Here is a 42814-nt window from a genome sequence, read left to right as displayed (position 1 = left end):
ATCATAGTCACCACCAACCTGGCCTTCGGCGAGTGGCCTGCCGTGTTTGGCGACGCAAAGATGACCGCCGCTCTGCTCGACAGGCTCACACACCACTGCGAGATCGTCGAAACCGGAAATGAATCATGGCGCTTTAAGAACCGCTCTCAAAGCTAAAGCCGAAAAGACAAACAATCCGCGCCCGCAGGCCCTGCGCTAGATTGAAAGCTCCAGGCCTACGCGCGCTGACCCTATGCAACCAGAGGCAGGGGTCCCTCTTGGGAGCCGATAGGGGGTCCCGTTACCAAGCCGATTGACAGACGAAATTTTTCCGAAGCCACGTAATTTTTCCGGAAACTGCACGATCGGAGGCGGTCACAGATGAATGTCCCTGCGAAGTATCTCTTGGGAATGGATGAACTGAAGAGCGTGGAAAGGAAACTGAGCGTCATACAGCAGTATATCTCTGCGGGTAGGTCCAATGAACTTTGGGCGGTTTCCGACGCCATCATACCGAGGCGCTCACTTCAAAACTGGCTGCGAAATCCCGTAAAAGCCAAGCACGCCACGTTGGTGAAACATGGCATGCTTGATGTTCTGCTTGCCGTGCTCCCGCCGTTGCACATTGCCGAGAAGGTGGACAATTACAAATTCGCGCTTGCTGAGATGGGTGAGAACGAAGGGACGCAAAAGCGTTTAAGAGATTACGATGGCGTCTATGGCATCTACCACCAGATACCACCCAAATTGCTTGATCCCAAATTCGTTGCCATCAAGTTTTCCAAGGAGCCGTTCTTCACCAGTTTTGTGCTTCGCGCCAAAGTCGAGGGCGGCTCCGCAGATTGTGACGGCTACGTGTTTTCTAAGGGCAACTACATCATCATGAGTGGGCTCTCGAAATACCTGAACATTTTCCTGGTGGTGAGATCCGTAGTCGAGCCTGCGGAAACTCCACTCAAAGGGATGCTAACGATCAACGATGAGTCGAGAAATCAGTGCCTCTGGTCACAAGTCATTCTTGTTAATCGTCGCTCTGACGTCGATCGGTCCAAATCCAGAAAAGATGCCTTGAAAAAAGGAATGTCTCTCGCCTTTCATGAGGTTTGACAGTGCTAGGGTATCCCTGGACATGGCCTTTCTGAAGCGTAGAGCGGACATGGCCGGGGTCGGATTCGTCTCTGAACGCGAGAAACTGATCACCACAATGATCCGCGCGCAGGTGATGAAACGATCATGGCGGATCCACGCAAGCACACTCGACAGCGGCTCTTTGCGGCAGACGCGCCTTCTTGCAGCCTAGACCTTCAGATCGAACAGTCGGGCTTGCGCTACGTGGCGTCGCGTAACGAGCATAAGCCCAACTCACCCAGGGATTAGAGGGTGAGAAGGACCAAGTGCATCACCGCTGCCGCGCATCAAAACGACGACCCGAGCCGGACGAATGAGACTTAAACCCACGCGCGGAGTGCGAGAGAACATACGTCTTTTTCGATCAGGGGGGAAACGGGGTGAACGCCGAAGGGCACACGTCGGCCGTGCAGCGCCATTTGCTCCAAGCTCAGCGACTGAAGAGCAAGCCCCAGATCCATGATCTCAATTGGGTTTCCATCTCCAGCGGCAAGGTTGACGAGGTTGCCGTCGGTAATGAGGAAAATCCGTTTGCCGCTGGAAAGGTGATACTCCTTCACGCCGTCCCGGCAATGCCTGATCGACACCGCCGCTCGTTCCAGCGCACCGACCTCGATCTCGGACGAAAAATGGCCAGCATTGGCCAAGATGCAGCCGTCCCGTAGTTGCTTCATTGCACCGAACGTCAGGGCACCGTCACGGCCGGTTACAGTGATTAGAATCTGCGCCTCACCGAGGCATTCGTCGAGATCAGCGGTCCGAAAGCCTTCCAGATGGGCCTCGAGGCGGCGCATCGGATCGCGCTCGACCACTGTGACATGGGCGCCCATGCCACGCAGTCGCTGGGCAACGCCAGAACCGCAATAGCCGTAGCCAACCACCACCACAGTCTTGCCGTGGAGCATGACATTCGTCGCCCGCATCACCCCGTCAACCACCGAACTCCCAACGCCGTAGCGATTTTCGACTATTCTCTTGGCCTGGGTGTCGTTGATGACCCAAGTCGCAAATCTGAGGTCAATATTGTTTTCGCGAAGACGGAAGGCGCCGGTCGTGGTTTCCTCGGTACTTCCCCTGATCGTATCGCGCAGAGCTTCAAACTCGGCCTCGGTTGCAAGCAGCGTCAGGACATCTGCGCCGTTGTCGGCAATGATGTCAGGGTTCGAACGAAGCACCTCACGGCAATGAGCGTCATGAATATCTCGGCTGTCGGCCTTGCTTCCCAATACTGTGATGGATTTGTGGGCGTTCAAGGCTTTGGCAACATCATCCTGTGTTGAGCCGGGACTACCGGTAATAACGATCTCGGCACCGCCGGCGGTGAGTGCGTCGAGCCAGACACCCGTCTTCGCCTCGACATGCAGGCAAATCCCGATGCGGAGGCCCTTGAACGGCAGCTCCTTCTCAAATCGTGATTTGATACCCGCGAGAATAGGCATATGGGCCCGCGCCCAGTCGATCTTTCGGCGGCCGCTTTCGATGTCTTGCTCCGGCGCAATAGTCACGTCATTCATTATCAAACTCCAGGTTCATCATCGATGATGCGTTCGTAGGTCAAAGAAAACTGCTGCCGTATGCTGGCGAGGGGATGTCGAGATAGTCACAAACGCTGGCACCCACATCCGCCATCTGACGGGCACCAATCGTCCCTTTTCGATCCGACAGACGGATAAGGATGGGAACGCACTCACGGGTGTGATCACTGCCCGAAAAGGTTGGATCATTGCCGTGGTCGGCGGTGATGATCACAAGATCGTCGTCGGCAATGGCAGACGACAGCTCGGGCAATCGCCTGTCGAAGGCCTCAAGCGCGTGGGCATAGCCAGCAACATCCCGGCGATGTCCAAACTCGCTGTCGAAATCGACAAAGTTGGCCATCAAATATCCGCCCTCCGGCAATTCCCTGATCGCCTTGAGCATCACGTCGAACATCGCCATATTGTCGGCGGCCTTGGCGCTTCGCGCAACGCCGCGGTAGCTGAAGATGTCGCCGATCTTTCCCACCGAAGACGTGCTTCTCCCGGCAGCAAGCGCAAGGTCGAATATCGTGGCATCCGGCGGTTCGACAGTGAAATCCTTGCGGTTTGCCGTTCTCCAGAAAGTGGCAGGGCTGCCCCCCAGAAACGGTCTGGCGATGACGCGTCCCACTCGCATCGGGGCTGTGATCTCGAACACTTTCGCACAAAGGTCATAGAGGCGCGCAAGACCGAAACTCTGCTCATGCGCCGCAATTTGAAACACCGAGTCGGCCGACGTGTAGCAGATCGGCTTCCCCGAACGCATATGTTCGATACCGAAGTCCAAGATCACGTCCATTCCGGATGCATGCTTGTCTCCAAGGATCCCTGGCAGGCCACAGACATCAATGATCCTGCTGACCAGATCTGGGGGAAACGAGGGTTGCGTTGCGGGAAAGTGTGTCCAAGGTTCGGTGACCGGCACGCCGCACAGTTCCCAATGCCCGGATGGCGTGTCCTTGCCGCCTGAAATTTCATGCCCCGCACCCCAGATTGCCTCCGGCTCGAACTCCGGCGTGGAAAAGACTCCGGGATTGGCAAGGGAGAGCGTATGGAGCAGGCCCATCTTTGCCAGATTGGGGATTTCAAGCGGGCCTTGCCGCAGTCCCGCGCGGTCGGCCCGACCTTCGTTGCACGCCTCGAGAATATGTCCAACCGTGTTGGCGCCGGTGTCGCCATATTTGTGGGCATCCCTCGCGCCTCCGATCCCGACTGAATCCAGCACAATAACGATCGCGCGCGTCATTTACTGCGACCCCCATGACGATCGCTCTGGTGGTCAAGATAGGTCTTGATCAGTTTGGTGAGGTTCTCTGCCGCAAGCGCGGCACCTTTTTTTGTGTGTTCGTGGCTCAAATGTTCATCCGCCATACCAGCACCGAAATTGGTAATCGCGGAGATCGCGGCAACGGGAATACCAAGGAACCTGGCCAGGATGACTTCCGGGACGGTCGACATGCCGACGGCCGTTGCGCCGAGTATCCGAGCCGCGCGGATTTCTGCTGGCGTCTCAAACGAAGGGCCAGAGAACCAAGCATAGACACCCGGATGAAGGCTTATGTCAGCGGCTCCTGCGGCCAGTGCAATGTCGCTGCGGATATCACTATCATACGCGACAGTCATGTCGACGAAGCGCTTGTCCGTTGTTTCACCGATCAGAGGATTGAGACCGGAGAAGTTGATGTGATCGTCAAGCAGCATCAGCGAACCCGGACCGATGTCTCCCAGCAATGAACCAGCCGAATTGGTGAGAACCAATTGTTTGACGTTCAAATCCTTAAGCGTTTCCAGAGGCTGGCGCATCACGTCAGCGACGCCTTGCTCGTAGTAATGCGAACGACCTCCCAGGATTGCCACCTTCAGGGTGCCATAGGTCCCGACCTTCATCGTGGGGCGATGGCCAGAAACGCCGCCGACATGAAAACCGGCGAGTTCCGCATAGTCGATACTGATTCCGTCAATCAGATCTGCCACCGCACTGAGTCCGGATCCCAGAATCAAAGCGATGTCGAGCTGATCAATGCCGGCCTTCTGACGGATGTGATCGTGTGCATTGTTTGTGTGCATAATAGTCTCCGGGTTCGTGAAATATTGGACTAGCGGCTTGCTCTAAGGCTTGGAGCCGCGTTCGCAGGCTTGGTGCCAAGACGTCAGGACCTGCATGATCTCAAGTGAATCGTGGATCGACCTTGCGGGGGACAACGGCACCGCCCGGTTGGCCTTAAAACTGTCTTCGGCGTTGCGGATCTGGTGTCCGAAGCCATCGAGTTCGGATTCGACGTCGATGACCTCTACGCGCCCGTCATGGTGCTGCAGTTCCATTCGATTGATGCCGGCTTCGGGTAGCCAAGGGTTCGTTTTGAATACGATTGTTCCAATCTCGCCGTGAATGGAAAGATCGCTCCGCAGGCCAAAGGTGTCACTGCTGTGAATGGACGCCAGAAGCCCTTGCTCGTACCGGATCGTGAGAGAAGCCTCGGTGATCGGACCGCCGTCGGCATTAAAACCGGCGCCGGTTATCTCGCCGCGCGTAAACACCTCTGGGCCGAAGACAGTCTGGATGACGAGTTGGAGAAGCGATACGGGATAGCACCCAAGATTGAATATCGAGCCGCCTCCTGCGGGATTTGCGAACTTGACGATGTCTGCGCTATAGCTTGCCTGCACGTATTTCAGCTTGCCGGCCCGGCCTTCGCGAAGAACGGTCTGTAAGCTCGCGATTAGCGGATGATGGAAATACGCAAAGCCCTCCATGAACAATCGGCCAGACCTCTGCGCCGCTGCGAAAAGCAGCTGAGCGTCGTCCCAACGGGTGGTCAGCGACTTCTCGCAAAGGACGGCCTTTCCATGGTGCAAGGCGCGCTCGCAAAACGCGTAGTGTACGTCATTCGGAAGGCCGACATAAACGATATCGACCGCAGGATCGTTTAAAATCATGTCGAAATCTGTCGTGGCCGCGCAGCCGTAGCGCGATGCAAAGACAGCCGTTCGCGCAGGATTTCGACCGAACACATGCATGCACTGCGATCCTGCACTCGCGGCAATGCGGTCGGCAATCGTGGTGGAAATGAAGCTTGTTCCGGCAATAGCCCAGTTCAACATGGTCGTGCCTCTAGTGATTCTTGGGCGGAACGGCTCTCCGGGCGAGATCGCGACGACTTGGAAGCGTTGCCGGCAATATAGGTCTCAACGACCGCGCGATCGTCGCCGAGCGTCTGGAGCATGAAAAGCTCTTCCGCAAGGCTGCTCACCTTGGCCATCCTTAATGCCATCAGAGATGTCGCAGACGAATCCAGGACAACAAGGTCGGCGTCACCGCCAACGGCCAGTGTCCCGATGCGGTCATTGCACCCGAGGCACACCGCATTGCCGAGGGTCATATCGTGGAAGCTCTTTAACGGGTTGAGCCGCGCGCCCAGCAACTGTTGGATCTTGTAGGCTTCGTCCATCGTACGCAGCATCGAAAAACTCGTGCCAGCGCCGACATCCGTCGCGACACCTGTGCGAACCGCCCGACTGCGCCTGGATAGTTCTTCGAGTGGAAAAAGACCCGAGCCGAGAAACAGGTTTGACGTTGGACAATGCACAGCCACTGCGCCTGTTTCCGAAAGGACATCGCGCTCGCGCTCGCTCAGGTAAATGCAGTGACCGAGCAGTGTTTTTGAATGCAGGAGCCCATAGTTGGCGTAGATATCCGTGTAGTCCCTGGCGCCGGGGTAGAGCTCGCAACTGTAACGGATCTCATCCCGATTCTCCGAAAGGTGTGTCTGGATGTGAAGGTCGGGCCATTCCTTGACCAGTAGGCCGGCCGCTTCCAATTGTGCGGGTGTGGAGGTAATCGCAAATCGGGGCGTAATGGCGATGCGACCTCGACCAGCGCCGTGCCATCGACGGATAAGCGCGGTCGTATCCCGATAGGAGGTTTCCGCTGTGTCCAGAAGACCCTCGGGCGCATTGCGATCCATCATGACCTTCCCAGCAATCATCAGCATATTGCGGCGAGCGGCCTCCGCCATCAGGGCATCCACCGAGCCCGGATGAACCGAGCAATACGCAGCAGCCGTCGTCGTGCCGTTGTTGACAAGCTCGTCGCAAAAGGCAGATGCAATCTGCTGGCAATGCGCGGCCTCGCTGAAGCCAAGCTCTGCAGGAAATGTGTAGGTGTTGAGCCAGCCCAACAGGTCCGGTGCATAGGACGCGATCATCTGCGTTTGCGGGAAATGGATGTGCAGATCGACGAAACCCGGCATGATAAGATAAGGGCGATGATCGATTTCCTCGACGGCTTCCGACAGAGCTGCCTTGACCTGAACATAGGGGCCGACCGCGGTGATCACGCCGTCCTTAATCAGCAAAGCTCCGTCCATTTCGAACCGGTAGCTGCCGTGATCGTTCACGTCGTAAGGTGTCCGTAGGAACGACAAAGTTCGTCCACGCAACAGTTTCGTTGTCATGTGATTACCTCAAATTAGGAATGCTCTAGGGCGCGGCTGCGCCAGCGCTCAGAAATTCAGCCGTGTCTGACGAAAGGCTTACCGATCGCACTCGGCGCTGCACCGGCTGTGCGCATGCTCGCCAACAGAACCAGTGTGAGGATGAACGGCAGGGCCTGAATAATCTGGACCGGGATTTCACCGACAAACGGAAGCGCATTTCCTTGCAGGCGACCCTCCAACGTGCTGAGGAACCCGAAGAGCAGGCATACGGCCAGGACCGGAACCGGGCGCCACCGCCCGAAGATGAGAGCCGTGAGTGCCAGATAGCCTTGCCCCGCAGTCATTTCCGGGACGAAGGACGACATTTGCGACATCGAGATCGAGAGGCCCGACGCCGCACAGCAAATACCGGTGAGGACGAGGGCAAGGTACCGTGTGGCCACGACCGACCTTCCCGAGGCATCCGCGGCCTGCGGATTTTCACCAGCCGCACGAAGGCCAAGGCCAAAATCCGTGCGCCAGACAATCACCGAGACCGCAATGAGGAAGACCGGGGTCAGATAAAAGAACAGGCTCTGCGATGCCAGGAATATGCCGAAGAAACCACCAATAATCGGCAGCGACGCCAGCCAGTCTGCCAAAGGGAGACTGAGCGGAAGAAATCGTTGCGCAGGTTCAAGCGTTGGGGTCTGTCCCCCCTGCTGGAAGAGAGCCAACCCGACTGTTGTTGTCAGTCCAGACGCCATGAAGTTGATGGCAACACCCGAGATGACCTGGTCGCCGCGGCACGTGATGGCCGCAAAACCCTGCAACAGGGAGAGAACGACGCTGACTGACACGGCGGCCACGACACCGAGCAGCAGCGATCCGGTCAGTGCCGTAATCGCCGCGCCCGAAAAGGCGGCGCTCATCATTTTTCCTTCAAGCGCAATATCCACCGTGCCTGAACGCTCAGCAAACAATCCGCCGAGAGCCGCGAAATAGAGCGGGGTAGCACCTTGCACCGTCGAGGCAAGGATCGAGAAGAACTCGTTGTTCATGGTTGACCTCCGACTGCGGACGTGCGGTTGCGCCAGTCGGCGAAGCGTATCCAAGCCCGGGTTATTTGGTCCGCGAAGATGAGCTCGGTTGCCGTGGTGAAGTAGATGACGAAGCCTTGTATCGCCACGACCATTTCGCGGCGAATGCCTGGCATCTGGTAGGAGAGTTCAGCACCACCCTGGACCAGTCCACCAAAGAATAGGGCACCGATGATGATACCCGCGGGATGCAACCTTCCCATCATCGCGACCGCAATTCCGCCGAAACCAAAACCTGCGGCAAAGCCGAGCGTCAGCTTGTGACTGAAACCGAGAAGCTCGTTGACAGCAACCAGGCCGGCGAGTGCACCGGAAATCAACAGCGCGATCATGGTGACACGCGGGAGGTCTATACCGGCATATCTGGCCGCCGCAGGATTGGCGCCTGCCGTTCGCAGCTTATAACCAAATCGCGACCGGTAAAGCAGTACCCACATGAAGCCTGCGACGACGAGCGCCATCACGAAGGTGACATTGCCTGGTGTCTCATCCACCGACACGCCAATCCACGAGAGGATTGAGGCGAGCGAGTAGAGGTTCGTCTGGGCTGGGAATGCGACGCTCTCGGTAGCACCCGTGCCGGGCTGGGCGAAATGGCGTACGATCAGATAGACGCTCAGGGCCGACGCGATAAAGTTCATCATGATGGTTGTGATGACAACATGACTTTGCCTCTTCACATACATGATGGCAGGGATCGCCACCCACAAGGCTGCGCCGACAGCTGACGCCAGTATAGCGAGCGGGATCAGGAGAAACGCGGGCAGCGACCCAGCGGAGATCGTGACCGCCGCAAGTGCGATGCCCCCCGCCGCGAGTTGGCCCTCGGCGCCGATGTTGAACTGTCCCGCCCGCATTGCGACCGCGAATGCGAGCCCGGTGAAAATAAAATTGGTCGCATAGAACAGCGTGTAACCGAGTGCGTAACCATGGGGGACCATGTCTCCGTCACCGATTGCGCCAATCACAAGCAGGCTAAGCGCTTCGATCGGATCTTCCCCGATCATCCATATCGCCAGACCGGTTGCCAGGGCCGCCAATGACAGATTGAGCGCGGGAATGACCCCGTAGGAGATCCAGCCGGGTAGGGCGCGCGACGTCATGGCTGTTCTCCTGTTTCGTGTACCCGTGCGTTGCTCATCAAAATGCCGAGTTGGCGCTCTGTCGCCTGCTCACGCAGAAGTTCGCCCGTCACTTTTCCTGCGCACATCACGACTATCCGATCCGAGAGCTTGAGAATTTCATCGGTTTCGACGGAGACGAGAATAACCGCTCCGCCGCGTCGCCGGACATCCAGAATACGCGCGTGGATAAGCTCGATCGTACCGACATCGACGCCGCGGGTTGGTTGACCAACGATCAGTATCTTTGGCGACCGGCTGACTTCGCGGGCGATGACCAGCTTTTGCTGGTTGCCGCCTGAAAAGTGACTGAAGATAATGTCGGGATTGGCCGGCTTGACTTCGAAATCGTCCATCAGATCCTGGCAGCGTTTTTTGACGGGTCCGGGCAATAGAGCAGGGCCGAAACCGAGATCCTCGTCATCCACGTAGCCCAGGACGGCATTCCAGGAGGCCGTGAAGTCTGAGACGACGCCGTCCTTCAGTCGGTCTGCTGGAACCACAGCAATCCCGAGCTGGCGGAACGTACTTGCCAGAGACCGGCACGATACGGCTTCGCCGTGGACGTCGATCGTGCCGTGCTCAACGGGAAGCGTCCCCGTCAATGCCTCCAAAAGCTCGGACTGTCCATTGCCGTCGATCCCGGCGATCCCGACGATTTCTCCCGCCCGCACGTTGAAACTGACCTTATCGACTCTGACACTACCCTTGCGATCGCGCACGGTCAGATCACTGACATTGAGCCGCACGTCGTCGAGCGTCGGCAATGGCGGGACGCTCCAGTCACGAAGAACGCGCCCGATCATGAGTTCCGCGAGCTCGGCTTCAGTGACTGTGGATGTGACACGGTTTGCCACAACCGTACCCCTGCGCATCACGGTGACACTCTCGGTGAGAAGCTTGATCTCTCTGAGCTTGTGGGTCACGAGCAGGGTTGTTACCCCCTCAGCCCTCAGAATTTTGAGTATCTCGAAAAGCTGATCCGCTTCCTGTGGCGTCAAGACAGCCGTCGGCTCGTCGAGTATCAGGATGCGCGCGCCACCCAACAGGGCTTTGACGATTTCGACCCGTTGCTTGCTGCCAACAGAAAGGTCGGCAACGACCGCGTCGGGGTCAACGTCGAGTTGGTAGACGGTGCGGAAGTATGCAAGACGTGAGCGGATTTCCGCGGTGTGGTTGGGTAGCCAGGCGCCACGTCGTCCAGAAAGCAGGAGATTTTCAAGGACTGTGAACTGGTCCACCAGCATGAAATGCTGGTGGACCATTCCAATCTTCAGATCATGGGAATCCTTTGGCGTTCTAAACACCACGGGTTTGCCATTGATCAGAAGTGTGCCGGTATCCGGCCGGGCGCTTCCGGCCAGGATCCGCATCAGGGTCGATTTTCCCGCCCCGTTTTCTCCCACGACGCCATGTATGGTCCCAAGCGGAACGGTAAAGCTAACCAGATGATTGGCTTTGACCTGTCCATATGACTTTGAGATGTCACGAAACTCGACAGCCGCCGCAGTCGCATAAGGAGAGGCACTGTCGGTTGCGGGCGTATTGACTTGTAGAGCGGACATGGGATCTCACTTTGCGATATCGCACGACATGGTCGTTACGTAGTCATGAACCTTGATGTCGCCGGATATGATTTTCTGGCGCAATGCAACGACCTGGTCACGCACGCCTTGTGGCACAAGCGCATCATTGTACTGGTCGAGCGCCCAGCTGACGCCGTCTTCATTCAGACCGTAGACGACGGTCCCTGCGGTCCAACTGCCCTGGAGCTCGTCATTGAGCGCCCGATAGGCGGCCTCATCGACGCGCTTGACCATGGATGTCAGGATCGTTCCGGGATGAAGGAAATTCTGGTTGCTGTCGACGGCGATGGCAAGCTTGTGCGCGTCCTGTGCAGCCTGGTAGACCCCAAGGCTGGAGCCGCCAGCTGCCGCGTAAACGATGTCGGCACCCGTGTCGAATTGCGAATGGGCAAGTGCGCTTGCGCGCGTTGGATCTCGGAACGCCGCGAACGTTGTTCCCGTCATATTGACGAGGACCTTTGCATCCTTGCGCACATATTTGACGCCCTGTTCATAACCACAGGCAAACCGACGAATCGCCGGAACGTCCATGCCGCCGACAAAGCCGACAGTACCGCTTTTCGATGTCAGCCCAGCAATTGCGCCAACCAGAAACGATCCTTGTTCTTCCCGGAAGATGACGGAACGGACGTTAGGCGCATCAACGACAGTGTCGATAATGGTAAACTTGCGGTCAGGATATTTTTTAGCGGCATCCGCGATCGCCCCTGCCATGTCGAAACCGGCAACAATCACCTCTTGCGCGCCGGCTCGCAGTGCTCGTTCAATTGCTTGAGGGCGCTGCGCTTCGGTCGAGATCTCGAATTCGATGACCTCTTCCTTCTTTTCGGTTTTGAACCGCTTCACCCCGGTTGCAATACCTTCATTGAAGGACTTATCGAATTTTCCGCCAAGCCCGTAAACGACGGCTCCCTTGAAAGGTTCGGCAGTGGCTCCTTGAACACTCATGAAGGTAAAGAGCGCTGTTCCTGCGAGTAGTGCTATGTTCCAGTTCATTGCTTCCCTCTTTTTTGTTTGAAGCTCGGAGAGTCGGGAACGAACAGGACGGAGGCGCGAGATTTGGGCATGCGGTACCCATGCACCGCAGGCATCTCAGCCACGCGGCGGCGATCTAGTGCTCAGCTCAGTTATATCCCTCGTCATCGGCTCCATTCCGACGGGGGGCATTAAAGAACAGGCGCAGATAAAAGAAAAACTACGATTACTCCCCTATTGGATAGTTTAACTATCCAATGGAACGACTGTACCCTGCGTTAACAGAAAGGCTCGCAGACGCTTGAAATCAGAAAGTTGTGCGTCTCTCGTCCGGCAGAGGAAATGGTAGCCACCGGACCGGCGTAGAAAGCCAAAGGGAGCCACGAGACTACCAGCCTGCATGTACCCGGCGATATAGGCCTGTGGAATAATCGCAATGCCGAGGCCGGCACGCGCAGCTTCAATCGTCAGGGTTAGACTGTCAAAAACCTGCCGCCTTGTGAAACGCACTGATGGTGTGTTGGTCGCAGCGAACCATTCATCCCAGAGATGCAATTGTGAGGAGGTGACAAGAGCAGAAGACCGTGACATCGCACGCGGATCGTCGACTATACCGCACCTTGCCGCAACATCTGGAGACATGACGGGCCCGACAATATCATCCATGAACTTGGTACCGTCGATTTCCGGCCGCGGGACATAGTCTCCTCCAACAATAACGGCATCGAGGCTTGTATCTTCCAGATTCTTGAGGACCGGGACCGTCACCATTTCGAGTTCAAAACCCGGCCTTTGGTGAATAAGATCGTGTAATCGCGGAACCAGCCAGTAGGCGCCAAACGTGCGCATGATGCCGAGTTTGAATGGCCGTTTGTGTGCCGCCGGACTGATTTCAGTGGCTGCGCGTTCGATCACACCAAAAGCATCTTGTATGGCGTCGGAGAAACGTTTTCCGTTGGATGTCAGCAGTAGACGCTTGCCTCTGCGTTCGAACAGAGACACGCCAAGCTGATCTTCCAAGGATCGGATCTGCTGGCTGACTGCTCCATGGACAACATTGAGATCGTCAGCAGCTTTTCGCACGCTTCCGCATCTGGCGACTGCTTCGAAAGCCCTGAGTGCAACAAGTGACGGGAGTTTAAAGCTCATCAAACCCTCCGTTAGACTTTCTCCACCGCATTCGCGTCATCGCCGCTCCGCTGCCGGCGTCGAACCCGAAGCATGTGTCTCGGGTTCTCAGATATCCGTCAGTCCGTAGATCGAGACGCATCACGTTACTACTCCTAAAGCTAGTGTCGTTTGGCAGTTAACCGTGAGATTGCCACAGTTGTTTTCCCGTTTAGCACTTAATTTGAGATTCTATCGGCCGAGAATCTCAGATTAAGTGCAACTGTGACGACCCAAGTGACTGACGCGAACAGTCTGATATCTCTTCTATAGCGCTGTCGAAGCGGGCTTTGTTCTCACCCATCATATGGCCACTCAGCATGTGAAGCATTTCGGGCCCGGCATGCTGCACAATGGCGACACCTGCCAAGAGGGCAGGGCGCAAATACAGGGGCAAGATCGGGCTTGCCGGACTCGGAAGTTTGCCGATTTCCATCTGCATAACTTCGTCGAGATCAGGAATGATGACACCGAGGACCCTATAGCCCGACGGTTCGTAACCTGGCAGCAACTTTGGGACGCACCGCATTAGCAGGAGACGGGCAATCTCACTCGGCGATACCCAGTTTTGGATACCATGCTCAGCCTCGTTGTCGAGCATTTCTTCTCCTATCAGCGCTGCATGGTGATAGCCGCGGAAGGGAAGGGAGCCGTCACTCCCGCTAACGGTCTGCAGTAGACCTCCGCAAAGCGGGCAGGTGATCCGCCAACCTAAGAACTGGCTCCGAAGAATGACGGGCAATCCGTCGGCCGTTCGGGGGCAAGTAGAGCATAATTGTCGTGGCTCGCTTGCGATCATTCGCCGGGATGATTGCGGGATGTTCGAGAACGTCATGCGGCGGACCGTAGAGCGCTCGATTGAGAATTTGTGGGCAATACAGTCGAGCTGATCTTCGGTGAGATTCAAATCGGCGGCGCGCAATGACGGCAATTCGGGGAGGCAATGCTGAAGCATGCCCGAGGGAGAGATCGCGTAGAATGCGGCATGCCGGGCAATCCACGACGATAAAAGCTCATCGGCGCACGGAGCCAGCCTTACCGGCAATCGCTGTTCGCATATCTGTGTCGTCGACATCGGCGTTCGTGCCGGTTCAGATCACGGCGGCGAGCGGCAAGTTCGATATTGAGATGCCAAATGCAGGGAACGAAGAGCCGGCACGCAGAGCGCACGGGACCAGCTCCCCGTCGAAGGTGAGTGCGTCATTGCCAAATGGCGTGATGCTGTCGCTTGAATGCGATGACGTGGACGCTTTGACAACGATCATCGGAGCGCTGGCTCATGTTCAAGCTAAACGCTGATATCCAGGTTTACCTGCATCGTGAACCGATCGACTTCAGGGCGGGGATCAATAGCCTTGCGGTCCTGGTCCAGGAGACAATGGCGCTCGATCCGTTCTCTCCTGCTGTCTTTGCATTTTGCAATCGCCGGCGTGACCGGATGAAGCTCCTGTTTTTTGATCGATCCGGTTTTGTGGGGTCAGAACAAGAGCAGTGCAAAATCGTACGCTAAGGGCGAACGGAGTGAGAACTTATGCGACCCGGCGTAGCCCGACTGGCAGACGGAGCGCTCGAAATCCGTTGGGCATCTGATGTTCGGCATCCCAGGTGTAGATGCCTGTAAGGTTGATATGTTCCCAACTCAGCGGCGAGATGTGCTTCAACAGAGTATCAGGAATGTCTCGTCCCGCTCGTTTCAGCTGTGTGACCGCGCGATCAAGATAGACCGTATTCCAGTGCACGATTGCACTGACAACGAGATTGAGCCCTGAAGCGCGGAATGCTTGGCTCTCGAACGACCGATCACGGATCTCGCCCCGCTCGTGAAAGAACACAGCCCGTTTCATCTTATGGGCGGCCTCGCCCTTGTTGAGACCGGCTTGGCATCTCCGCCGTAGTGCCGGACTTGAGTACCATTCGATCATGAAGAGCGACCTTTCGATACGGCCGAGCTCGCGGAGCGCCCTCGCAAGATGGCTTTGCTTCGGAGACGCGGACAGCCTCTTGAGTATCGTAGACGGCACCACGGACCGCGTCGTGATCGACGCCGCGAGATGGAGCAGATCGTCCCAATGATCGAGGATCAGACTGGTATTGATCGGCGCCCCGATGTGGTTCGACAGCGCCGGATATGCACCGCTCTTTTCTAGCGTGTGGAACTTCCGGTCTTTGAGATTGCGCAGTCGCGGTGAGAACCGCTTTCCGATCAAGGCGAACAGCCCGAAGATATGATCACTCGCGCCGCCTGTGTCGGTAAAGTGTTCATGGATGTCGAGGACAGTGTCCTGATCGAATAGCCCATCGAGCACATAGGCCGCCTCGCTCTCGGTGGGACTGATGGGCAAAATGCTGAAGTAGCCGTATTGATCTGACAGATGGCTATAGAATTTCGATCCGGGCTCGCTACCGTAATGCAAATTGACGTCGCCGCGCTTTGCAGCCCGGTCGCTCGCACGGAAGAATTGGCCATCGGACGATGACGTTGTGCCATTGCCCCAAAGGCGCGAATGCGGATGCTGGGTGTGGGCATCGGTGATGCACGCTTGAGCCGTGCGGTATGTCTCCGATCGGGCGTGGAATGTGCGCATCCACCCAATCTGGTGAGCGCTAATCCCCTTGGAGGCACTCGCCATTCGTTTGGGGCCAAGGTTCGTAGCATCGGCCAATACACCAGCCAGCATTGCAGAAAGATTTTTTGGGACGTCGCCGGTCCGAACATGCGTGAAGTGATCCGCAAAGCCGGTCCATTCATGCACTTCCCTTAACAGGTCGGGAACCTCGACCAACGGATACATATCGCTGATCTCGGCATTCAGTGCCTCGGCGGCCGCAGGGATTTCGCTGGCAGTTGGTATGATGATCAAGGTTCCGGCCTCAAGACGAACTCCTTCGAGCTTTCCGGATCGTGCCCTGTGCGCCAGACGCTGCAGGTTGAACTCGAGCATCTGACTCGCTTCGGCAAGCCACTGCGCGCCGTCGCTCTGGACCCCCAAACCGAGACGATCTTCTTCCTTCATCGTGATGAATGTTGTTCGCGGCATCAGATGCTCATCAATGGGCCGGAAAGATCGGCTGCCATCGACCCAGATCTCCGCAGATCGAAGCCGGTCTCGCAAAGAAGCGAGCGTTGCGATCTCGTAGAGACGGCGATCAGGTTTTTCCCGTTCGAAGATGAGCCGGCGCTCAGTTTGGCTAAGGTGGGTGAGCGGGACGCGATCAGGGAGTGGCCGCCGCTTTTCGGCATAAAGCCGTTTAAGCAGTCCAATTGCCGCTAAAAGTGGATCGTGGCGACGCGCCGAGCGGAACGTGAATGCCTGAAGGAATGCACCAGTGTATTTGTGGACGGTCGCATATTGCTCGGCTGCTACGGTCAACGACGGCGCCTCGTTGTCGTCGACCATCGACTCCAGTTCAGGTTTCATCTGAAGCAGTCGGTCCCAGCCGACTCTTTGGTCGAGAACAGCCAATGCATTCCGACCATGGTCGTTGGCGGACTGCAGCGCGGAGATGGTATCGAGGAACATGCGCAGCGCTTTGGCGGTGTTCGCTCTGCAGTCCATTTGTCGCTGCTTCTTTCGGTTGTTGGCTTGCGAGAACAACTTACCCATTAGTTTGATGAACATCGTCACCGCATCGTCCGTGAGCTTCTGGCAAAGCTTGATGACTTGAGCCACAATCAGAGCGTGGCGACGGCTGGCATTGAAGTCGTTGGCAAGCCAGGCCGGGGTTGCGTTACCCTCCCGGATCATCTGGTCCCACCGTCCCGCTGATATGCGCGCCTGTAACGTCGGATCGATCTCCAGCCGCCGCAGAAAGGCTATCCGCTCTGTCAGCCCGACCAGATTCGACGCACTTGGTGCTTCTGGCGCTGAGCGTAGCCAATGGAAGCGCGTCTGGCCGATCGACGGGTCCACTTCTAACAGACGGTCCAATGATCGGAACGTATCGAGCGGGATGTCTTTAATCAGAGTTGTCTCTGCCCAACGGCGAGCTATCGCACGGCCGGCAAGGCCAATCCGTTCGATCGTGTCGATCGCCGGTAGAAGAGCGCCGCGTTCACGAAACGCGGCGACAACTGAACTGACTATCGCAGCACCGTCGTCGGACGCCGCCGCCCCCTGAATTGCAGACAATAGCGCGGCGCGGCGATCTTGTAGCGTCGCGCTTCTCGTATCCAGATACATCATTAGCCGTGCTGTGTGATCCCGACGGGTTTCTTCACGGCGTGCATAGAGCGAAAATGCTTCCGGGGCGGCGCCGATCTGATCAGCAACATATTTAAGCATGGCGCGTGGCGGAATTTCTTCTGCCCCCAGCACTCGACCCGGGTATCGCATCAGACATAGCTGAATGGCAAAGCCGAGCCGGTTGTGATTACGTCTCCGCAGTTCGATCTCCAGGCGATCCGCCAATGACAACGAATAGTGTCGGATCAGGCTGTCCTCGTCGACTGGTATGTCGATAAGCTTTCGACGATCTTGATCTTTGAGAAGCTTGCGCTTTGCCATTGCCTGACTCCATCCATGACCAATCTGCGCTGAGCGTCGTCGAGTCGGGCCGGACAGCGAAATCAAAACTGGCGCATGTCGATGGCAATCCACAGAGATCGAATGCCTAAAACCCGAGCTATGGCATTGTTCACGCTTCGTTCGGGCTTAGCGTACGATTTCGAACTGCTCTTGTTCTGACCCCTTCAAGCTTGCCCGCCACGCCACCGGCCGCATCAATGCCGATTATAAGCCGGGAGAAAACTCCCGGGCCTGCCTTCTTCTCGATCCAGGTTTTGCGGCGGCGTTCTCCGATGCGCTTGGGCGCATTCGACAGATAGAGTTCCGGTTCGTCGCCGAGCCTGATCCAACCCGGCAATGCCTTCTCGAGGTATATGTGTCGGTAGTTTGTGGCTCGCCTTATAACGACTTTAATACGACCTGATCGGGCGGTGACCAATCAAACTCAGACCGGTCGTGCCGTCACGACGTCCGGGCAATCAATTCTCGGCCAAGTTTCTCGATGATGTAGACAAAGTCGAGTACGCCAGCCGGCTTGATGATGAGCCTTTGCCCCGGTGTGTAGGTGCTGTCGCCGCTGCGTGAAACATAGTCGGCATCCACCATGCCCTGCTGATGAGCTAGCAAGTGTCTTTGCTGGAAATATCGTACCGCACTGCTCATCTCAGCGGCACTGAGCAGTTGATCGTATCGCACACCGATCGCGTTTCCCCAGAGTTCGGAACTAGCGTCGAGGTTTTGGAAGGCGTTGCGGCGGGCCTTGGGCCATTCCGGTCTGTCATATAGTTGCTCGCAAAGGCGCTGGAACGACATCACCGTGTCCTGCATGCCCTTTTCGAGCAAGCTGCGGGAGATGGTCTCCGCCTGGTCCGCATCCAGCGTCCCGCGCAGCGTGTCGCCGATCTGTGCCGCGGCTCGGATCGTCTTCAAGGTCTGGTCCGCAGAATTTTCGCCACAGCTTGGGCAGAAAAACGCGGCACCAATGTAAGAATATCGGCACTGGCATTTCTCACATTTGGTCTTCAGCCGCATGGGGGCAGCTGCCGACACGGGCAACAGCGCGACCTCATGCCCGCCCTTCACCTTGAGCGTGATACTCAAAAACGAATTCCGTGCCTGGTGCCGATTGGATGCCGCCGCATCGGCGCGCATCGCGCGATTGATGCCAGCTTTGGCTGAATTCAGGGCATATTGGCGCGCACCCGCCAACTGCTCGGTCGTGTACCAGCTGTTTGATGGCGCACAGTGCCGGCACGACGGACAGAACACTTTCTCGTCGCGAACGATATCTTTCCAGTCCTGCCCATAGATCTTGAACTGGAAAAGGCAATTGTTGTCCGGGCATTCCTTGTCGAAATAACCTTCGGCATCGCCCTTCAACGGAACCGATATCGACTGACGGGCGGCAAGCCGCCGCATTTCCTTCTCCAGGTTCCTGAACATTGGCTCGCGCCCCTTGTCTTGTTGAACTGTCAATTAAAATGATCATTCGCACCAATGGATATGGCCTCATCGATCTCGTCGAGCTTCGCCTTCAATGCTGGTAGCGAGGCGCTCTGCCTGAGCTCCGCTAGCCTCTGCAGCACCGCTTCCCGATCCATGAAAAGTTCAATTGTCGAGCTCCGAAGATGCCGGTAGACCCGGTCCGAAACCGTCATTCCCCGCAATTCGAGCAAAAGCGTCACAAGGTTGCTGTCGTCCGCTATGAAATCAGCCACCCAGGCTCGAGGCTCGTCGATCCCCGCCATGTCGCGCCAGCCGTAAAGAATATCGGCGAGGTCGGGAAGGTCCTGAAGTGAGTTGTCGGCGGCGGCCGCAGCCAGTCGCTCCTGCAGGATCTGCCTGCATGTGTTGAGCTCATCCGCCGTCAGATGACGGTCTTCGACGCGCTTCGCCCGATCACCGACGACACCGTGGTCGAATAACTCCTGTCTGAAGAGACTGGCCACGAGCCAACTCAAGGATGGGCTTTGTGCGAAAATCGTTTGAAGAAGTTCGTTTCTTGCCTGAGGATCTTTCTCGCGGAGGATATCCAGAACATCGCCCGCCAAGGTTTCGGCTTTATCGGCGAGCGTGCGGGAGTGGAAGCGGATCTGACTTTTCTCTTTGACCGCAATGTCCATGACGCCGGTGACAGCCGTTGCCAGGCCGGTAAGCTGGGCAACGGACAGCGTACGAAGTTCGGAAAGTGAAAAGCGATCGATAATATGCTCTAGCCAGCTTTGGCCCAAAGGGCGCGGGGCGCGAATATATTCGATGAGCTTTGCCTTAAGCCCCGGGATGTCGGAACCAGCCAGTGATTTCAACTTATTGATTTTGTCATCGGGCAACACGGTTCTTGGCCCGGTCAGTGCGAAGTAGAAGCGGTAGTGGACAGGGCTGCCGAGTCTTTTGCCGGCGAGATAGTTCGCGATCTGGCTGCTGTGCTCTGTCTGAAACACCCGTTCCTGCGGGTTGTCATCGTCTTGCAGCCCGGGAATAAACTCCGCAACGCACCAGATGGATCGCGTCGAACTCGTCGACGCCGATGGAAGCAATGCCTTGAGCGATGTTCCCATACCCACCCGGTCATCTTCGCTTACGTGCGCATCACCGGAAAAAATCACTGACCGGATGGAGAGATAGTTCTCCAGCCAGCGGTAAAGCGGTGGGTTCAAAATCTTGAGCAAGCTGATGCGGCAGAGATCCGGAAAATACAGATCGTCGGCCATGCTCCGGTAGGCGAATTTGATGGCGTTGAGAACAAGCTTGACCTCTCGCGGGGTTTTGAGGCTGGCGCCTTCCCGATCGATCGCGTGACCGATCTCGTTTTGCTCGGCCACGCCGGGATCTTTCCCATTGATTTCGCGATAGACGGCAAGCGCCTTGCTTCGAAGCGAGAGCCGCAGATCGAAGGGCTCAGGTAGCGGGATGCTAAAGGTGAGCTGCACCACCTTTTGCAGGAACAGGTCGCCGTCCTTCACATGCAGGCCACGTTCCAATGCGTGGGAAAGCACGGACCTGTCGTAACACATGACATAGGCCACTTTCGGGAAATCGGCCACTGACCGGACCATGCGAATGACCTCGACCGCCTGTTGCGGCTCCAGGCGATCAAGGTCGTCGATAAGGACCAGAAACCGGACATCGAGCGAGGCAAGCTTGTCGGATATGAGCTTCTTCACCTCCGCATCGGTTGGTGTTCGACCCAGCTTGTCCAGATAGTCGGCTCCCGCCCCCAACCCGGTCCCGACAATGGCAGCAGTTGGATAGATCAGGCCCGCAAGATTTGCGACCGGTGCAAGCGCACGTCCCGTGCGGGCACCGTATTTCCGAAAGACATCCGTGTAGCTCGCCGCTTCCTTTTTCTTGCGGGACCAGAAGCCAGGCGGGTTGGATTTTTCCTCCTCCCTATCGAGGATGTCGGCCATGGCACCAGTGAGCGTCTCGATCAGACTGATATTGTCGCCGGTCAGCCAAGGAGCGAGCGTGATGACATGCAGCCGATCGACCTTCTGTGCGGTGAGCTGCTTCTTGAGGAAATTAAGCAAGCTTGTCTTGCCCGATCCCCAGGGACCCTCGATGCCGATGACCATGCCATCGCTCTTGGCCGCGTCAATCAGCGATGGTGCAAGCTTTTTCGCAATATCATCGAAGCCGTATTCATCGGCAGAAACGTCGTCGAGCGCTCGATCGGTCTCTGATGCCAGTAAGGTTTCGTCACCGGCCATGTATCAGGCTCTTCAAAAAATACGATGCAGTTGAGTGAACGGGGGAGCTTTGCATCACGAGGACCGACGATCCGGTCGCTATATTGGATTTATGGCCGATGCTACTCTCCATCACCGAGATGAAAAAAATGATTCCTGAGCTCGCAGTTCCGTGCAATGCTCGCGACCCGAAAGCGTAAGTAGTCCGGCGCATCTTCGCGAACAGTGATCTTCGGATCCGGTGAGCTGTAACCGCGCCTATCGGAAAAGAAGCGATTCATATTCCCCCGTTGATGCAGTGCCAACCATTCGATGTTAGCACAGATTGCATTCCAGAAAGCAACCGAATCTGCATACTCTTCGAGGGGATGGAGTCGAGGCACACCATGGGAAATGTTACTGTTGATCCACTTACACTTGCTGCGCCTGTACTTAGGCCTGAGATTGCCGAGATCCTGGATTTCGAGAGTGGCGAGTTCCTTGACGCTGCCGGCTATATAGCTGGAAAGCGTTACGATCGGCTTGTTGCCGAGCGTGTAGACATTCGTGAGGGCTTGGCCAATAATCCGCGTTTCGGTTGCGCCCTTTGCTCAACCCCGGTTTATCTTGTCGCTTCTGGAAGGAAGCGCTTTTTCTTCCGCCATCGGCGCGAAGATGGTTCCTGCCCTTCCATAACGCGGTCAGAGCTTTCGCGTGCTGAGATCCAAGCGCTGAAATATGACGGCCAGCGTGAGAGCCTCGCTCATCTCCGCATCAAAGAACGAATCGTGCGAAGCCCTTTCTTGCGATCCCTCGAATGGCGAGATCGTATCGGAACGGCAGTGGAGGTCTGCCAGGGATCCGGCGAGCCGGCGCCAACCCGATGCGCAAGCCATGACGGTGTTTGGCCGTGTCGCGTTCGAGGCGCAATTGTTGACCACCTTTCTCGATGTCGTTGCAGGTCGAAGAGCATTCTATCGGGATGAGGGCGCATTGTTGGTCTGGATCATGGCTGGCTTTGATCCTGACTATCGTCGCATGACCACCGATGATCTTTTATTCTCGAACAATTCGAACATCTTGGTCGTAGACGAGGAAACAACGGCGCGCTCGGAGGAAAACGGGACCTTTCATGTGCTAGTTCACTACCGTGTGCCTGAACTCTCAAAGGGCTTACTTGTCGACCATTGGAAATCAACGATCTACCCGTTCCAAGACCTCAAAGTTAATCGGCAAGCGCAAACGGCTTGGGCGTTCGACTACCAAGGGCAGTCCGAGCAGCTACTCAGAGAGGAAATGGCGGCTAGTTCGCGAGCGGATGACAATTTGAGGGAACGGCTATTCGCGTTCTGGAAGTAGCGAAATCAACAAACACCAGATCCAGTTTCTCGCGAAGCAGTCTGGCAAGGACTGATGAGGGACATTTCTGCCCGCGGCGTCACTCCACCGACCAACGACCGATACGATCGCGCCATCACGGGTCTCGTGAATGGAATACTAAGTGCCAAGGAAGTGAATGCTGTTGGGAATTTGGACAAATGCAGTCGTCATGCGAAGGTTGCGTTCATTTTTTACCTCTGTAGAAACCACTGGTGTGGAGTCGCTGCTTTCTCATAAAACTTTTATGTTCGATGGGCCCTAGATATTCACCAATGCGCCTCCCTTTAGAGTTGTGGATTGGCATGTTTAACGGGCGGCACGCATTGTAAATTTGCAGCGATTAGACCAATCTCAATTTCTAAACCTACGCGTCGATGGCCGGGACAGTTCCTGCAATGAACGCTCCGCAACAACAGGACGACCATGGCTAGGCCCTATGCAAATGAGATGGAGTGCTTAAAAGATACTTTCGATTGGGCGAAAACGGTCGGAATCAGCAATTTGGCAGCTGCCGTGCGATTGGCGGCAACGCTTCCGTTGCAGGCTATCGGATCCGGTGGCTCCCTTACAGCTGCGCATGCCCTGTCATACCTTCACCAGCATCTGGCAGGACGACTTGCAACAGTCTCGACCCCTCTTGAGGCAGTGAGCGAACCGCTTGGCGGGCTCTCGCACTGGTTGATCAGCGCCGGCGGACGAAATGTCGACATCATCGCGGCGGCCAAGACTCTGCTTCTTCGCGAGCCGAGGCAGGTTACTGCGATTTGCGGACGGCTCGACAGCCCGCTCGCTGAGGTTTGCCGGACTCATGCCTATTCCGACCTGCTAGTGTTTCCGCCGCCGGCCGGCAAGGACGGCTTCCTGGCAACTAACTCGCTGCTCGGATTTGTCGCTCTCTTGACCCGCGCTTATACCCTGGAATTTGCCGACGGTGAACTTTGGGATCACTGCGCCGATGTCGTCGATGGCCTCCTTTCGTCAAAAGCGGCTACCGTAAGCGCGTGGCAGGAGGAAACCGCTGGACTGTGGTCCCGTGACACCACGCTCGTCATACATGGACCCACCACAAAAGTCGGTGCGATCGACCTGGAATCGAAGTTCACGGAAGCGGCGCTAGGCAATCTCCAAATTGCCGACTATCGCAATTTTGCACATGGCAGGCATCACTGGCTTGCCAAGCGCGGTGACACGAGTGGAATTCTTGCAATTGTTTCTGATGACGATCGCGACCTTGCTGATCGCACGTTGGAGCTCATACCCGATAATATCCCAATCGCAAGAATTGACGTACCGGGCCGGCCGGCTGCCGCCATGCTGTCGTCGCTTGTAGCAGCGTTGCGGATCACCCAATGGGTTGGTGTCGCCAGAGGTATTGATCCCGGTCGGCCGGGTGTTCCAGATTTTGGCCGAAGGCTTTACAATCTGCCATTTCCCCGACCACGAAGAAAAGCAACGCCTGTCAAGCTCAGCGCACGGGAACACGCAGCCATCAGCCGTAAAGCCGGGAAGCCTGTTTCAAGCATGAACTCCGAGGAGCTGCAATCATGGAAGACTGCATGCGCCGCCTTTCGCGCAAACCTTGAGGGTAAAGATTTCTCCGCAGTTTGCTTCGATTACGACGGAACTCTGGTTGACACTCGTCACAGATTTCAACTTCCGACCGACCGGGTCAAGGAAGCCATGGTTCGTCTTCTAGACGCCGGAGGCCGAATTGCCATCGCCACCGGCCGTGGGGTTTCGGTCGGCCGCGATCTCCGTGATACGCTGCCGGAACGATACTGGAGCGGGGTGCTCGTTGGCTACTACAATGGAGCGGAACTCGCGACCCTTGCGGAAACCAGCGCTCCTGATAGGACGGCGGCGTGTTGCACCGAACTCGCGCCGCTAGCTTTCGCGCTGAGACAGCACCCGGAACTCGTCCAGTGGGCCAAACAAACTGATCGCCCATTTCAGATTACGCTTGAAACGGAAGGCGCCGTGCCGGAGGGCCGGCTGTGGGACGTCGCCCATCAGATCATCGGTGGCACTGGCGCCAGAGGGGTTAAGGTAACACGTTCGAGCCATTCGATCGATATCGTTGCGGCCTCAGTCTCGAAGCTCAATGTCGTGGAACGGTTGAGGCGAGAAATTGGCGGAAGCATTCTTGCTATTGGTGATCGTGGTCGGTGGCCAGGGAATGATCACGAGCTTCTGGATAGCGTTGACAGCTTGAGTGTCGATGAAACGAGCGTCGATCCTGCACGATGCTGGAACCTCGCGAGCGGCGGGCAGCGCGGCGTGGAAGCAACGCTCGAATATCTCGGGCTGCTGGTTCCGCAAGACCGGCAACTGAGGCTGAAGTCTGGAGCGTTTTCATGAATGAAGATCTCGGGCTGAAAATCCTTAGCGAAATCATGGCGTGGGACGACGAGCAGGCGAGGCGGGAGTTTGCTTGGCTCCGGCTGATGTCGAGGCTCAAGTATGATGGTTATCGCGATTTTCAGGCTGGAATGCGTTTCATCGAAAGTCTTGCGACCTGGCTGCAGCAGTTTGACAAGACGGAGCGGCCGACAGCCTACGCTTTTGTCCGGAATGCACTTGTTTATGTCGGACCGAATGAACTGAACCGGTTAGTCGAACAGTTTTATCCGGTTGCCGTTCGCGAGCAAATTGTCAGTATGGTGGCTCGAGAAAGGTCCATTGCGCGTTATCAGGTCTTGGCCGATGACAATGCAAGGGCGGCGGTCGAACGGCTGCGGAAACAAACCTTGTTCATGGGGCTGAGCGATGGAGCCCACATCGACGGGATCCGTCACTCGACAGTCGGACGTCTCACCAACGAGCAGTTTGTTCTTGCAACCCAACTGGACAAACAAAAATGGGAGGACCTCGTCACGGACCTCGGGAAGCGAGTCGGAGATACGACCGCACAGTTCCGCCTCGTGTATCTCATTGATGACTTCGTCGGGACGGGAACCTCTTTCCATCGTTGGAATGCCGATAAGGCGAAATGGTCGGGAAAGCTGCAACGCTTCAAAGAGTCGCTTGAAAACGCGGTGGGGCAGATCGGAAAGCATGTCTGCACACCAGACTGGGTTTTATGCATCCATCACTACATCGCTACCGATGCTGGGGCGCAGGCCATGGAAGAACGTGTCAGGGATGCCGAAACGCATCTTCAGTCCGATGGATGGGCTAAGGAAATCCGGTTTACTTACGGATCTAAACTGCCGGCTGACCTGCCGATCGACAAAGTAGACGAGTTTGGCGACTTCATCGCCTTGACGAACAAATATTATGATCCGTCAATTGAGACGGACCATACGGCCGTGGGCGGCGTCCCCCATATTGGACTTGGCTATGGCGGTTGCGCACTACCGGTCGTCCTTGATCACAACACCCCCAATAATTCGGTGGCGCTCCTGTGGGCCGAAACCGAAGGCAAAGAGCGGGACGGAAACGAAGTAGCCGCTATGCGGCCGTTGTTCCGGCGCCGTCAGAGACATTCATAAGCTATGGTCAATCCGTTTGAAAAACGTGCCACCGAGTACCTTCGCGACGATGAAGCCTTCTTGGCAGTCGTGACGCCCGAACCGTTGGCCACCTTCTTCCAAAAGCATGCGGAGCAAGGAAAGCTTTACGATCGCCTCACGACAATCGTTGGCACTCCCGGCAGTGGCAAAACAACGCTCGCGCGGCTGTTCCAATATTCGACCTTGCGAACTCTTTTACGCAATGGAGGGCAAGAGCTTTATGACGACCTCATCGACACGTTGGCGACGTGCGGGGCGATCCATGAGGGCATCCCGGCGGTGATTGGCGGGCGCGTTCCTCTTGAAGCGGAGTACCGCGAATTTTGGGAATTTCCGTATCCACCGGAACTGAGGAGCGCGCTGATGATTGCGCTCTTGCAAGCCCGCACCGTGCTTGCATGGCTGCGCAATGTTCAAACGTCGGGCGTACCTCTCGCTAATGTCGAGATCGTAGCACGGCCTGATACCGACGCTGCCCTCACTGCGATTGGAGGCGTCAGTGGTCAGGGTTTGCTCACGCGAGCGCGGGAGATAGAGCTAGCGATCTACAACATATCGGCCGCACTGGTACCTCCCGATTTGAGCGCAATTGACAATGATGGAGCGGCCGCCGCTTATCGTCCGTTCGATGTCATTGAAGCCTTTAAGGTGAAGGATGGAGATCGTATTCTGACCTTGAAGCCACTCGCCATTTTTGACGATGCCCACAGTCTTCACCCTGCTCAGTTTTCTTCTTTCCATCGTTGGCTAAGTCGCCGCGAAATGCGGGTTTCGCGTTGGGTGCTGACCAGGCTCGATGCATTGTCGCCTTCCGACGTCCTTTTGGAAGAGAGTGAGGATCCGCAGTCCGACGACCCTGGCCTCAAACGATCCCGTGAAACGACAACGATTTGGATGCAAAGTGGCGGTGACCGCGCCAATCAGCGCAGAGCGTTTCGGAAAATGGCCAAGGGGATGGCCAATCGCTACCTTGCCCAGATGGAGATCTTTCGTCGAAAAGGTTTGAAGGATCTTGGAAACTTGCTCGCGGTCCAAGTGGAGCACATCGGCCAATCCAAACAGGAAAAGCTCATCGATCAAGTGGACGCTTTACAACGGCGCTACAACATCACAGCCGACAGGCGCAGCCTGCTGGAAGAGGAAATCGCGGCCGCTTTGGCCAACAGCGGCGAAGATAGCGTGGAAATGCGGCTAGCGATGCTAGCGATCCTCATCCATCGCTATGTCAACCGAGTGCCACAGCATGGCCTGTTTGAAGACCAAGGGCAGGACGCGGAACCGTCAAAGCCGCTGCTCGCCGATGACAAGGTCCTAGAGGGCGCTAAGGTTCACCTCATGCACCGTCAGGATCGACCCTACTTCTACGGGATGGATCTTCTTTGCGACGCTGGCTCGGAAAACGCAGAGCAATTCCTTCAACTTGCAGCGCGGCTAGTGGCGCAGTCTGAAACTCAGGTTATCCGCTCTAAGTCTCCGAGCCTATCGGCTGCAAAACAGCATAGCCTCTTGCGGGAGCGGGCAACGGAGATGATGCGCGAGTGGGATTTTCCCCATCATCAGCAGGTCCGTAAGCTGTGTGATGGCATCGCTGCGGCTTGCATCAAAAAAAGCCTCGAGGGAAATGCTCCGCTTGGCGGCGGGGCGAACGCATTCGGGATCCTGCAAGAGGATTTTTTTGGGATACCCCGAACTAATCCTGAGCTCGCACGCATCTTAAAGTTTGGCATCGCCTACAATGCATTTGTCCTGGTTCCGAATCACGGCACCAAGAAGAAGATCTGGGTATTGATTGAGCTAGGGGGGGCACCTCTCCTGCACCATCGTCTTACCTTCAAGCGAGGCGGCTTTCTAGAACGTCGAACCAGCGACCTTGTACGGATCTTGGGGGAGGGCTCGAAGTGATTCATCAATGGCGATGGGATCCCTGCATTTCTCACAATGGAGCCGACGTAAGCACGTTCATCCGCGAGTATTTCCAAGGACAGGATCGCAACGTGCTCTTGATTGCTGGGGCCGGATTTGATCCTCGCGCCAAAGTGATTGCCGAACAAATCGCTGCGACTGGGGTGCGGCGGCGAGCTATCTTTATGCGGGAAAATAGACCCAATCCATCCCCTCCGCTTGTTACTCGTGCATCTGGGAACATCGAAGGCCTGACGGCAGCATTTCCTGATCACGAGATTGCTGAGATCCAGATATTTGAAATTGACCTGGCCGTAGTGGGCGGGCGCAACGCGGCCAAGGTCGTGGCGCGTCAAAACTTTGATGGAGTAACAGATGTCGTCGTTGATGTAAGCGCACTGTCCGTCGGGACAAGTTTCCCCATCATCCGGCTGTTCGTAGAGCAGATCGCCAAGGGGCTAGCGCCGGCAAACCTCCATCTTTTCGTCGCTCACGACCCCGCCCTAGACGCGGCAATTACGCCGATAGCAGGCGATACACCGGGCTATGTCCACGGTTTCGTCGGGGGCGCCACACTCGACAGAAACGGCAGCGCAGCTAAGCTTTGGCTACCGCAACTAGCATCCGGACGCCGCGGGGCCTTGGGAAAGCTTCATGAGTTTGTAATACCACATGACACCTGCCCTATCCTGCCTTTTCCTGCGCGTGACCCCCGAATGGGCGACCGCCTCGTGGAAGAGTTTCTCACCGAGCTTGAAAGTGCTTGGTCGGTGGATGCGCGCGACATTGTTTATGCTGATGAGACTGACCCTCTGGACCTCTACCGGACAATTCTTCGGTTGAACGACCTTCGCCGCCCGGTGTTCTCGGAGGTGGGCGGATCCGTCACAGTGCTGTCGCCCCTTGGGAGCAAGGTTATGGCGCTTGGCGCATTGATGGCTGCACTCGAGAGGGATTTACCCATCGCTTACCTTGAGGCGTTAGGGTATGATATGAAACCGAGCATCGGGGCGGTCGCCGCGCCGCCCCATTTCGTCCATATCTGGTTGGAGGGGGACGTTTACCCAAAGCCCCGACCACCATTGCATCATGAAAGGACGAACGCCCGATGAAGTCGATCGTCAACCCACCCAGAATTTTCGGCACCGGTCTTGTGGCATTGGACCTTGTCATGGGTGCTGATCCGACCACACCCGTGCAATCATGGGCTGGTGGGACTTGCGGCAATGTCATGGCGATTATGGCCTATCTTGGCTGGAATGCCTACCCGATTGCCCGGATGAACGGTGACCCTGCTTCGGAGCGCGCGCGCTCCGACTTTGATACATGGAATGTCCATCTCGACTTTGCAAACTGCGCGCCGACCGGCCATACCCCGATCATCATCCAACAGATAAGGCGGGGCCGCGACGGACAGCCAACGCATCGGTTCTTGTGGACGTGCCCCCATTGTGGTCAGCGATTGCCGGGCTATAAGCCTGTCACGCAAGCTGCCGTTGATACAATCGTTCCGAACCTCGCTGGCTCGTCCGTGTTTTTCTTTGATCGCGTTTCGCGGGCGGCGTTGACATTGGCCAAAGAGGCCTCGATTCGTGGCGCGCTCGTGGTCTTCGAACCGTCGGGTAAGAACGATGATCGCCTTTTTGCTGAGGCGATGGCGCTCGCCCATGTCGTGAAGTATGCCGACCAACGTTTGGCCGACGTAGGAGCATCGATCACCAGCGACCGGGCACCCCTCGTTGAGATTCAGACGTTAGGGGCGGAGGGCCTGCGATATCGTGAGCGTCTGTCGGGCTCACCAGCAGGGTGGATCAATGTACCGGCCTGTCAGGCGCCGGCACTTGTCGATAGTTGCGGTTCGGGAGACTGGTGTACCGGAGGATTTTTAGCAAAAACTGCTTTTGGTGGCCTGTCTGGATTTCGTCAAATTGGTCCAGCCGTGCTTCGCGAGTCACTGCGCTATGGCCAAGCTCTTGCGGCGTGGAACTGCGGTTTTGAGGGAGCGAGAGGGGGGATGTATCAGATTTCCTCCAAAGATTTCGAGCGACATATTCGAGCGATTCTCGAGGGCCGATCAGCATTTATCCCTGTCGATGTCACCGTCGCATCTGGTCCTGTTGTAGCATGCCCCGCTTGCCCCGTAAGCGGGTCCAGCGCGAAAAACGTCAACACGAAATCCGCCGCATAAGCTGCAGACTTTCACTTGAATAGGCCAGATTTAGCGTCACGGCCACGAACTGCAGATCGTGGATTAGCTTCCACCTTGGTTTCAAACTCACGGATCTCCTTGGCGAGTTCAGAGGCCTTCTGGCCATGCTGTGTCGGCGCCGAATACTCCGAATATTTTGTCCGAACCGCGTCGCGAACTGCTGCGCTTGAGCCGGAATGACCAGCAGTGTTCATCGGACGTGACAGCATTCTAACGGCCATGTAACAACTCCTTTTCTACCGTTTCAAGAAACTTGAACTCTTTCAATATAAGGTCTTCCAACGTATCCAGCAATACCTGTTGCGCGGCCTCATCGGAGGCAAGGTCCTGGTCACTATCGAGAGTGACAACTACCCGTGTCTCGTCATCAATAGCGAGCGGAACACACAGAACCCAGCTCAAGTCTTTCCATATCAACTTTCGTAGCCATCTATCTTGCGGCGCAGAGAGGCTCTGGTCCCAGACGCCCTTGTCGCTCTTGGAGACGTAGAGAGTTTGATTTTCGTTCCACGCCCGACCGATAAGTGAACGGTCGATCGGCAAAGAGATTCTTTCGTCAGATATTTCGTCATAGCCAGAACTGAATTCCAACCGCGTGGTTCGAAACCGTGGGCTTATCGGAATCGCGATAGCTATCCGTGTCTTAAATTGGCTGTTTGGTACGCCAGCCGCGAGATAGGCCGCCCCGATCAACTCATGGCAGCGTTGAGATACGCTTTCACACGTGTCGTTGATCAGTTGGGGGAGCTCGATCATCCGCTTGATCAGGCTAGAATCGCAATATTGCGCGGTCTCGCGTACGATATCCGCGGCCCTTGTGCGCCCGATATCGAAGTCGAGCAAACCGATGTTGACCGTCAGCCGCTCTGGCGTCAAGCGGTCCACGCCGCGCTTATTCAACATGCCTGATCCGAAAATTATAGTCCGCAGTGCGGAGCCGATCGACCAGGTCTCAGGGGAGGGCGTTTCAGAGGCTGTTACTCCGATCTCGATTGCTGCGGTCAGCGCGTCCCTGTCCGTCGATCTCTCATCATCAAACGTCCAAGCTGGGAGGTTCGAAACCAGACCGCCATCCATAAACCAGCTACCATCGACAAACCTCGGCCGAAAAACACCGGGAATTGCAATGGAAGCGCAAACAGCTTCGGAAACCGGTACGTTTGGTGTTGTCTCCGCTGAAAAGACTGTCGTTTCCTGAGATGAGATGTTCGCCGCGACGATTTTCAATGGGGGCCGACCGGCTGATGCAAGCGTTTCAAATGTCACCGGCGGGCCGTGACGTGAACCATGGATTTTGATTGCCAGCAGTTGGTCCAGACTCAACCTGACAGGGTCAAGGCGGACAACGCCCCGCACGAATGTGTACCCGCATACAGAAGCGATCGTCAGGCCGATGATCAATAAGCCGAGAGCGAGTTGAGGGTAAAGAAAATAGCCAACGAGAACAACACCAATGACGCTAAGCGCGATAAACCAAAAGATCCACTTTTCCTTCAGCAAATAGCGGATAAGGCAGATCTTCCACCATTCGTGCTTCCCAAATAACTTTGCAGGAGTTCGTGCCGGCTTGACGGTGGACCGAATATCGGCATTTCTAGCCTCCATGTCGAGCAAATCAAGGATCGTGCTGCCATCGACGTCCGAGAACAGCTCATCTGCCGAATATCCGCTGCATGCCAAAGCGGCAACAATGGCACCCGCAGATGTGCCGGCAAAACCCACGATGTCGAGACCGTTTTTCGATATGGATCTATAGGCACCAAGATGTCCAAGTCCACGAGCCCCAGCTCCTTCGAATATGCAATAAACTCGTTGGCTTTCCAAAATCTAGCTCAATTCCAATCAAAGGGGTATAACTGCGTGTTGAGCGGACTAAAGGTGGTCTGCGTCATGTCTGAACAACCGGCGCCGTGTAACAGGCAAAAATAGATATTTCGGATCCATTGACCATAGACACTGCAGGAAGTTTAGGGAAGCGTGGCGTGAACTGATCACTTGTTTGGTAGAGACGTACCGCCCCCACGCCGCTGCTGGCTCCCCTAAGCTACGCAAGCACAGATGGTCCGGTGATCGAAACTCAAAGAAAAAACATCGAACTTCCAAAAGCTTATAAGTTGGAAACCGCTGCAAACGGCGGGCCTCCAGTTCGATTCCTTTCAAGGCGGAGGCAAGATAGCTGATTGGCATTGAGTCGATCTGGATTTGGAAACTGCGTTCAGCGGCGTCTCCGTGGTAGGTGCTCGAAGTCGTCAATCACTTGGCTCACATTGAGCCGTGAACGGCTTAGATTTTCGCAGCAATCGAGGTGATGTGCATGCGTTGCATGTTTTGTTCCAGTCGTGGAGATATTCGAGAATTTTCTCACGGCCGCATTCTTTTGGAAAATTCTGCCTGTCGGTCCGCAATTAGTTGATATTAGTTATAGATTATATCAATTATTCGGGGCGTACCATGACGAACGACTTTACCTCCGGCCTCAACCGCCGCAATCTTCTCAAACTCACAACGGTCGCTGGTGTTGCAGCGGGTGTGGGAATGTCACTGAAAACTGGTGCTCTTGCAGAAGATGGCCTGTCTTTGAAAGGCAAGCGCATCGGCATCAGCGCGACTGGCACCGATCACTTTTTTGACCTGCAGGCCTACAACGCCCAGATCGATGAGGTCAAAAAGCTGGGTGGCGAGCCGATCGCGGTCGACGCCGGACGCAATGACGGCAAGCTTGTGTCGCAGTTGCAAACGCTGATTGCGCAAAAGCCTGATGCGATCGTGCAGCTGCTGGGCACGTTGAGCGTGATCGACCCCTGGCTAAAACGAGCGCGAGACGCAGGCATTCCCGTGTTTACCATCGATGTCGGTTCGACGAATTCGCTGAACAATTCGACCTCCGATAACTGGGGCATTGGCAAGGATCTGGCGCTGCAACTCGTGTCCGACATCGGTGGCGAAGGCAATATTGTCGTCTTCAACGGTTTTTACGGCGTCACGCCCTGCGCGATCCGCTACGACCAACTCGTCAACGTCACCAAGTATTTCCCCAAGATCAAGATCCTGCAGCCGGAACTGCGCGACGTCATACCCAACACGGTACAGGACGCGTTTACGCAGATCACCGCCATCTTGAACAAGTACCCGGAAAAGGGCTCCATCAAGGCCATCTGGTCTGCCTGGGACATTCCTCAGCTGGGTGCGACGCAGGCGCTGACGGCCGCCGGTCGGACGGAGATCAAGACCTACGGTGTGGATGGCAGCCCCGAAGTTCTTCAGCTGGTTGCCGATCCCAACTCGCCAGCCGCAGCCGACGTTGCCCAGCAACCGGCGGAACTCGGCAGGATCGCGATCCGCAATGTGGCGCGTCATCTTTCCGGACAAACGGTTGCGCGTGAGACCTATGTCCCGGCTCTGCTTGCCAACAAGGCGAATGTTGCCGAGGTGACGAAGAAACTCGGCATCGGTTAACGGTAGCGGCACGCGATTTTCGGAGAGATTTGTCATGGCTTTTGCCCTTGATACGGACAATGAAGCGGTGGTGCCTGACGCTGCGATCATCCGTTTTAAAAATATCAGCAAGGCCTTCGGCGGTGCTCGAGCGCTCGATCACGCCTCGCTCAGCGTAAAACCGGGCACAGTGCACGGGCTGGTCGGGCAAAACGGTGCGGGCAAGTCCACGCTCATCAAGCTGCTTGCCGGGCTCTACTCCGTCGACAGCGGTGTGATCGAGATCGATGGCAAGATCTATGACAGGCTCACTCCGCATCTGGTGGAAAGCCTCGGCATCCATTTCATCCACCAGGATCGGCTCTTAGTGCCCACTTTTACCGTTGGCGAGGCGCTCTTTCTCGGTCGGGAACCGCGGATTTCTGGCACGCCGTTTCTGGACCGCGGATTGATGCGGCGGCGGGCCGCGGAGATACTGGAACGCTATTTTGGCGTGAGATTACCGACCTCCGCTTTGATCTCGGAACTGACCGCGGCTGAAAAACAGATCGTTCAGATCACGCGCGCGCTGCTGGATAACCCCAAGGTTCTGGTGTTCGACGAGCCGACGGCAGCGCTGGTGCGACGGGAGGCTGAGCTTCTCTTCGGCCTCATTCGCAGGCTTCGCGCCGATGGGATCACCGTCATCTACATCTCCCATTATCTTGGCGAGATCGTCGACATCTGCGACACGGTTACTGTGTTGCGCAACGGTCGCGATGTGGCGACATTGCCGGTTTCTGAGACGTCTGCTTCTCACATCGGCACACTCATGGTCAACCGGACGATCGATGAGCTGTACCCCAAGGCAGACGTGCGGCTGGGAGAAACGCTCCTCGATGTCGAAGCGCTGGAGCTTACGGGCAAGTACCGCGATGTCAGCTTCCGTTTAAGGCGCGGCGAGGTTATCGGGTTAACTGGTTTGGTTGGATCGGGCGCGAAAGAACTGATCCGCTCTCTGTTTGGAATTGAAAGGCCGTCTGCCGGATCAATCGAGGTGCTCGGAGAAAGTGTGTCTCTGCCATCGCCTGCAAAAGCCGCCACACACAGGCTTGCCCTCGTGCCGGAAGATCGCAGGCGTGATGGCGTTGCGCTTGATATGACGGTTAGCGAAAACATGACGCTTGCCAGTTTGGGGCGTTTTTCGGGTCTGGGCTTTTTAGACAGACGCAAAGAGAAAAAGCATGCCGATGATCTCATAGCGCGTTTGCACATCAAGGCCGATGGCGCCGATGCGCTGGTCCGGACGCTTTCGGGCGGCAACCAGCAGAAGGTTGCGCTGGCAAAGTGGCTTAGTCGTCAATCGGAAATCTATCTGCTCGACGAGCCATCGGTGGGCGTCGATATCGCCGCCAAAGTCGAGATCTACACTCTGATCAGTGAATTGGTAGGGCGCGGCGCGGGTGTCATTGTCCTGTCTTCAGATATCGAGGAACTGCTCGGCATCACGGATCGGATTCTGGTGTTCTATCGGGGCCGCATCACTCGCGAATTCCCGTCATCGCATACAAGCCAGCAGCAAGTGCTGGCTGAGGTAACGGGCGCTTGGGAGGGGCATGACCATGGTCGCTGATACATCCTATCCGGCAACTGTAGTGTTCAATGATCCGGGTGCCGTCGATCCGGCTAGAATTGGTCTGTCGAAGCGTTTCGAAATTCTGTTTCTGCGAGGTGGTGCGCTGGCTGTTTTCGGACTTGTGTTCGGGTATTTCTCCTTGGCAACACCATTCTTTTTGTCTGTCGGGAATCTCGGCAATATTCTATCACAATCGGCCATTGCGGGTGTGCTTGCCATCGGGCTGACCGTGGTCTTGATCGCGGGGGGATCGAATGTCGTCAAAGGCGGTATCGATCTGTCGCTTGCTGCTAATATGGGACTGAGTGCTGCCGTCTATGCCACGCTGTTGCAGTCCGGGCATGGCGATGGTGTCGCCGCTGCTGGCGCTTTGGGCGTGGGGCTGCTGATCGGCGCGGTCAATGCTTTCGCGGTGACGGTGGCCGGAATAGCGCCTCTGCTTGCAACACTGGCTGTGATGAATATCGTTGCCGGTCTGGAACTCGTGCTCACCCAGAACACGGTCATATCGGCGTCCTCGGATGTCCTTTCCGTCTTTTCCGGTTATGGTCCTTTCGATATTCCGATTTTGGCCTACGTGCTTGTGATCGTAACCATATTTGCAGCGGTAATCGTCCAGTACACACCAGTTGGTTTGCGGCTTTATGCGGTAGGGGAGTTTCCTGAAGCGGCACGGGCGTCCGGCCTGCGAGTCAAGCGCTTCATCGCTGGGTCGTTTCTGGCCAGTGGCTTTTGCGGCGGTGTGGCTGGTATTCTTTCGATATCGTATTTGAGCGGAAGCACGACCGGTGCCGGGGAAATGCTATTGCCTGTGGTCGTCATAGCGCTATTGGGTTCGGTATTTTCCCGCAGGCTCGTGCCGTCAATCACCGGTACGTTTCTGTCGGCGATTTTCATCGGATGCCTCATCAACGGCTTTCAGTTGCTCAACATTTCCAGCACATTGGTCAATGGTATCCAAGGGGTCCTGATCCTGCTGGTGGTCTCTGCCACAACCATTCTGCGCAGGGAGAACCGCTAAGATGACATTTCAATCCACATCTGTTCCAAAGACGGAAACCCAGGCGCGAGGCCAATCTTCCCTCATCACGCGATACGCATTGCCGATCATTCTCTTGGCCGTGTTCACGCTGTTTTCCTATGGAGCATCAGGGTTTCTGACATCGGCCAATTTGACGAGCTTGCTTGTCAACAATTTCACGCTGCTGGCCATAACGGCAATTGCGATGACATTCGTGGTTGCTTCTGGTGGTATCGACCTTTCGGTTGGCACATCCATCGATTTCGCCAGCTTCTTTTTCGTCTCTCTCGTCCTTGCCGGACAGCCTGTCTGGGTTGCCGCCTTGGCCGGGCTTCTGGGTGGCGGGCTAGTCGGCGTGTTCAATGCCATTCTCATCTCTGGAATTGGTATTTCGCCGTTTCTGGCAACGCTCGGCACGCTGTTTGTGGGGCGCAGTATGCAGCAGCTTCTGACCAATGGCGGAAACCCGGTCTATCTGCCGCCTGCGACGATCCCGGAGGCATTTAAGACCCTCGGTCATGGCAATATTCTAGGTATTCCTGTTCCGCTTGTCATAGCCTTTGTCGTTATCGTGTCGGCATGGGCGGTGCTGTCGCGAAGCCGGTTCGGCAGGGTCGTGATCGCCTCTGGTATTCAGGCGAGTGTGGTGCGCTATTCGGGAATACGCTGGTCGCTGCAGATCGCCACCACCTACATCGTCGCAGCCCTGATCGCTGCACTGGCGGGGTTAATCGTTACCTCGACGGTCACCGTCTATATTCCTTCATCCGGCAACGCTTTCCTGCTCGATGCAATCGGTGCGACATTCATCGGCACGACGCTTAATCCCCATGGCCGACCAAACGTGGCTGGCACCGTGCTGGGTGTGCTGTTGCTGAGCATCGTTGCCAACGGTCTCTTGTTGTCAGGCCTTAATTTCTACTGGCAACAGGTGGCCACCGGTGTGCTGATTTTTCTTGTGCTGGTGGCCGGTGCGGCCAATCGCAGAGCTTTGGAGCGTCACTAGGCTTCCACGTATTCACAAAAACGCGCCACCGCTCTTCAAGGCGGTGGCGCTGTGCTTTTCAGGATCTTAGCAATCTATTGAATGCCTATTTCCACACAATTTCAACAGCTTCCGTGACGACGTCACGGGTTCGATCCCTTTCAAGAGCAGAAACGTCATAGCGAACGCGGTTAATAAGCATAGACGGGCCGGCAAACGCATTTCTAGCGGGCCGGCCGCTTGATCGAAAGATGATAGCCTAGAATTCGATGACAATCTTGCCAAACGGACCGTCGTTCAGATGATTGAACGCTTCCCTGGCCTCGTCGAAGCGGTAGCGTCGATCGATGACAGGCTTCAGCTTGACCCTATCAACGGCGCGAACGAAATCTTCCAGTGCCCGACGATGGCCGACCGAGATACCCTGGACGGTCGGCGATTTTAGCAGCAAGGGCGCGACCGGGCCGGATATTTCAAAGCCCTCGAACACACCGATTACCGAAATCCGCCCATTGACGGCAATGGCCTGCAATGACTTCCCGAACGCCGGCCCACCTGCAAGTTCGAGAATATGATCGATGCCGGCATCGTCAGTAAGTTCGTAAACACGCTCTACCCAGTCGTCGCGGCCAAGAACATGGTCGGCGCCAAGCGCCCGTACACGCTCCTGCTTCTCCGGGCTGCCGGAGGTGATAAATACCTCGGCGCCATGAGCCTTGGCGATCTGTAAGCCGAACAGTGAAACGCCACCGGTTCCCTGCACGAGCACTCGGTCGCCAGCCTTCAGGTTACCTCTTTCGATCAGCGCGAACCAAGCCGTCAGGCCGGCGCAGGGCAGGGTGCTAGCTTCTGCTGTATCAAGCGTCAACGGCGCGTGGACGAACCATTCCTCCGAAAAGCAGACATACTCAGACAGCACGCCTGGATAAAAGCCGCCCAGTGTCTTGTAAGGAATGTTGCGGGCGTCACCCAGCCCCTTGCCCTCGATGCGGCCCGGTGAAAACGTCGAGATCACCCGATCACCCGGCCGGAAGCGCGTGACATCAGGTCCGACAGCTTCGACAATCCCGGCCATGTCGGAGACCGGAACAAAGGGAAATTTCAAATCGAGCCCCATGCCGGTTTCCATGACCATCTTGTCTCGATAGTTGAGAGACACTGCCTCAGTTTTCACGAGCACATTATACCCGGCCGGATCGCTGATATCCGTCGTGCTGATCTGCAAATTCTTCGGGCCAAAGCCATCGATCGTCCATTGTCTTGTTTTCGGCATTTCAATTCTCCTTGGAAAATACGAAAGCAGTTTATCGTTGAAATGAAGTCGCGTGTGGCGATATAAAATCCGATAATTGTTTCTGAGAAGGATACAAATGGCGCGTTTGGAGGGCATTTCTGTTTTTGTCGAGGTAGTCGAGGCAAACGGGTTTTCCGCCGCGGCAGCACGACTGAACTTGACCCGTTCTGCCGTTGCGAAGACAATCTCGCGGCTAGAAGAGCGTTTGAGCGTGCGCCTCTTCCATCGAACGACCCGCAGCCTCGGCCTCACCGAACAGGGCAATCTTTTCTACGAGCGCTGCGTGAAGGCGCTTGACGAAATCAGGCTTGGCGAGGCCCTTTTGGAAACTGGCCGAACGGACGTGCGCGGAAAGTTGCGTGTCACTATGCCGGTGCTATACGGACGCCAATGTGTCGCGCCGATCCTGCTCCGCCTGCTTGACGATCATCCCGACCTTGAACTCGAGCTATCCTTCAGCGATCGGATCGTTGATCTCGTTGATGACGGTTTCGATCTTGCGATCCGTAATGGTCCTGTGAAAGACAGTGCCTCACTGATGACGCGGACGTTGACGCACAAACATATGATCGTCTGCGCTTCGCCGAGCTATCTTGAAAAACACGGAACGCCGAAAGCCGTTGATGAGATCGAGCAGCACTATGGGCTGGTCTATAATCGGGCCGACTATGACCGGACATGGATATTTCCGACGAAAGACCATCCGTTCCGCCAGATCAAACCGCAATGCCGTTTGCGCCTTGATGATCTCGACGTGATTGCGCAAGCGGCAATCGACGGCCGGGGTCTCGCCTGGTTGCCGTCCTGGCTGATCGGCGACAAGCTCGCCCGCGGTGAGTTGATCGCCATTTTGACAGATGTCGCCTCGATCACCTTTGACATAAATGCCGTGTGGTTGAAGTCTCCTATCATGCTCCCAAAGGTCCGCTTGGCAATCCAGCACCTTGCGCAGAAGCTGGCTTAAGCAGGCCTTCAAGTTTAAAGTTTTCATGATCTTGGTTAAGTCTCCAGATCGCGTCACGAGATAGGGGCAGCCATGTTTCGCACTGCAGATCTGTGCTGGATCAGACGCTTAAGTAATGTGTTTCGGCGAATCATTTGACCCCGCCATAGGTGCCGAAAGATGACCCCAGCTGGGGCAGCAAAAAATTAATGCACATCAGCATCTTACTTCGTAGCATCTGGGTTCACTCTTCCGCGCCGAAAGGGTGAACCTTTGGAGCCGGATCACAGGCATTGGTATCGCAGTCGATCGGAAGCATCGGCGAGTAGTTCGGCCGCGGCGGCATAGGGCATGAGCGAGGCCCAGCGCGTTTCGAGTTAAAGACGCTCGGGTGCGACATGATAGGGAATGAGTTGTCGCACTGTCGCCAGCCCTTTGTCACCCTTCCTGTTTGTCAGGGCATATCATGGACTTCTGAGCCGACTGGAGCAACGCCATGGAACTCCCAAAGGTCACGGGCGTCTCATCTGGCATGGGTGTGGTGCTCGTTGCGGCTGGTGACGGTCGTTTCTTGCGAGCTGGTTTCAAAAATGCTGGCCTCGGCGATAATCATCGCTTACCCATACCGCATTCACCCCAGCTCTGGCCCCGGCCACACAATTCCTCGTGCTCTCCCTACCGCTACGTCGGACCGGCCGGCAGTTGCGAGATCGTGCAAATCGGGTCCTCAAAGTCGCGTTCGGTCCCTTTGCGGGGATGGACCCAAGAACCTCAAAGGCTTGATCGCCACCTCAAGGTATTGCTGTCAAGCAGCATGCTAAAGTTACCAGTTCCGCGTGTCTGGCTACGGTCTCCGAAGAAACAGCCCATTATGGCATCACGTTTACCTAATGATTAATCATGCTTCAATAATTATAGTTCTAAATAGAAATATGCGAAAATAACTGCTCTGGCAGCGCTCATGATGACCATGAGTTTGAATCGCGCATATTTTTCCACTCGGTGACAACACAACGTTTCTCTTGCTTCATGGCAAAAGGAGGGCAGCTCTTTTGCCAGATTGTCGACCGCCAGCTAAATGTAAAGTTCGGAACGAATATGGTTTCTTGGAAAATACGTACAAAACTCATGGTAGCGTTCGCACTGTTGCTTCTCATGGTACTTGCCTCGGCCGCTTTCAACTGGATGCAGTTGGGTATTGCCGATGACGCCACATCTGATGCGCTTAAGCGTGCTCGGGTTTTGCGCGGCACTGACAGGTTGATGTCTGCTATGATTGACAGGGAAACCGGTCTTCGTGGCTATCTCGTTTCGGGCAACGAAGACTTTTTGGCACCCTATCGATCCGGCGAAGCCAATCTGGCCAAGACTGAAGCAGCCCTTCGCGCTGAATGGGTAACGAGCCCTGACCAGACTGCGCGGCTCGACGCGTTTCTTGCGAACGCTGCCAAATGGCAGCGTGAGGTTGCCGAGGTCGAAATAAGGCTGATGCAGCAACCTGCTACGCGAGGACAGGCAGCTGATCTCGAAGCCAGTGGCGTTGGTAAAGCAACCATGGATGCCATGAGATCAAAAGCCGCTGAAATGAGCGGTGTCGCACAGGATCGTCTCGATACGGCTGTGGAGACACAAGACGCTGCAGTTGCCACATCCTACACGACGCTTGCTATCTCGTCGGTTGCGAGCCTTGTGCTAGCAATGGTCGCCGGAGCACTGCTGGTCTTGTCGATAGCCAAGCCGATCCGGGCAATGACCGCGTTCATGGGACGCTTGGCAGGAGGGGACACCTCAGGCGAAGTACCGGGACGTGGCCGCGGCGACGAAATTGGAGACATGTCTGGGGCCGTTGAAGTTTTCCGCCAGGCTGCGATAACCAACCGGGAGTTGGAAGCGGAAGCGGAGGCAAGCCGTGCGCGGGCTGAAGCAGATCGCCTGCGACTGACTGCAGAGGCAGAAGCCGCCGCGCAGGCACGTTTGGCCCAGGCCACAGCCGGGCTGGCAACAGGCCTGAAGCGCCTCGCTGCAGGAGACCTGACCTTCAAGCTGAACGAACCGTTTGCCGCCGATTTTGAAGCCTTGCGTCACGATCTCAATGGCGCAGTCGAGCAACTTGGAGAAACGTTACGCGCAGTTCAAAGCGCTACGAGTTTGATCGACAGCGGCTCGCAAGAAATCAGCCGAGGTGCCGACGATCTCTCCAGGCGCACCGAGCAGCAGGCGGCTTCGCTTGAAGAGACGGCTGCCGCCCTCGATCAGATCACTGTCAATGTCGCCAACTCCTCCAAGCGCGCCGACGAGGCTCGCAAAGTGGCTGTTCTCGCGAATGAAAGCGCTGCTGAGTCGGGTCGGGTTGTCGCCAATGCGGTCGAAGCCATGCAGAAGATCGAGGCATCCTCCAATCAGGTCTCCAACATTATCGGCGTTATTGATGAGATCGCGTTCCAGACGAACCTGTTGGCTCTCAATGCGGGGGTAGAGGCTGCACGTGCCGGTGACGCTGGCAAGGGCTTCGCAGTCGTCGCACAGGAAGTGCGCGAACTGGCCCAGCGCTCGGCGCAGGCAGCCAGGGAGATCAAGGAGCTGATCCGCAACTCCTCGCTCGAAGTTCAAAGCGGCGTCAAGCTTGTCAGCGACACCGGCGAAGCCTTGAAGACGATCGAAGGCTATATCGTCACCGTTAACCAGCACATGGACTCGATCGCGACATCGGCCAGGGAACAGTCGGTGGGCTTGGCTGAGGTCAACACGGCGGTCAACCAGATGGACCAGGTGACGCAGCAGAATGCGGCGATGGTCGAGGAGACCAGTGCGGCCGGAGCCACACTCGCGAATGAGAGCGGCAGACTACGCGAACTGATCGCGCAGTTCCAGCTTGGCGGCGCGCTTCGGCAGACGGCTTCCGTCATGGCGGTTGGTGCTGGGCATCGCCCGGTGCAGTCGCCCGTTAGAAAGCTGGTCGGCAAGGTATCGAGGGCGTTCTCCGGCAACACTAGCGTCAAGGAAAACTGGGAAGACTTTTGATAACGGGCTCCTTGGGATGGCATGATGGCCCCGCCCAGTTTGGCGCGGGGCCATCATCACTCAGCCCTTTGAAACACTATGAGTCATCCCAAAGCCCTGATCGGTGAATGGGAGCTATATCGACAACTCGTTGACGCGGTCCGCGCGCCGCTACGGATGGTGAATTTTATGGCAGCTATACTTAATTTTCCCAAGCAGCGTGCACGCGGTGCTGTATTGCGAAACCATATCGAGACATTACAAAACGCGAAACCGGACACGCCTGACCCTGTTACCGAGAGCATTATCGCTCTCATGGAACAGATCCAGCGCGTAAATGCCTCGATTGCAACATAT

General features: G+C 56.3%; 34 protein-coding genes and 1 pseudogene. 18 read left to right on the top strand and 17 right to left on the bottom strand.

What is annotated here, in order from left to right:
* From DSM25558_RS24185 to DSM25558_RS28880, 3 genes are all read left to right on the top strand, one after another.
* Nucleotides 1–156: ATP-binding protein (locus DSM25558_RS24185; protein WP_159442495.1), on the top strand; the 156-nt coding region annotated here is incomplete at its 5' end.
* Between the two features lie 204 nt (nucleotides 157–360).
* Nucleotides 361–1086 (top strand): hypothetical protein, encoded by a 726-nt coding sequence (locus DSM25558_RS24180; protein WP_077107210.1) that lies wholly within the window; start codon nucleotides 361–363, stop codon nucleotides 1084–1086.
* Between the two features lie 22 nt (nucleotides 1087–1108).
* Nucleotides 1109–1279, top strand: coding sequence for a hypothetical protein (locus DSM25558_RS28880; RefSeq protein ID WP_159442524.1), 171 nt, complete (start codon nucleotides 1109–1111; stop codon nucleotides 1277–1279).
* 148 nt (nucleotides 1280–1427) lie between these two features.
* Here DSM25558_RS28880 and DSM25558_RS24170 read toward each other — a convergent pair whose 3' ends face one another.
* The 11 genes from DSM25558_RS24170 to DSM25558_RS24120 form a co-directional block, all read right to left on the bottom strand.
* Entirely contained in the window at nucleotides 1428–2621 is a 1194-nt protein-coding gene (locus DSM25558_RS24170) for an adenosylhomocysteinase (RefSeq protein ID WP_077107208.1), read from the bottom strand.
* Between the two features lie 40 nt (nucleotides 2622–2661).
* Entirely contained in the window at nucleotides 2662–3870 is a 1209-nt protein-coding gene (locus DSM25558_RS24165) for a phosphopentomutase (protein ID WP_077107207.1), read from the bottom strand.
* Nucleotides 3867–4691: a purine-nucleoside phosphorylase gene (locus tag DSM25558_RS24160; protein WP_077107206.1), complete on the bottom strand. Its 825-nt coding sequence runs from the start codon at nucleotides 4689–4691 to the stop codon at nucleotides 3867–3869. The genes DSM25558_RS24165 and DSM25558_RS24160 overlap by 4 nt, the downstream gene beginning before the upstream one ends.
* 42 nt (nucleotides 4692–4733) lie before the next feature.
* On the bottom strand, nucleotides 4734–5726 hold the full coding sequence (locus DSM25558_RS24155) for a Gfo/Idh/MocA family protein (RefSeq protein WP_077107205.1): 993 nt from the start codon (nucleotides 5724–5726) through the stop codon (nucleotides 4734–4736).
* Nucleotides 5720–7078 carry a guanine deaminase gene (guaD, locus tag DSM25558_RS24150; protein ID WP_077107204.1) on the bottom strand — a complete coding sequence of 453 codons (1359 nt, stop codon included), beginning with the start codon at nucleotides 7076–7078 and terminating at the stop codon, nucleotides 5720–5722. Before guaD ends, DSM25558_RS24155 begins: the two co-directional genes overlap by 7 nt.
* A 56-nt stretch (nucleotides 7079–7134) precedes the next feature.
* On the bottom strand, nucleotides 7135–8100 hold the full coding sequence (locus tag DSM25558_RS24145) for an ABC transporter permease (RefSeq protein ID WP_077107203.1): 966 nt from the start codon (nucleotides 8098–8100) through the stop codon (nucleotides 7135–7137).
* The gene (locus DSM25558_RS24140; protein ID WP_077107202.1) at nucleotides 8097–9242 is read right to left on the bottom strand and encodes an ABC transporter permease; all 1146 of its coding nucleotides are present in this window, start codon (nucleotides 9240–9242) and stop codon (nucleotides 8097–8099) included. The genes DSM25558_RS24145 and DSM25558_RS24140 overlap by 4 nt, the downstream gene beginning before the upstream one ends.
* On the bottom strand, nucleotides 9239–10825 hold the full coding sequence (locus DSM25558_RS24135) for an ABC transporter ATP-binding protein (protein ID WP_083716645.1): 1587 nt from the start codon (nucleotides 10823–10825) through the stop codon (nucleotides 9239–9241). The genes DSM25558_RS24140 and DSM25558_RS24135 overlap by 4 nt, the downstream gene beginning before the upstream one ends.
* A 6-nt stretch (nucleotides 10826–10831) precedes the next feature.
* A complete protein-coding gene (locus tag DSM25558_RS24130) occupies nucleotides 10832–11842 on the bottom strand; it encodes a BMP family lipoprotein (protein ID WP_077107201.1) in 1011 nt (336 codons plus the stop codon).
* A 225-nt stretch (nucleotides 11843–12067) separates the two neighbouring features.
* Complete coding sequence (locus DSM25558_RS24125) at nucleotides 12068–12970, bottom strand: LysR substrate-binding domain-containing protein (RefSeq protein ID WP_077107200.1); 903 nt, start codon at nucleotides 12968–12970, stop codon at nucleotides 12068–12070.
* 226 nt (nucleotides 12971–13196) lie between these two features.
* The gene (locus tag DSM25558_RS24120) at nucleotides 13197–14063 is read right to left on the bottom strand and encodes a TniQ family protein (protein ID WP_077107199.1); all 867 of its coding nucleotides are present in this window, start codon (nucleotides 14061–14063) and stop codon (nucleotides 13197–13199) included.
* 110 nt (nucleotides 14064–14173) lie between these two features.
* Here DSM25558_RS24120 and DSM25558_RS29510 point away from each other — a divergent pair.
* Together DSM25558_RS29510 and tnpB are read left to right on the top strand one after the other, a co-directional pair.
* Nucleotides 14174–14287: pseudogene (locus tag DSM25558_RS29510) on the top strand (IS66 family insertion sequence element accessory protein TnpB); the annotation flags it as partial.
* Nucleotides 14268–14498 (top strand): IS66 family insertion sequence element accessory protein TnpB, encoded by a 231-nt coding sequence (tnpB, locus tag DSM25558_RS24115; protein WP_077107198.1) that lies wholly within the window; start codon nucleotides 14268–14270, stop codon nucleotides 14496–14498. The pseudogene DSM25558_RS29510 and the gene tnpB, both read left to right, overlap by 20 nt.
* A gap of 19 nt (nucleotides 14499–14517) precedes the next feature.
* On the opposite strand, the gene DSM25558_RS24110 is transcribed toward tnpB, so the two are convergent.
* From DSM25558_RS24110 to DSM25558_RS24095, 4 genes are all read right to left on the bottom strand, one after another.
* Nucleotides 14518–17493 (bottom strand): Tn3 family transposase, encoded by a 2976-nt coding sequence (locus DSM25558_RS24110; RefSeq protein ID WP_077107197.1) that lies wholly within the window; start codon nucleotides 17491–17493, stop codon nucleotides 14518–14520.
* Between the two features lie 130 nt (nucleotides 17494–17623).
* Entirely contained in the window at nucleotides 17624–17851 is a 228-nt protein-coding gene (locus DSM25558_RS24105) for a hypothetical protein (RefSeq protein ID WP_077107196.1), read from the bottom strand.
* Between the two features lie 104 nt (nucleotides 17852–17955).
* Nucleotides 17956–18936: a hypothetical protein gene (locus tag DSM25558_RS24100; RefSeq protein ID WP_077107195.1), complete on the bottom strand. Its 981-nt coding sequence runs from the start codon at nucleotides 18934–18936 to the stop codon at nucleotides 17956–17958.
* A gap of 29 nt (nucleotides 18937–18965) precedes the next feature.
* On the bottom strand, nucleotides 18966–21203 hold the full coding sequence (locus DSM25558_RS24095; RefSeq protein WP_077107194.1) for a KAP family P-loop NTPase fold protein: 2238 nt from the start codon (nucleotides 21201–21203) through the stop codon (nucleotides 18966–18968).
* Nucleotides 21204–21899: 696 nt separating this feature from the next.
* On the opposite strand from DSM25558_RS24095, the gene DSM25558_RS24085 reads away from it, so the two are divergent.
* The 6 genes from DSM25558_RS24085 to DSM25558_RS24060 all read left to right on the top strand — a co-directional run bounded on the left by DSM25558_RS24085 (nucleotide 21900) and on the right by DSM25558_RS24060 (nucleotide 30143).
* Nucleotides 21900–22520, top strand: a complete 621-nt coding sequence (locus tag DSM25558_RS24085) for a DUF6035 family protein (protein ID WP_143240235.1) — start codon at nucleotides 21900–21902, stop codon at nucleotides 22518–22520.
* Nucleotides 22521–23042: 522 nt separating this feature from the next.
* Complete coding sequence (locus DSM25558_RS24080; RefSeq protein WP_244554299.1) at nucleotides 23043–24899, top strand: HAD hydrolase family protein; 1857 nt, start codon at nucleotides 23043–23045, stop codon at nucleotides 24897–24899.
* Entirely contained in the window at nucleotides 24896–26032 is a 1137-nt protein-coding gene (locus DSM25558_RS24075) for a phosphoribosyltransferase-like protein (RefSeq protein WP_077107190.1), read from the top strand. Before DSM25558_RS24080 ends, DSM25558_RS24075 begins: the two co-directional genes overlap by 4 nt.
* 3 nt (nucleotides 26033–26035) lie before the next feature.
* The gene (locus tag DSM25558_RS24070; RefSeq protein ID WP_077107189.1) at nucleotides 26036–27955 is read left to right on the top strand and encodes a hypothetical protein; all 1920 of its coding nucleotides are present in this window, start codon (nucleotides 26036–26038) and stop codon (nucleotides 27953–27955) included.
* Nucleotides 27952–29067: a hypothetical protein gene (locus DSM25558_RS24065; RefSeq protein WP_083716644.1), complete on the top strand. Its 1116-nt coding sequence runs from the start codon at nucleotides 27952–27954 to the stop codon at nucleotides 29065–29067. Before DSM25558_RS24070 ends, DSM25558_RS24065 begins: the two co-directional genes overlap by 4 nt.
* Nucleotides 29068–29186: 119 nt before the next feature.
* Nucleotides 29187–30143, top strand: a complete 957-nt coding sequence (locus tag DSM25558_RS24060) for a PfkB family carbohydrate kinase (protein ID WP_244554298.1) — start codon at nucleotides 29187–29189, stop codon at nucleotides 30141–30143.
* A 231-nt stretch (nucleotides 30144–30374) separates the two neighbouring features.
* On the opposite strand, the gene DSM25558_RS24050 is transcribed toward DSM25558_RS24060, so the two are convergent.
* Nucleotides 30375–31988, bottom strand: coding sequence for a patatin-like phospholipase family protein (locus DSM25558_RS24050; protein ID WP_077107186.1), 1614 nt, complete (start codon nucleotides 31986–31988; stop codon nucleotides 30375–30377).
* Between the two features lie 627 nt (nucleotides 31989–32615).
* On the opposite strand from DSM25558_RS24050, the gene DSM25558_RS24045 reads away from it, so the two are divergent.
* From DSM25558_RS24045 to DSM25558_RS24030, 4 genes are read left to right on the top strand one after another with little or no spacing between them, the layout of a single operon-like run.
* Complete coding sequence (locus DSM25558_RS24045; protein ID WP_077107185.1) at nucleotides 32616–33620, top strand: sugar ABC transporter substrate-binding protein; 1005 nt, start codon at nucleotides 32616–32618, stop codon at nucleotides 33618–33620.
* 34 nt (nucleotides 33621–33654) lie between these two features.
* Nucleotides 33655–35211, top strand: coding sequence for a sugar ABC transporter ATP-binding protein (locus DSM25558_RS24040; RefSeq protein WP_077107184.1), 1557 nt, complete (start codon nucleotides 33655–33657; stop codon nucleotides 35209–35211).
* Nucleotides 35201–36235, top strand: coding sequence for an ABC transporter permease (locus DSM25558_RS24035; protein ID WP_077107211.1), 1035 nt, complete (start codon nucleotides 35201–35203; stop codon nucleotides 36233–36235). The genes DSM25558_RS24040 and DSM25558_RS24035 overlap by 11 nt, the downstream gene beginning before the upstream one ends.
* 1 nt (nucleotide 36236) lies before the next feature.
* On the top strand, nucleotides 36237–37241 hold the full coding sequence (locus tag DSM25558_RS24030) for an ABC transporter permease (RefSeq protein WP_077107183.1): 1005 nt from the start codon (nucleotides 36237–36239) through the stop codon (nucleotides 37239–37241).
* A gap of 238 nt (nucleotides 37242–37479) precedes the next feature.
* Here the strand turns inward: DSM25558_RS24030 and DSM25558_RS24025 are convergent, their stop codons facing one another.
* Complete coding sequence (locus DSM25558_RS24025; RefSeq protein WP_077107182.1) at nucleotides 37480–38493, bottom strand: zinc-dependent alcohol dehydrogenase family protein; 1014 nt, start codon at nucleotides 38491–38493, stop codon at nucleotides 37480–37482.
* Between the two features lie 97 nt (nucleotides 38494–38590).
* Here DSM25558_RS24025 and DSM25558_RS24020 point away from each other — a divergent pair, with 97 nt between their 5' ends.
* From DSM25558_RS24020 to DSM25558_RS29130, 3 genes are all read left to right on the top strand, one after another.
* Nucleotides 38591–39478, top strand: coding sequence for a LysR family transcriptional regulator (locus DSM25558_RS24020; RefSeq protein ID WP_077107181.1), 888 nt, complete (start codon nucleotides 38591–38593; stop codon nucleotides 39476–39478).
* Nucleotides 39479–40555: 1077 nt separating this feature from the next.
* Nucleotides 40556–42478 (top strand): methyl-accepting chemotaxis protein, encoded by a 1923-nt coding sequence (locus tag DSM25558_RS24015; RefSeq protein ID WP_077107180.1) that lies wholly within the window; start codon nucleotides 40556–40558, stop codon nucleotides 42476–42478.
* 78 nt (nucleotides 42479–42556) lie between these two features.
* A partial coding sequence (locus DSM25558_RS29130; protein WP_210189140.1) for a hypothetical protein occupies nucleotides 42557–42814 on the top strand: 258 nt, incomplete at its 3' end.

Source organism: Agrobacterium sp. DSM 25558 (assembly GCF_900100825.1).
Classification (GTDB): domain Bacteria; phylum Pseudomonadota; class Alphaproteobacteria; order Rhizobiales; family Rhizobiaceae; genus Agrobacterium.
This window is presented reverse-complemented; position numbering and strand designations above follow the sequence as displayed.

Bases quoted from the DNA above. Each gene is read 5' to 3' on its own strand.
- DSM25558_RS24180 (WP_077107210.1), top strand. From the start codon at position 361: ATGAATGTCCCTGCGAAGTATCTCTTGGGAATGGATGAACTGAAGAGC.
- DSM25558_RS28880 (WP_159442524.1), top strand. From the start codon at position 1,109: ATGGCCTTTCTGAAGCGTAGAGCGGACATGGCCGGGGTCGGATTCGTC.
- DSM25558_RS24170 (WP_077107208.1), bottom strand. From the start codon at position 2,621: ATGAATGACGTGACTATTGCGCCGGAGCAAGACATCGAAAGCGGCCGC.
- DSM25558_RS24165 (WP_077107207.1), bottom strand. From the start codon at position 3,870: ATGACGCGCGCGATCGTTATTGTGCTGGATTCAGTCGGGATCGGAGGC.
- DSM25558_RS24160 (WP_077107206.1), bottom strand. From the start codon at position 4,691: ATGCACACAAACAATGCACACGATCACATCCGTCAGAAGGCCGGCATT.
- DSM25558_RS24155 (WP_077107205.1), bottom strand. From the start codon at position 5,726: ATGTTGAACTGGGCTATTGCCGGAACAAGCTTCATTTCCACCACGATT.
- guaD (WP_077107204.1), bottom strand. From the start codon at position 7,078: ATGACAACGAAACTGTTGCGTGGACGAACTTTGTCGTTCCTACGGACA.
- DSM25558_RS24145 (WP_077107203.1), bottom strand. From the start codon at position 8,100: ATGAACAACGAGTTCTTCTCGATCCTTGCCTCGACGGTGCAAGGTGCT.
- DSM25558_RS24140 (WP_077107202.1), bottom strand. From the start codon at position 9,242: ATGACGTCGCGCGCCCTACCCGGCTGGATCTCCTACGGGGTCATTCCC.
- DSM25558_RS24135 (WP_083716645.1), bottom strand. From the start codon at position 10,825: ATGTCCGCTCTACAAGTCAATACGCCCGCAACCGACAGTGCCTCTCCT.
- DSM25558_RS24130 (WP_077107201.1), bottom strand. From the start codon at position 11,842: ATGAACTGGAACATAGCACTACTCGCAGGAACAGCGCTCTTTACCTTC.
- DSM25558_RS24125 (WP_077107200.1), bottom strand. From the start codon at position 12,970: ATGAGCTTTAAACTCCCGTCACTTGTTGCACTCAGGGCTTTCGAAGCA.
- DSM25558_RS24120 (WP_077107199.1), bottom strand. From the start codon at position 14,063: ATGTCGACGACACAGATATGCGAACAGCGATTGCCGGTAAGGCTGGCT.
- tnpB (WP_077107198.1), top strand. From the start codon at position 14,268: ATGTTCAAGCTAAACGCTGATATCCAGGTTTACCTGCATCGTGAACCG.
- DSM25558_RS24110 (WP_077107197.1), bottom strand. From the start codon at position 17,493: ATGGCAAAGCGCAAGCTTCTCAAAGATCAAGATCGTCGAAAGCTTATC.
- DSM25558_RS24100 (WP_077107195.1), bottom strand. From the start codon at position 18,936: ATGTTCAGGAACCTGGAGAAGGAAATGCGGCGGCTTGCCGCCCGTCAG.
- DSM25558_RS24095 (WP_077107194.1), bottom strand. From the start codon at position 21,203: ATGGCCGGTGACGAAACCTTACTGGCATCAGAGACCGATCGAGCGCTC.
- DSM25558_RS24085 (WP_143240235.1), top strand. From the start codon at position 21,900: ATGACGGCCAGCGTGAGAGCCTCGCTCATCTCCGCATCAAAGAACGAA.
- DSM25558_RS24075 (WP_077107190.1), top strand. From the start codon at position 24,896: ATGAATGAAGATCTCGGGCTGAAAATCCTTAGCGAAATCATGGCGTGG.
- DSM25558_RS24070 (WP_077107189.1), top strand. From the start codon at position 26,036: ATGGTCAATCCGTTTGAAAAACGTGCCACCGAGTACCTTCGCGACGAT.
- DSM25558_RS24060 (WP_244554298.1), top strand. From the start codon at position 29,187: ATGGCGATTATGGCCTATCTTGGCTGGAATGCCTACCCGATTGCCCGG.
- DSM25558_RS24045 (WP_077107185.1), top strand. From the start codon at position 32,616: ATGACGAACGACTTTACCTCCGGCCTCAACCGCCGCAATCTTCTCAAA.
- DSM25558_RS24040 (WP_077107184.1), top strand. From the start codon at position 33,655: ATGGCTTTTGCCCTTGATACGGACAATGAAGCGGTGGTGCCTGACGCT.
- DSM25558_RS24035 (WP_077107211.1), top strand. From the start codon at position 35,201: ATGGTCGCTGATACATCCTATCCGGCAACTGTAGTGTTCAATGATCCG.
- DSM25558_RS24030 (WP_077107183.1), top strand. From the start codon at position 36,237: ATGACATTTCAATCCACATCTGTTCCAAAGACGGAAACCCAGGCGCGA.
- DSM25558_RS24025 (WP_077107182.1), bottom strand. From the start codon at position 38,493: ATGCCGAAAACAAGACAATGGACGATCGATGGCTTTGGCCCGAAGAAT.
- DSM25558_RS24020 (WP_077107181.1), top strand. From the start codon at position 38,591: ATGGCGCGTTTGGAGGGCATTTCTGTTTTTGTCGAGGTAGTCGAGGCA.
- DSM25558_RS24015 (WP_077107180.1), top strand. From the start codon at position 40,556: ATGGTTTCTTGGAAAATACGTACAAAACTCATGGTAGCGTTCGCACTG.